Genomic DNA, 57,671 nt, shown 5'->3' with positions numbered 1-57,671 from the left:
TTGACTTTACACCGAGATATGCCCGGAATTATTGGTAAAATAGGTTCACTTTTGGGTAGTTTTAATGTGAATATTGCCAGTATGCAGGTGGGTCGTAAAATTGTTCGGGGTGATGCGGTGATGGTATTAAGTATTGATGACTTATTGCCGGAAGGAATTTTAACTGAAATTCTCAAAGAACCAGGAATTAGGGATGCTTATACAGTTGCTCTTTAATAGACATCTCTAGAAAATAGGGAGTAGGGAGTAGGGAGAAATAATTGATGATTCATGTACGATAATTGATTTTATTTTTGATTATTTGGATATGTCTAATAGGTAATAGGTCATTTCAGTTATCTCTTAGCCTCCTCCAGAGCAACTGCGTTAACAGTTAGCCTCCTCCGGAGGAGCTACGCTAACAGTACCTCTGCAATAAGGAGGCAAGAAAATACGGAATTCTCTTTTTTTTATCCCCTTAAAAGGGGAGGGTTTAGACCACGATTTTTCGGTTATAGGTTATAGGTAAGAGTAATATCTCAAAAAGCTGTTGTAGGTTATATACTCTATTATGAATTATGACAAAATTTACCGAATAATTAAGGTTTAAAGCCTCTCCTTTAAAGGAGAAAAAAAGCGGTCGTTTTGCTGGCGCACAACGCACGTTAACGGCAGTCGCCGACATGTTTGCGCAGCATTCCGAAGGAAAAAGTGCAGCTTACCGTAGGGTGGGATGGATGGGTTCCCTAACCATATCCAATAGACCAAGGGAAGAAAAAATTTTCACGCTCCGCGTCAATCCTCTTCTTTTCAAGGATAGATAATAATTAATAATTAATTATTAATTGTTGAACCTACGACCTACGACCTAACACCTAATCTAGAAAATAACAATGTAGAAAAGCTTAAATTTTTATGGCATATAACTGGTGGGAAATTAGAGTGTTGTGTCACCCAAGTCTCGAGGAAGTCATTGCTTGGCGTCTAGATACTTTTGGTTGCCGAGGTACTGCGAGTCAAGTCCAAGAGAATCATTGCTTGATCTGGGCCTATATACCAGAAGAACAAGCTCAAATGTTGGACTTGTCAGCTTTGGCCGTACACTTACGTCAGGATGCCCTATGTATGAATCTACCAACTCCAGTAGTGAATTGGGATTTAATTGAGGAAGAAGACTGGGCAAGTAGTTGGAAACAATATTGGCAACCTCAAGAAATTGGCGACTACTTTCTAATTCATCCTGCTTGGCTAGATTTACCAGAAAATTTAGATAGAATTATTCTTCGTTTAGACCCAGGAGCGGCTTTTGGTACAGGAACTCATCCTACTACGGAGTTATGTTTGGAGTCATTGGAAATGCGCTTGGGGTTGGAACCTAATCCAGAAGCTATTATTGCTGATATTGGTTGTGGTAGTGGTATTTTGTCCATTGGTGCAGCATTATTAGGGGTACGTCAGATATATGCAGTTGATATTGACCCACTAGCAATTAGATCCACTATTGGTAATCGGAAATTAAATGATATAACGGCTGAAAAATTAATTGTTGAACATGGGGATATTGAGCATTTAATTAAGTTAGCTTCTGGTCCGGTAGATGGTATAGTTTGTAATATTTTAGCTGAAGTAATTATTGATATAATTCCACGTCTGGAAGCGATCGCTAAACCTACAACTTGGGGCGTTCTTAGTGGAATTTTACTAGAACAAGCTAAATCAATTGCTGATACTTTGGAAGAAAATGGTTGGGTTGTGGCCACTCTTTGGAAACGAGGAGAGTGGTGTTGTTTTAATATTCGGCGTTCTTAATTAATTTAAGAAGGTTTTAGGTTTTAGGTGGTAGGTTGTAGGTGAAAATTTGAGAATGATTTAAGAAGGTTTTAGGTTTTATATCAAATCCGTTTAATTAGGTATAAAAATATTGTCCATTTTCACAATTACCAAATCTTTATAACTGTTTTTCCTCCTGACTCCTGTACGGGCGTTTTGCTGTGGCATAACTCCGTTAACGCTCCGCGACATGTAAAGCGGAGAGCTTCTACCTGAGCAAACGGCCGTTAGCTTCGCATAACTATCATTAACGCCCCTACTACCTGACTCCTAACTTCAAAAGATTTTATACCGATACTAATAGATTTAATATTAGGTGGTAGGTGAAAATTTTAAGAACGAAGATATAGCAGTGGAAGGAAAGGGCGCGGACATATCAAAAGTTTAAAACTCAGACAAAGCCAGATTTTTCCTTTTTCACTTCTTCTCTCTTCCTTTTTCCTTCTTCCTTCAGCTATAAAAATAAATATAACTACTACAATAAAAAATATTAACTAGAACTATCAATACTTTTCCGATTGCAGAATTAATGCTAGGAAATATCCACAAAGTTGCTAATAACACCAGTAAAATTTCTATCAAGGCAACAATTGCTCCATAATGTTTCGGGTCCCAATAAGAAATAGGGCTAATAAATCGATAATTACTTAAAGGGAAAAAATGTTTATGAGCATCATTATTATGTACTGGTAAATCAAACAGAGAATGAAGCACCAAACTAATACAAATAACTTGCATAATTTCCCAGCCAAAATAGTAAGAAATTAGTAATAAAATTATCGCTAAAGGAATAGAATGAAAAGTAGCAACAAGATTTTGTATTAATGGTTGATAATAGGCTTCTGACCAAATTTTTGCTTCTGGTAACCGGACAATAAATTTTGCCCAAAAGTAGAAAATAAAGATTGGAATATCTGGTAAAATTCCACCTATTACAATAGCAAAATTAGCTTGTGATAATTGTGGTTTAGCAAGAAGAGCTAGATTAATAATGGCATGACTTGGTGTATTCATTAGAAGTAAGAAACAAGAAGGAAGAAGTAAGAAGGAAGAAGGAAAAGAGATTTGCCCTTGAAGTGAGAAGATAATTTTTTTTCACCACTAATAGACATCTCCAAAAATCAAAAATAAAATCAATTGAAGAAGGAAGAAGGAAAAGAGATTTACCCTTGAAGTGAGAAGATAATTTTTTTCACCACTATATAGACATCTCCAAAAATCAAAAATAAAATTAATTATCGTACAGGAATTATCAGTTATTTCCCCCTCCATACCTATTCCCTATTCCCTATTCCCTCTTTTCTGGAGATGTCTTATTAAACAGAAATGATATAAAACTTGCTTCAACAAAATTCTTGCTACAATAAAAGTTTGAAGAATTTATATAGCAATCAGAAATCAGATGTGAGAATTGAGGTGTTCCTTTAAAGCATAGAACATGGCAGTTATCTTATTAATATATATTCGTTTTTTCCCTGTTGCCAGATGAGCTGTTGCCAGATGAGCTGTTGCCTGTTGCCTATTGCCTAAAAGTCTTCAATATCTCACAACTAAAATCATATTGTTATATTTAGCTAAACTAATTAAAATTAAGTATGTCCTTACCTATAGTAGCTATTATTGGCAGACCAAATGTGGGAAAGTCCACAATAGTAAATCGCTTGGCCGAAAATCAAGATGCAATTGTCCATGACGAACCAGGAATAACTCGCGATCGTACTTACCGTAACGCATATTGGCGAGACCGAGAATTCCAAGTTGTAGATACAGGAGGCTTGATATTTGATGATAATACAGAATTTTTACCGTTAATTCGCGAACAAGCTATGGCCGCTCTTGCGGAAGCAAGTGTTGCTATTCTTGTAGTAGATGGACAAGCAGGCCCAACTGGAGGAGATGAAGAAATAGCTAGATGGCTTCGTCAACAACCTGTCCCTACCCTTCTAGCAGTTAATAAGTGCGAATCTCTGACAGAAGGATTAACCCAAGCTGCGATGTTTTGGGAATTGGGTTTAGGAGAACCTTATCCCATTTCTGGTATTCATGGCAATGGCACTGGAGAATTATTGGATGAGTTAATTACCCATTTACCACCTATTACAGAAATTCCAGAAACAAATGAGATTAGAGTAGCAATTGTTGGTCGTCCTAATGTGGGTAAATCTAGTTTATTAAACGCATTTCTTGGAGAAAATCGTGCAATTGTTAGTCCTATTTCTGGTACGACAAGAGATGCTATTGATACTGTAGTAGAACGTAATGGAAAAACTTATCGTTTGATTGATACTGCTGGTATTAGAAAAAAGAAAAATGTGGAATATGGTGCAGAATTTTTTGGTATTAATAGAGCTTTTAAAGCTATTCGTCGTACTGAAGTTGTTCTGTTTGTAATTGATGCTTTAGATGGGGTAACAGAGCAAGACCAAAAGTTGGCAGATAGAATTATTGAGGAGGGTAGAGCTTGCGTTATTGTGGTGAATAAATGGGATGCTGTGGAAAAGGATGCCTATACTATTTATACTTATGAACAAGAAGTAAGGTCGAGACTATATTTTATGGAATGGGCAGAGATGATTTTTATTAGTGCATCTACAGGAAAACGAGTAGAGAAAATTCTAGATTTAATAGATAATGCCGCTAATGAATATCAACGTAGGGTAACAACTTCAGTGATTAATGAAGTTTTAGAGGAAGCTGTTAGTTGGAATTCTCCTCCAACGACTCGTCAGGGTCGTCAAGGAAAAATTTATTATGGAACTCAAGTGACAAGTAAACCACCAACAATTGCTTTATTTGTGAATGACCCCAAGCGTTTTCCTGATAATTATCGTCGTTATATACAAAGTCAGTTTCGTCAACATTTAGGATTTACAGGAACACCAATAAGATTACTTTGGCGTGGCAAAAAAGCTAGGGAAGTAGAGCATAATACTGTTAATAGAGCAACTCGTGTTTAAGGATAATCAACAGCTATAGCGGAAGAAAGAAAAAAGAAGGAAGAAGGAAGAAGGAAGAAAGAAGAAAGAAAAGCTTGGTTTGTCTGAGTTTTAAGTTTTTGATATGTCCTAACCTTTGTTTAGACTGCTATAATTGTCAATTCAGTTATCATATCAAATCCGTTTAATTGGACATAAAAAAAATCTTCAATCGCCATAACTACGTTTATCTTTGTAATTCTTTCTCCTCCTGAGGAGGTCCGACTGACTCCTGAGGACTCCTAACTTAACCATTCTATGGCTGTTTAACCGGATTTGATATCAGTTAGCATCTTCCGAAGGAACTTTGTTAACAGTACTTCCTGTAATAGGAAAGCGAGAAGATGCATAATTTTTTTGTCAAAGTTAAAGATTAATATATTTGGCAGTTTTTTTATTTGCTAAATAATATTATGCCCGTTGAATACTTAATAAATACAATCAATATTAGAAATAGTTAATGAGAGGATATCAGGGAGGTTCAAAAAAAAGTTTTTCCAAGATAGATAATATTAAATAGGTTAATGTTTGCTACAGATAATTGATTAGGGATATAAGGAGATAGCAGAATAACTTCTATTTAATCTAAATTTGTTATTTTATATCATGTCCGGATAATTAGTGATAAAAAAACTTTTTCCTTCTTCTCCTGTTCTTCCTCTTCCCTCTTCTTTCTTCCCTCCTGACTCCTGACTCCTGACTCCTCCGTCGTTATTTATTTTATAACTGTTCAACCGGAAATCATATTACTATCTCATCTAGGTCAACTTTTTTTTCAGTTTTTGTAAAATAACTGTAGGATAATTTTTCGTATTTTAATTAATTAAAAAGACTTGATATAAAACCTACAACCTAAAACCTATGACCTAAAACCCACGACCTAAAACCTAAAACCTACCACCAAAGTAAAAATGGATTTACTACGATCGCTTCCTCTAGGACTATACTTAGAAAAACCCATAACATGGCTACATAAACTCGACCCTAGAGTTAAATTAATCTGGCTAATGAGCTTTCTAATCAGCCCAGTTTTGAGTAGTTCAATCTGGCGTTTAATATTAGTAGCTATGTTAATTGTATTAACATTTAGTGCCTCAATTCCTTTACGAGTTTGGAAACGACAAATGGGTTGGTTGCTCACATTCTGTTCTTTAGTTTTTTTAATGAGTGCAGCTATTGCCCCTGATGGACTTTCAATGAACTATCAACCCCGTCTACCAAAAGATGAATTAACCTTTGCTGAACAAACCACTAAATTACCACCAGTACCAGAAGCGAAAATTTTTTCAAATTTTTTTGGATTAATAAAAACAGAAACTTCAACTGAATCAAATTCTCAAACACAACAGCAAAAACTAACTGAATTACCTCAACCTACCTCTTATAGGTACGTCCTTTTTCAACAAAGACCACTGACTATAACTCGTCGTTCAGTAGATTTAGGTATTAGGATTGCCACCTTATTATTCACTGTTATTTATAGCACGAACTTATATCTTTTAACCACAGGGTCAGAAGAAATTACAGCAGGAATAGAAGACTTAATGCAACCTTTGAATAAATTAAATTTACCTGTAACAGAAATAAGTTTAACTTTAACGTTATCCTTAAGGTTTATTCCCCTAGTTTTAGAGGAAATACAAAATTTAGTTCGTTCAGTTAGAACTAGAGCAATTAACTGGAAAAAACTAGGACTGCGACAAGCTTCTCAGGTATGGTTAATAGTAGCAGAAAGACTATTAGAAAATTTGCTATTGCGAGCAGATCAAATTGCCAGTGCAATGAAAGTGCGAGGTTTTACAACTCCCGATCAACATAAAGTACAATGGCATGATCTACAGTTAAAGGTATTGGACTGGTTAGTATTGGTTACCTTAGTGTTATTCTGGTGGGTTAGGTTAGTTTGGGGAGGACAAAATTAAAACAAAATTATGTATTCTTATAGACAATTATTTATCTGGTATGGTTAATATGTTCAAAGTAAAAAAATTTCAAAAAGTGCTGTGGGATACCTAGTCACTGATTGATTTTGTTGATAATTTTAAGACAAAAATTATAGATTGATATTTGAGTTGAATATCAAATAATTATCATTGCAGAAAATATATTTTCTGGGTCTATTTACTTCTAAGAGCATTTAATAATTTACAGAAAAAAACAAAAACCTAAATTTATCTGTTAAGCTGTAAAATCTAAAATCTAAAACAATTAGGGGCTTTCAATTGACAAAGGCCACTAAGTTATTTAAAAATCCTGTCATTATCTGCTGATTTTTAAGCCTAAATGACCAACGAAACTTATATGAACCATCCTAACTTTGGCCTCTTATACAGAGTGTGCTTAGTTGAGGATCACCAAGAATTATTTACTACCCTCTATGCTCAACGCTTATTTTTTTTAGTGACAAATGGAATAGGAGGTATTAAATTTGAACCTTTAGGTCGTTCAGACGCACGTTTAATGGTGGAAATTCGCCTCCGCCAACTGCGTCGAAATGGTCAAGCAACTGAGTACCAAAAACTTCAGGCAGTTCACAAAAATACTTTTCAATAATTAAACTGTTCTCTGCTTCTACTCAAGTAAAGTAAAGTTAACTATATTGTCCGGCCTAATCTTGAAGAAGGCAGAAGGGAAAATTGCATGGGTATAGTCAACGACCGCCCACCTGCGTGTCTTATCACCCCAAGCAATTTTAAGCACTCCCGTTGACGGTGGGTTATTAAGCCCGCCACAGACAAAGATAATAAGAAATTCTCAAATCTCAAGATAAAATGGTTGAGTCAATTACTGAACGTATTACTAAAATCCGCTCTAACTTACCTGCATCAATACGCATAATTGCTGTAACTAAACAGGTATCAGTTGATGCTATTCGTACTGCTTATGCAGCAGGAATAAGAGATTTTGGAGAAAATAAAGTTCAAGAAGCAGAAGAAAAGCAAGGCCAACTACGAGATTTACCAAATATTACCTGGCATATGATTGGCCACTTGCAAGGAAATAAAGCAGCAAAAGCCTTACAGCAGTTTCAATGGATTCATTCTGTAGATAATTTAAAACTGGCCAAACGCCTTGACCGTTTAGCAGAAGAGTTATCTTGTAGTCCTAATATTTGCCTGCAAGTCAAAATTTTACCCGACCCTAATAAGTATGGGTGGAGTATACCAGAATTAATTACTGACTTATCACAGTTAAATCAATGTCAAAATCTTAAAATTAAGGGTCTAATGACTATTCCACCCCAAGGATTAGATCATGGGCAAACCTTATCAGTATTTGAGAAAACTCAGGAGTTAGCCCAGGAAATTAGCAAAAAAAATTTGTCTAATCTAAATATCCAGGAACTTTCAATGGGAATGTCAGAAGATTATAATTTAGCCATAACTGCTGGTACAACTATGGTCAGACTAGGTAGAATTCTATTTGGTGAGAGGAGGATTACACACAAGAAGGTTGAAAGCTCCTCGCCTTTAGGCAGGGGATGAAAATGACGGTTCGGGATTTATCCCGCCGAAGTGATAAAATTAAAGTTTGAGTAAGGGTTTCATCTGCACTTGGAACTGTCCTAGTACGGAGAAATCCTGGTAAATTAAGAAACAACGTTTGATACATTCAACGCAAGCAATGGCAGGATAGGGAGTGTACCATTTTGGCATAGTGATAGAACCTCCCGAAAGCTAACAATGTGAATACAAGTGAGTTTCTAGGGGCGCTTTGACTGGTCTGACCAGGATAAGTCTGGGTGACAGCTCAGAACAAGCAAGCAAGCAATATGTATTTGTCCCGTTGCGTAGCATCCGCTTAAAATGCCTGTATCTTTAAATTATCGGGGAGAAGTCATTAAATCTGAGGACTTATGATTGTCTAGAATGTGGCTGATCAATAGACCGCGACTTGAATGCGTCAATTAATTTAAAAAAGCGAGTGCGTAATTCTGAGGAGACCTCAGAATGTAAGACGCACTCAAGAGGTGCGGTAGGTTTGACCGTTAATGCCTGTGGATGAGTAACTGCCGACGGTCTCACAAGAAGCAGGAAGTAAACATCAATTCGTCACTTTTTGTGACGTGTTGTGTCAGTTTTATGAAGCAGAAGTCAAAAGGACTGATATGCTATCACATGCAACTTAAAAAGTAAAAATAGTAGTAAACTACCCACGATTAAGCTACCTTGGGACAATAGTCCGAATTTGACAGTAGCGAAGGAGTAATTTAATGGTGAATGGTCTTTTTTCCAAACTAAAAGATTTTGTAGGACTCAACGAACAAGTTGAGTACGAATATGATTACGATGAAGTGGAAGGAGAACAATATCAAAGTGTTTATCCTCCACAACAGCAACCTCCTGCTGCTATACCAGTAGCAGAAGAGGAAAATCGCAATAGTCGCCGATTAAGAAATAGGGCCACTACTGCGACAACAACGACAAGCAGCACAGGTATTACTGGAGCTGTTAAATCAGAATCTGGAATGGGATCGGTTATGAACAATGTAATTGGAATGCCTGGCGCTTTAAATGGAATGTCAGAAGTTGTGGTTATGGAACCACGAACTTTTGAAGAAATGCCTCAAGCAATTCGTGCTCTACGGGAGCGCAAGTCCGTGGTTTTAAATTTGACTATTATGGACCCAGACCAAGCTCAAAGGGCAGTGGACTTTGTAGCAGGTGGTACTTATGCTCTGGATGGTCATCAGGAACGTATCGGAGAAAGTATTTTTCTGTTTACACCAAGCTGCGTACAAGTCAGAACTCAAGCAGGTGTAATCAACGAGATGCCTCAGACTCAAACACGCCCTCGTGTGGGAACTTCTGGGTCTCAAGTTTGGCAACCAGATCAAATTCAAATGATGCAATAATAGCTGAGGAATTTTGGGTATGGGGTCACAAACAAATATAATTAGCGCTAATTATATATATCTATCTAATACCAATTCACTCTAAGGATGTCACAAATAGTCAGCAACTGAATGATGTGGAATAATAGGCTGAAATTACTGTGTAGTTAATACTTTAAGTCTATCAACTTTTACTTCGCGCCTTCTGTACGGGCGAATGGCCATTCGCCCGTGCTGACTTCTAACTTCCGTGAAACGGTATAGGAACCCATTATCAATTCCCTATTCATACATTTTAGTTGAAAAATAAGGGGTTGGTGATTTGAAGTATGATATCATATCCCTATGGGGGTGCGATAGAACTCCGTTCCGCGCTCCGCGACCAAAAAACTTTCTTCTTCTATTCCTCTTTAATTCCCTCCTGACTCCTAAGTAGTTAAGACTAATATCATGCACGCTATTCAGCAACGTGAAAAATGACAACTGCAAAGTTTGGTTTAATTGGTGGTGGGGTAATGGGTGAAGCTTTATTATCCCGACTGCTGGAACAAAAAATTTATCAACCCTCAGAAATTTTAGTTAGTGACCCGCAGCAACAAAGGCGAGATTTTTTAGCACGGGAATATGGTGTAGAGGTAACTACTGATAATCGTTTGGTGGTGACTACTACAACGGAAGCTTTGTTACTGGCGGTTAAACCTCAAATATTTGATACCATAGCATTGGAATTGGCAGACTGGCAAGTTGGTGGCGAGACTATATTGGTAATTTCAATTATGGCAGGTGTACCTCTACAAAGGTTGGAGGCAGCTTTCCCATCGCGACCTATGGTAAGAGTCATGCCTAATGCTCCAGCGACAGTGGGTGCAGGAATGAGCGCGATCGCTCCTGGTAAGCATGTTCAACCGGAACATCGGGAGTTAGCTACTCGCATTTTACGGTCAGTAGGACAGGTAGTGGAAGTTCCAGAAACTTTAATGGATGCAGTTACGGGTTTATCTGGTTCCGGACCTGGTTATGTGGCAATTTTAATTGAGTCCTTGACAGATGGGGGAGTTTGTGCTGGTTTGCCTAGAGCGATCGCTTATCAGTTAGCATTACAAACAGTTTTAGGTACGGCAGTTATGTTACAGGAGTCGGGAATGCACCCCGCACAGTTGAAAGACCGGGTAACAAGTCCTGGAGGAACAACTATTGCCGGAATTGCGGAATTAGAAAGTTTGGGTTTTCGTTCTGCTTTAATTGAAGCAGTGGTGGCGGCAACAGAAAGGTCTCAAGAATTAGGCAATAGTTAAATAGGGTTTGGGAGTAGGAGAGTAGGGGAGTAGGGGAGTAGGGGAGTAGGGGAGTAGGAGAAATATTTGGTAATGGTTGAAGATGGAACATTTTTTATACCGAATTAAACGGATTTGATATAATCCAGCATTTTAGCTGTGTCACGCCACTACTGGACTCCTGATTCCTGAGTCCTCCCTTATTAAAACACGGCGTTGGTGAAAAGAGGTATGATATTATGTCCGGATAAGAGCGCGATAGAACTCCGTTCCGTCTACGTGGCAAAAAAAACTTTCTCCTTCTACTCGGGGTTTCTTCTTCTTTCTTCCCTCCTGACTCCTGACTCCTGACTCCTGACTCCTAAAGAATCAAGATTAATATCATACACTAATTTACCAATGCCTAAAACACAATTTCCGGATGAACTAACTCAAAACCTTCATCCCTCAATTTTTTATTTGATACTCTAGCATTAAAAGGTCGCATTGATGAGGGAGAACCATCCCAAGAAACTTTTTCTAAACCTTGATATTTATGTAAACTATCAAGTAATTCTTTACCTTTGATTGGTACATCATTAACTAAGTTGTAAATACCCTGCAACTGTCTGTCTATAGCAAATTCTACAGCACCGACGATATCATCTAAATGAATCCAGTTTGTGACATCATCACCAGTACCAGGGCGAGTTTTGCCTCCCCACCTACTAAAAATTTTTATTAGCTCTCTACCAGGACCGTAAATTCCCCCTAAACGGAGAATACAAACTCGTTGCTGGGGAGTGGATGCAGATAATAATACTTGTTCTGTTTCGTGGAGAATTTTTCCGTTGTCAGTGGAGGGGTTAGCGGGGGAATTTTCATCTATCCATTCACCATTTTTGTCACCATAAACTGAGTAACTACCTGTGTAAATTACTTGTTGAATATTGGGAGTTTTTTTCAAGGTGGCAACTAGAGTTTGGGCAGTTTCTAAATAGGTTTGTTTGTACTCCATGCCAATATGAGAGCGAAAACCGACACTCAATAATACCATGTCTTGGTTTTGCAATACATCCTGCATCGCTTGGGGGTCATTGCCTTTCATTACTACTACTTGTGAGGTTATATTTTTTAGTTCTGAAACTTTTTCTGGAGTAGTAGTAGTCACTGTTACTTGATGACCGTTTTGACTCCACAATTTGGCAACTTTAGTGCCTACATAACCACAACCGATAATTGCTATTTTCATTCTGTTATCCAATATATTACTTACAGGACTTACGGATGAACACTAAATCAAGTGAGGGCGTTAGCGGAGCTTTGCGTTAGCAAATGCCATTCGCCTCTACATATGGCGTTTTCAAGGTTAATTTGCGTAAGTCCTGACTTACTTTTATTAAGTAGATGGGCATAAATAAACGCAATATTAGAGGGCGGGTTTTTAGAACTAGATTGCGCTTAAGTCAAGGCTTTCGGTTAAACCCGCCCCTACAATTTTTTAATGTTTAATTAGAGCTACCTACTTACTATTGTTATAATACAATATGATCGCTTTTTTTGATAGTAGTTAAAGTCTTAACTATCATTGTCATTATTTATGTGAGAATTGTATCGGTATTACTAATATTTGAGAAGTGGCATTTGCTGTAAAAAATATTTATCAAGGGGTTGAAAAGCATATAGGAGAGTATGGAGGAAAAAAATGAAGTTATGTCTATCAAAAAGGCTTCTCTTCGTTATCAAGATGAAAAGTCAGATAAGGTTTATGAAGTGGAAATAGTTTACCATGGTTGGAACAAATATCAGGTTAATTTTTCCTATGGTAGAACTGGTCGTAAGCTTAAGAGTGACACCAAGACAAAAACTCCTGTTTCTTTAAATGAGGCGGAAACAATATTTGATGAGTTAGTTAATTATAAACAGAAAAGAGGGTATAATATTTCTGATTTTCAACATATTTACTACGAATATTTATTAGAAATATCGTTGCCTGAAAGACAGAAAATTATCAATTAAATTAAGCAAAAAAAAGTCAGCAATTTTTGAAATGAGCTTAAAAAAGCAGGGTTTAATATTAGAGAATATTTGGCAGAACTTGACTTAAGTCATACTAATTTAAGTAATGCTGACTTAAAGGGTTGTAACCTTTATAAAAAAAATTTAATTGGTGCATATTTAAGGGGTGCAAAACTTCAAGGTGTTATTTTAGAAGAAAGTAAAATTGATGAAACGACACAAATTGATTCTAAATGGCGATTAGTTTGGAAATTAGTTAATTTAGGAGGAGAAAATCGGGATTTAAAGGGAGTCGATCTGAGTGATATTGAGATTAATTTTATCGACTCTGATGATGATGATTCACGGGTCAATTTAACTGGAGCTAATCTTGAATGTGCTAATTTTAGTAATTCTGGTTTATATCAATTTGATTTTACTAATGCTAATCTTAAAAATGCTAATTTAAGTGGTTCTGAACACGCTTTTTTAGCAGGTGCTTGTTTGATAGGTGGAGATTTAAGTGAGACTTGTTTTATTACGGGTTATTTTAATGATGCTGTGTGTATTAATACTAATTTTAGTGGAGCTTCTTTTTGCCATGATGATTCACATTTTAGAAATGCTAATTGTAGAGGGGCAAATTTTCAGGAAGCACATTTTACTTTAGGTGAAATGAATGGGGCAAATTTTAGTTATGCAAATTTTTTAGGTGCAACAGGTTTAGATAATTTTTTTGTTAGTGCTATTATGGAGCTACTTACAGAAGAAGTAAATTTTCAAGGTGCTAATTTTACAAATACGGATTTATCAGGAGTGGATTTTACTCAGATTAAGTTGATTAATTTAACTGGAGTAATATTTGACGGAGCGAATTTAAAAAATGCTAATTTTTCTGGTTTAAATTTAAGTAATACTTCTTTTAAAAAAGCGAATTGACAAGGAGCAAATTTAGAAATTTGTAATTTGGCTAATGCAGATTTAACTGATGCTAATCTTGAGGATGTTAACTTAAAAGGAGTGATTTTTGAATAGATTTGTCATGGGTAAAAATCTCAAAATTAATAGACATCTCCAGAAAAGAGGGAGTAGGGAGTAGGGAGTAGGGAGTAGGGAGTAGGGAGAAATAATTGATATATCTAGTGTGATAATTGATTTTATTTTTGATTTTTACCGAAAATTTTTGGTTTAAAGCCTCCCCTTTTAAGGGGATAATAAATAAAAATTTTCATGATTAGTCAATCCTCTTCTTTTCAAGGAGAGGTAATTATTAATTATTCATTATTAATTATTAATTGTTGAACAGATGTCTAATGGTATGGAAGAAAGGAAGAAGGAAGAGGGAAGAAGGAAGAAGGAAAAATCTGGCGCTGTTTGAGTTTTAAGTTTTTGATATATCCGCGCCTTTTCCTTGCACTGCTATATTTAATACCAAATTGATAAATTTTTGCTACAAATAGCTAGGGTATCTCTTAGAACTCAGAATTTCCTACCGAATGCTCCGCAAACAGAATTCAGGAGTCGTATGGGAATAGATTTAATACCATTTTTGATGTTGTAAGTTATCTTTTTCGTCAAATATACTTTCATATAAAGTATGCGTGATGGAGCTTATTATTCGTAACATTCTTTTTTCAAAATGGTATAATTAGTAGAATCGGTTTGCTGACCAAACGCCTAGAAAAAACTAGCTATAAGATCAGAAAATGTTATTTAGACAACTATTTGATCCAACAACAAGTACCTATACTTATCTGTTTGCTGACCAGGCAACTAAAACTGCTGTTTTGGTCGATCCAGTGCTTGAACAGGTGGAACGAGACTTGAAATTATTAACAGAATTAGAATTGCAACTACGCTATTGTCTGGAAACCCATATTCATGCTGACCATATTACAGGAACTGGTAAACTAAAGACTGTAACAGGATGCTTAGGTGTTGTGCCGAAAAATGCTCAGGTGACTTGTGCCGATCGCTTTCTCGAAGACAAAGAAATATTGGCAGTGGGAGAAATTCAGATTCAGGCGATCGCGACTCCCGGTCATACGGATAGTCATCTTGCTTATTTAGTAAATAAAAAATATTTATTGACCGGAGACTCTCTATTAATTAGAGGGTGTGGTCGTACAGACTTTCAAGGAGGAGATGCAGGGATATTATATGATGTAGTTACTCAAAAGTTATTTACTCTTGCTGATGATACTTTGGTTTATCCTGCTCACGACTACAAAGGTCAGACTGTTTCTAGCATTGGCGAAGAAAAACGGTTTAACCCCCGTTTTGTGGGTCGCGATCGCCTTGATTTTATTCAACTTATGGCCAGTCTAAATTTATCCAACCCGAAAAAAATAGCAGAAGCTGTTCCAGCAAATCAAAATTGTGGACGGCTTAAAAATTAGCTCTTATATCATGTTCGGTTGAATACTTATAAATAACTTAGCGAGGAGTCAGGAGTCAGGAGTCAGGAGTCAGGAGGGAAGAAAGGAGAAAAATCAAGATAATTTCAGTATTTCAAGATAATTTCAGTATTTATTCGGTATTGTCAGTTCTGAAATTTTATTTATAACTGACCCGTCCGAACATGATATTACTGATCTAATCTAAAAGCATTGACATATAAAGACAAGTGCCTTTTTGGGGTCGAAAAAAGTACCTGGTTTTCAGCTCTTCAATTAGTATTTTAGGCGGCTTTGTTGGGCAGAAAAATCCCAAATTGACAATTCTTATATCATGTCCGGATAAGAACGTGATGAAAAAAGTTATAATGAATGCTTCAACAGTAAATCTTTCTGTTTTCCCTACTCCCCCGCTCCCCTACTCCCCTACTCCCCTACTCCCCCGCTCCCCTACTATCTTAATTATAAGTATTCAACCGGACATGATATTAATCCTACCTCCTCGCTCATTCCCATTTCTCCTGACTCCTGACTCCTGACTCCTGACTCCTGATTCTAAGAAGGATGAAAATAATCATAAATTTGCTGCGCCAACTTTGATCCGACTCCTGATACCTCTGCCAACTGCTGCACTGTTGCCATACGAATATAATCAACAGAATGAAAATGTCCCAATAACAATTTTTGCCGATGATGTCCCAAACCAGGAATCTCATCTAGGCGCGATCGCTTCATTCTTTGACTTCTTTTATCTCTATGGAAACTTACGGCAAACCGATGCGCTTCATCTCTCAACCTCCGCAATAACTGTACTCCTGGTTGTTCCGCATTAGTTGTTAATGGTAGCGACTCCCCTGGTAAAAAAATCTCCTCCCGTTGCTTTGCCAAACTCACTACCCGCACTTCCTCTAATAGATCCATTTCTTGCATCACTGTCATTACTGCCGAAAGTTGCCCCTTTCCACCATCTATCATTATTAAGTCTGGTTTCTCTGTAGTTGGTTGTTTTTCATAGTTGCGAAACCGCCTTTGAATTACTTCTGCCATACTAGCAAAATCATCAGAATGACCAGACTGCACTTCTGGGTTTTGAATTTTGTAGTGTCGATAATGTTGTTTTGCTGGCAAACCGTCAATAAAAACGACTCGCGACGCCACTGCATCTGAACCTTGAATGTGAGAAATATCATAACCTTCAATACGGTGGGGTAATTCTGGCATATCTAATATTTCTGCCAAGTCAGTCATTGCTTTAGTGTTGCGATTGCTCATTTTATTCAACCGTGCTAACTCATATTCAGCGTTCTTTTTTACCATTTCTATTAATTCTGCTTTTCCCTGGCGTTGAGGCACAAAAATTTCTACTTTTTTACCTTTTTTTTCTGTTAACCAATTTGTCAAAAATTCACTTTCTAGTAACTCATGTTGCACAATAATTTCTACAGGAATTTCTACAGATTCTACTGTTTGATAATGTGATTCTAAAACCCGTTGTAAAATTGCTCCTAATTCCTTACTTTCTTGAGTTACTAAATTAGGTGTTTCAGCAATAAATCCTAATCTACTGACTAATTTACCTGCTCGAATTTGGAATAATTGAACGCAAGCAAATTTGTCATTACCAGCTAATGCTATTGCATCTCTGGAAACTCGATCGTCTGGCAAAGAAACTTTTTGGTCGGCATTTAGAGAATCTAAACCTCTAATTTGGTCACGAATAGCTGCCGCTTTTTCAAAATTTAAAGCCTCTGCTTCTTTTGCCATTTGAGTATTCAATATATCAATTAATTCTCCTGTTCTGCCTTGAAAAACCATTGCGACTTTTTGCACAATTTTATGATATTCATCTGGTGTTATTAATTCCTGACAAACTCCCGGACAGTGACCAATATCATAATTCAGACAAGGGCGGTCTTTAAATAAAGGTTTTGGTCGTTGACGTAGAGGAAAAATTTGTTTGACTAAATGTAGGGTATTTCTTAAAAGTCTGGTATCTACATAAGGACCGTAATAACGGTCTTGAGCTTTACCTAATCGTCGTTTTCTAGTAATAAAAACTCTGGGGTAATTTTCTGACCAAGTTATACATAAATATGGATATTTTTTATCATCTTTGAGTAAGACATTAAAATATGGTTGATGCTGTTTAACAAGATTAGCTTCTAATGCTAAAGCTTCTGCTTCTGTATCTGTGACAATAAATTCAATTTCCACCACTTGTTGTACCATTAAACTAATACGATGACTGTGGTTTTTGCTTTCTCGAAAATAGGAGCGGACTCGATTTCTCAGCTTTTTTGATTTACCAATATAAAGAAGGCGATCGCTACTATCGTGCATTAAATAAACTCCCGGAGTTTGGGGAATTTCTTTGAGGCGATTTTCTAATTTTTTTGAGTCTTTTACTAGGGGTAAAGTTTTAGTTATCATATTTTTTATTATCCTAACTGGTAAATATTTTACTTAACTATCAATTAAATTCAAAAAGAATAAATGTATAACCAATATTATATTATTTCTCCTCTTTTTTTTGTAACTTATATTATTTTTACTGTTTTACTTAGATAAAATACAGTAATTGAATCCATTCCATAATTGTCAGCATTCAGGTGTTAGCTCTCAGCTCTCAGCTCTCAGCGTTCCTAGTTTATTGCATTTGGAGTAGAGATTAGGATTGAGTTTGAGCAAGAATTAAAAGTCTGGGAAAAAGCAAAGGCATCAGCTAACTTGAGCTATTTAGGTTCATTTTCATTGCTGTTTGCGTAGCATCCCGTAGGGAAGCGCTGACCGCTAATAGCTGTTTGCGCAGCAGTCCGCAGGAAATGCTTACCCATAATTTACATTGTACTCTATCTACTAATCTTGTTTAGCATCAATTATTTAGAACTTCATTAAATACTTAAATAGTTAATTGAAAAATCATGAAATTCTCTCCAATTTGTCAAAATCAAATACTCTTAAAATAAAACTATACTGCTAAAGTCAAATTTATTAAAGATAAAACTATAATTGTACCATTTAATTTTAGATAAATTTATCAATATTTATCATTTTCTTTGTGGGTTTAATACCCCACCGTCTACACGGTGTTCAAAATTACTTGGGGTGAGAATCCCCATGTAATTTTCCTCCTGTCTCCTGTCTCCTGTCTCCTGTCTCCTTCTTCAATGAGAGGATTCCAAAAGTAGAGAAAGTAAGTGAGCCTCGAAGAACTACTCACCAAATATGTCAAAATTTTTATTTTCAGGTAAAGTTATTGCATATATATATCAAGCCCAGAAAAATGAGTAACGACTTGAATCAAATCCCTCCACTGGATACTACCTTAGTCACATCATCTTCCCTATCTACCACCCCTATTCTCAATAACATTGAAGCAGTCAAAGAATGTTTACTATATGGTGAAGTACAATTGAGAATAGCAGCAGTTTCTGAAACTCTCAAATACGGAGATTTAGGACTAGATTTGTTACTCATGGCCTTGCAGGATCGGTCAGCAGAAGTGCAATGGGTCGCATATTCAATACTCCTAGAACAACAACAACCTAAAGCTAAATTGGCATTGTCCCAATATACTTGGGATATATCTAAACTACTAGAGTTATACACTACTGGAAAACGGAATTTTATCCGAGCTAACATGAGGGGAGCAAACCTTAATGGTTTAGACCTACAAGGTATAAATTTCAGTTTTGCCTATTTAAAAGATGCCGATCTAAGTAGTATTAATCTTAGAGATGCTAACCTCAAAGAAGCTAACTTAAGAGGTGCTAACCTGAAGGATGCTAACCTCAAAAACACTAATCTTGAAAATGCTAATCTTAGCCTTGCCAAACTCAGGGGTGTTAACCTAACTAATGCTAATTTCACTAATGTAAACCTTAGTGGTGCAGATATAAGTCTTGCTAACCTAAATAATGCTAACTTAACTAATGCAAATCTTAGTTATGCAGACTTAAGAGGTAGTAAACTTAGAGATACAAATCTCAGAGGTACTAAATTAAATAAAGAAACAAAACTTGATTGTAAATGGTTATTAATCTGGGAAATAGTTAATCAGCAAGCTATTGGTAAAGACTTCAGAAATATTAATCTAATTGGCATCAACCTTGAACGTGTAAATTTGAGTAATTCTAACTTCAGTGGCGCTCAACTTAGAAGAGTGAATTTGAGTAATTCTAACCTCAGTGGAAGTAACTTTAGTGCGGCTAAACTTATAAGTATTAATCTCAAGAATACTGACTGTAGTAATACTAATTTAACTGGTGTAAATTTGAGTGATGCTAACCTCAGTAATGCCAATCTCAGTGGTGCCGACCTAAGTAATGCCAATCTCAGTGGTGCTAATCTTAACTACGTTAACCTCCGAGAAACAAAAATAAATGATTTGACAAAAATAGACTCTAAATGGCATTTGGTCTGGCAAATTGTTAACCAACAACCTACAAATAACCATCTCAAAGGATTCAACCTCAGTCGATCCGATCTTCGAGGTGTTGACCTCAGCAATATTAACCTCCGGAGTGCTAACCTAGAAGGAGCTAATTTTGGGATGTGCGACCGCAATGTTCTCTATTGCCAAATACAAAATATTGATAGCAACTACTACAGTCACTCAAATCTCAGAAAAGTCAATCTTTGTAACGCTAACTTGAAAGGATCTAACCTAGTTGGAGCTTATTTAGAGAAGGCTAACTTGAGTGTAGCTAATCTAATGTCAGCTCAACTCAACTATGCTGAAATGAGCGGTGCCAACCTTACTGCTGCTGACCTCAATGATGCAGACTTGAGAGATGCCAACTTCAGTAGTGCCAACCTCAGTGCTGCTGACCTTAGTAACGCTAACCTTAGTAACGCTGACCTGACAAATGCTCATCTGAGTGCTGCTAAATTCTGCAATGCTCAACTTAATAGCGCTAAAATGAACCAAGTCGATCTGAGTACAGCTAATCTCACCAATGTTAATCTCACTAATGCTAAACTCCGTCATGCCAATCTTCGTAATGCTAATTTAACAGGTGCTATTCTTAAGGGAGTCGATCTTAGCAATGCTGACCTTAGTCATGCTCACCTGAAAAATGTCGAACTTAGTCATGCTCAACTTAAGGGTGTAAAACTCAGTGAAACAACTAGACTTGACCAAAAATGGTATATAGTTTGGGACATTGTTAATCACAAAATAGAAGGAAGAAACTTACAAGGTAATGACCTCAGTAATGCTCAACTAAATCGTGTCGATCTCAATCGTGCCAACCTGAGCAACGCTAATCTCTGTGGTGCTAGTCTACGAGTAGCAGATTTGTGGGATGCCAACCTAGAAAATGCCAATATTAGCAATGCTAACTTGGGTGGTGTGAATCTTAGTGGTGCTAATCTCAAGGGTGCTAACCTCAGTGGCAGTGACCTTAATCGTGCCCACCTTTGGCATACCTATCTAAGTGATGTCAATCTTAGTGGTGCTAACTTGATGGGAGCTGACTTGTGGGGTGTGGACTTGGATGGTATCGATCTTAGTGGCGTTAACCTTAGTTATGCTAACCTCAGCCATGCAAATCTCAAAGATGCTAACCTGATTGGAGCTAATCTCAGTCGCGCAAATCTTAGCTGTGCAAATCTCAATGGTGTTAATTTCAGTGACGCTAATTTAAGTGGTACTAATTTTAGTGATGCTAATATTAATAATTGCATATTACCGAATTGAAAGGAATTAGATAGAATAGAGAACGATAATTACTTTATTGTAGAGTTAAGATCATCATTTATATAAAGCTAGTAATATTATATAAAACCCATTTGATATCTATCAAAGCTACTAGACATCTCCAGAAAATAGAGAGTAGGGAGTAGGGAAAAAGAATTGATCATTTATGTGCGATAATTGAATTTTATCTTTTATTATTGGATATGTCTATTTGGAGCTTGCTGATTAAATCTAAAAGTATTCATATATAAAGGTTTTAGCCTTTTTAAGTATCAAAAAGTACGAGGTTTTAAGTGGTAATGGTTCAAAAATTTATGATTTTGGTCAAGATTTGGGCAGAACAATCTTGGGACAAAACGCCCGCTCCTACCTCCTCGCTCATTCCCCATTCCTCCTGTCTCCTGTCTTCCCCTCCACGGTCGGGGGAGGGGCGAGGGGTGGGTTTTCTCCTGTCTCCTAGACCTACTAAAAGACTTTTTCAGCAAACCCTATTTGCTTGTTATACAGCGCATAGCGCTATACAATACTGACTAACTTCTGAGGAAGAAATCATCTGCTGCCAACGAAGGGGTATTTGTCAAAGTGGCAAACTGACCTCCATCACCGAAACCAGTTCCGCTACCATCAGGATTATAGAATAAATTTCCATTTGAACTATTGTAGACAATGACTGCATCAACTGTTTCTGCAAGTTCGTCACTGGTTACTGTTGTAAACTCATCAGCAATACTGAAACCTGTTCCCGAATCGCTGTTGATAGCAGTGAAAGTTGTACGGTCTAGAAGAATAATATCTCCCTGAGTTTGAGAAAAATCGGTAATACTATCTATACCTAAATCTTCTGACTCAAATTCTTGAGTTGTACTAAAGATAAAGCGGTCAATGCTAGCTCCCCCTGTAAGTTCATCATTTCCAGCCCCACCATTGATGCGATCGCGACCTTGACCACCTCTGAGAGTATCGTCGCCATTACCACCAAATAAGCGATCAAAACCCAAACGACCTTCTAAAACATCGTCGCCGTCTTTACCGTAGAGGGAGTCATTATGCTTTAATAATTGTTGTCAACTTATGTTGTCCTTGATTTGACGCTTTGTCAAACATTTTGTCGTTATAAGTTATTATAAACTGACAGAAAAATCACCTATAAGCTTAGATAATACACTAATTACCAGCAATAGCGACCGCTAGCCATGAATAGTTTGATAACTGTTGTCAACCTATGTTGTCCTTGATTTGACCCTAATAACGGAATATCAATAATCAACCTTCCTCCTTCTTCCTTCATAAAAATAACGGAATGCAAATAATCAATCTTCCTACTTCTTCCTTCTTCCTTCTTCCTTCTTCCTTCTTCCTTCTTACTTCTTACTTCTTACTTCACAAAAATATCTGACATTAACTGTTGCCAAATATCCGAATTTGTTAAATCATAAGCATCAAATTCATAACCATATTGTTGATAAAGACTATTAAAACTATCAATCCAATGATAAACAGTTTCTGTCATAGATAAAGGAGTATATTTTACAGCTTGTCGTAGATATTTACTCATCTCAACTAAATTCTCATTTCTATGCGCCTGCCATGCTAACCAACTCAAAGTATAATAACGAGATTTTCCCTCTAATTTACGAATAGATGTTGATAAATTTTGTCTGTTAAAAAAGTTATCTAAAACAGCCATCATACTAACAGCTTGGTGAGTAGATTTTCTAGTAGCATTCCGATGATGTTGACGATAACAATAAGTAACTTTTGGCAACCAAACTGCCTCACAACCATTTACAGATAAACGCAATACTAAATCTATATCTTCTCCATGATGCCAACGAGTATCAAAACCTCCTGCACTTTTTATCCAACTCCGACGAAACATCATAGAAATAGTTACAGGTTTCCAAACTACCCAAGTTTCTAAATCTAATTCTAGGGAACCATGCCATAATTCTATATCGGAAATTTTCTCCCCTTTTTCATTAATTAAACGCCACCCACTATGCACGATACCAAGAGAAGGACGAGTATCAAAAATAGCTACCTGTTTTGCTAGTTTATCTGGTAGAAAAAAGTCATCAGCATCTAGAAAAGCAATAAATTCTCCCCCTGCCATTTCTAAACCTAAATTTCGGGCGTGGGATACTCCTTTATTCTCTTGATAAACATAACGAATTTTATCTAAATAAGGTTCTAAAACTTCGCGGGTATTATCTGTAGAACCATCATCAATTACGATAATTTCATAAGAGGTATAAGTCTGATTAAAAACGCTGGCGATCGCTTCTAATATATAGTGGGCATTATTGTAAGTGGCAATAATTACACTTACTCTCGGTATTACTGGATTAAAAATATTACTAATTAATTTTTTCCACTCTGGTAATTGACTAAAATTATAGGCATTAAATTGATTTCCTTCTTGGCGAGCAAGTTTGGTAAATAATTCTATCCAAGTCGAAATTGCTTCTGTAGTAGAGGCGGAAGTATAAGTTAAAGATTTTTGCAAATAAGCAGTCATTTCGGAAAAGTTACCCCCCTGATATAAGCGCCAAGAATTCCAAAGTAGGGAGCGATATTTTACTTGATTTTCTATTTGACGTATTGAGGCAGGTAAATTAGGTTTGCTAAAAAAATTATCTAATAATTTTTCCAATTCTTGAGTAATTTTTTGTCGATTTTCCAGTCCAGAAACACTACTATTATGCTGTCGATAACAAACACAAACTCTCTGTAACCAAGTAGCTTTTCCCCCAGTTAAAGCTAATCGTAAAACTATTTCTAAATCCTCTGGAATATATTGTGGATCGAATCCTCCATTCAGCTTTAACCACTCACTTTTAAACATCATTGCACTAGGCAAAGTTGCTTGCCAGATTAACCAATTTTCTAAGTCTAATTCTGCACCATTTTCCCAAGGTTTTACATCTTTAATAGTACTACCTTTTTCATCAACAAATCTCCAACCACTTTGCACCATAGTTAAAGTAGAATCTTCTGCAAAACATCCTACTTGTTCGGCTAATTTTTCGGGTAGAAAAAAGTCATCGGCATCCAGAAAAGCAATATATTTTCCTTGAGCTATTTCTATGCCATGATTCCGCGCTTTTGATTGTCCTTGATTTTCTTGATATACATATTTAATTTGATTTAGGTAGGGTTCCAAAACTTGATAAGTATTATCGGTAGAACCATCATCAATAACAATAATCTCATAAATAGTATAAGTTTGAGTCAGGATACTTTTAATGGCTATAAGAATATAATCAGCATTATTGTAGGTAGGAATTACAACACTAACCAACGGTAAACCATTAGGGATAACTTTAGTGATTAATTTTTGCCATTCTGGTAATTGATGGAAAAATACAGAATTAAAATCATAGTTTTCTAGAGCAGCATAATATTGAAAATAATAGAGCCAATTACAGATAGTTTTAAGAACAGAAAAAGAGGAAAATTTTAAAGATTTATATAAATAATCAGCCATTTCAGCGAAGTAGGCAAATTTATATAAACACCAACAATTCCAAATTAGAGAACCGTAGCGTAACTCCTTTTCTAATTGTTGAATTTTTGGGGGAAGATTGGGGTTAGAAAAAAGTTCATCTAAAATTTTTTCTTCTACTGCTGTTTGAGCAAGTAAATTTCGCGTCATATTACTGCTATGTTGACGATAACATACAGCTACTTTAGGAAACCAAGTAGATTGACAACCTGCTAAAGCTAATCGAATTACAATATCAAAATCTTCTAATCTGCGTAATTTTTCATTAAACCCACCCACTCTTTCTAACCATTCTTTGCGAAACATCATCCCACTCGGATTAGTAGTTTTCCATTTTAACCAACTTACTAAATCTAATTCTGGAGATTTATGCCAAGGTTCAATATCTTGAATTTTTTCTCCTTTTTCATCCACAACTCGCCACCCACTTTGTACTAAACCAATATTTGGTTGAGCATCAAAAATAGCAACTTGTTCTTTAAGTTTATAAGAGAGAAATAAATCGTCAGCATCTAGGAGGGCAATTAATTCTCCTTTTGCCAATTTAATGCCACGGTTACGAGTTGCAGATAATCCTTGATTCTCTTGATAAAAATAGCGAATTTTTGTCATGTATGGTTGTAATACTTGACGGGTATTATCTGTGGAACCGTCGTCTATTACAATAATTTCATAGTTAGTATAGGTTTGTTTAAATACACTTTCAATTGCTTGGGCGATGTAAAGTTCGCAGTTATATACTGGGATAATTACACTTACTTTTGGAGCTATAAAAGTTTGGGACATTATAGTTATTGATTTTGAAGTTTGTGGAATAATTTTAACCAAGTCAGAAGTCAGAAGTTAGAAGTCAGAGGTTATTTTTGTAACGGGGATTTGAGCAACTCTTTAAAATCATGTTTGGAAACAATGAAAATTAATTTGGAAATAGCCGATGTTATTAGACATCTCCGATAATATAATGTTTCTCAACCTAATGAGGTAGACCTATACTTATTTATCTTCTATTCCCTATTCCCTCTAATAATAGTTATGGACACCAGATATAATTGTCAATTTAAAACAGCTATTAGAAATCATGGAATTAGCAAAAGTAATCTAAGCAAACAGCACTCAGCAGTCAGCTATTAGCTAGTCTAATAAGGTCGGAACTGGGGACTTCAGCTTAATTACCTTTAAAGGAGAAAAAAGCAATTTTATTAAAGCTTCAGAGTACGAATCTCTCGTTGGGAATGTAGTATAAGTTAAACGAATGCTTGCTTCATTTTAAAAAGCTGAATGCTAGCGTATTCCGCAGGAATAACTGACCGCTAATAGTTGAATACTTACAAAGTAATTTAGTATGACTAAGCTCAAAATGAACAAAAAAATAAATCTAATAAATTTATCTCAAAAAGCAGAATTATATTTAACTCAAGGAAAATTAGAAGAGGCAATATTAGCTTGTAATCAAGTATTAGAAATAGTGCCAGATTTTCTAGGCATCTATAAAACATTGGGAAATATTTTTCACAAAATTGGTGAAATAGACAAAGCAAAAGAATGGTATCTCAAAGCAATAAGTCAACAGCCAGAATGGGCAGAAGTTCATGCAAATTTGGGCAGCTTATATGCCCAAGAAAAACAATGGCAATTAGCAATAAAATCTTACCAAGAAGCCATCAGCATCAAACCAAATTTACCAGGTTTTTATCGGAACTTAGGAAAAATCTGGCAACAAATAGGAAAAATAGAATTAGCCAGAGATTGTCAGGAACAAGCATTAAGTTTAGAAGCTCAATATCCTCAAGCCTCAGAATATTTAAAACAGGGAAAAAGTTGGCTAGAAAATGAGGAAATAGAATCAGCGATCGCTAATTTCCAAAAAGCCATAAAATTAAATCCATCTTTGGCAAATGCCTATCAAAATTTAGGCGACGCTGTTGCTAAACAAGGAGAGTTAACTGAAGCAATAAATTATTATCAAAGATCAATTCAAATTCAACCTAATTTGTGGGTAGCTCACCATAAACTAGGAAAAATATTTCAAGAAATAGGAGAGTTAGATGCAGCTATTAGTAGTTTCCACCTCTCTATAGAAATTAATCAAAATTTTCCTTGGTCTTACAAAAAATTGGCAGATATTCTCCAAGAAAAAGGAGAATTAGAATCAGCAGAAAAATATTATCAGAAAGTAATAGACATCAAATTTGATGTTTGGGAAGTTCACCGTAAATTAGTAGAAATTCAGCAACAAAAAGGAAACTTAGACAGAGCTATTTCTAGTTGTAAACGAGTCATAGAAATTAATCCCGCCTTAACTTGGTTTTATCAGAGATTAGGAGATAATTTATCAAAATTGGAACCACACGATCTAGCTATAGATTATTACCGAAGCTTACTAGAAACTGAACCAAATAATATAAAATGGCTCCACGATATAGGACAAAGGCTAGTAAAACTTCAAGAATGGGATGAAGCAATTATTATTTATCGTCGTGCGATAGAATTAGAAGCAAATAACCATTTATTTCACAGAAGATTAGCAGACGCTTTACAAGAAAAAGGATTATTATATGAAGCAATTTCTAGTTATAAAACAGCCATAAACATTAATCCCAATTTATCTTGGTCATATTACAACTTAGGAGAAACACTAAGGAAATTAACCAAGTGGGATGAAGCAATAATTGCTTACCGTCATGCTATAGAGTTAGAAGCAAATAATCATTTATTCCACAGAAGATTAGCAGACGCTTTACAAGAAAAAGGATTATTAGATGAAGCAATTTATAATTATCAAAAAGCCATAGAAATTAATCCAAAATCTTGTTGGCACTATGCAGCATTAGGAAATGTTTATCTTCAACTAGAGAATTTATCAGAAGCTATACCATGTTTAATTCAAGCTCTAAAAATTAGACCAGACTATTACGATGTTCATAAAAAAATAGAATTTATTCTCAAAAAACAAGAACGCCACAAAGAAGCTCACCTCTGGAAAACTAACCAAAAATTACCGCATAATTGGCTAAGAAAGTTTTTAAACTTAACAGAAGATTGGGAAATTACTTCTGAGTCTGCACAAAAAAATATTACTCGGATAAACATCTATTCAAGTACTCAATTTAATCTGTTATCATCTCAAACAATAGAGCAAAAAAAACATCATTATTTCCTAGATAAAAAATCCTACTCAGCGGAAGCTTTTGTAGTAGTAATTCCCGAAGGTAGAGGTAGTATTGATTTAGCAACAAGTGCAGTTATTACTTCAGACAATAAGTTGGTAAGAGATGTTTCTACAGGTTGTTCTGAAGTGATTATATCTTCTGAGGAATTACCTCCGATTAATTATATAGATGGTACAGTGGCATTTTTATCAGCAAAGTGGGGAGGATTCATGTATTTCCACTGGATGTTTGATGTAGTTACACGGATAGATTTGCTGCGTCGAACTAACCTAATAATAGATAAATTTGTCTTTACCAGATGTGATAAAAAGTTTCAAATAGAAACCATTGCTGCTCTGGGAATTAAACAATCTCAAATCATAGAAAGCCGATTTTTTCCTCATATAAAAGCTCAGAAATTAGTTGTACCTTCTTCCTATAAATCTCAGAAAGGAAATCTGAGAGTCAGCAAATGGGGTTGTGAGTTTTTGCGAAGTTTATTTATCAAATCACAAACTATCATAAAATCATCTAGTAAGCCAGAACGAATATATATAAGTCGAAAGTTTGCATCATGGCGACGAGTTCTTAATGAAGAAGAAGTAGTTAATTTGTTAGAAAAATTTGGTTTTATTAGTCTTTCCCTAGAATCAATGTCTATTGCAGAACAAGCATTATATATGGTAGCTGCAAAAGTGATAGTAGCACCTCATGGAGGTGGACTGACAAACCTCGTATTTTGTAGTCCAGGAACAAAAGTGATTGAGATTTTTTCTCCAAAGTATATTACTAATTTTTACTGGGAAATTAGCAATTTATGTAGGTTGTCACACTATTACTTAATAGGTGAAAATTTTGAAGATGATAATTCAGGTAAAATTCCTTGGAAACCAGATATTATTGTAAATTTGACAAGGTTAAAAAAAATGATGAAGTTTGCAGAAGTTGAATTAATTTAGGCAATATTGGCAATTTCAAAGGTAAGCATTTCCTACGGAATACTTCGCAAACAGTTTACACTACCACTTATAAAACTCAGTGGAGACCAGATATTATTGTTAATATTAAACGGGTATTAAAAATTCTAGAGTTAGCATAAATTTAGAAAGTATCTATAAATAAAATGAATACAAAAAAAATTGCACTGGGTTTATATCAACAGGCAGAATTATATCTAGAACGAGGAGAATTAGAAACATCACACCATTTATGTAACCAAGTAATAGAGATACAATCAAATTTTTCTCCTGTCTATAATACTCTGGGAAAAGTTTTACAAGCAATGGAAAAATTAGACCTAGCAAAACAAAATTATCAACAAGCAATCACCATAAATTCTAACTTAGTAGAAGCTCATATTAATTTAGGTAATTTATTTACCCAACAACAACAATGGCAAGCTGCAATTGAGAGTTACGAGCGAGCAATTCAGTTAAACCCAAACCAAGCAGAAATTCATCATAAATTAGGAGAAGCATTCCTAGAATTAGAAAAATGGGATGAAGCTGTCATTGCATATCAAAAAGCTACAGAATTAAATCCAAAATTTCCCTGGTCTTTCCATAAATTAGGGGAAGCATTCCTAGAATTAGAAAAATGGGATAAAGCTGTCATTGCCTACAACAGATTTATTGAACTAAATCCAGATTTTCCTTGGTCTTATAAAAAATTAGGCACAGCTTTTATGCAGCTAGAAAAATGGGAAGAAGCTGTCAAAGTTTATCGTCGTGCTACTGAATTAAAGCCAGATTTATATTTGCCCCACAAAAATTTAGGGGATGCTTTAATGCAATTATCAAAATGCTCCGAAGCAGTAACAACTTATCGCCGAGCAATAGAAATAGAACCTAATATAGATGTGGCTTACTATAATTTAGGTGAAGCTTTAGTCAAACTTGAAAGATGGTCAGAAGCAGTAGCAGTCTACCGTCAAATTATTAAAATCAACCCTAACTCTTATTTGGCTTATAGTAAATTAGCAGCAACATTAGTTAAACTAACTGAAGTCGAAAAAAACAGGAAATTTGATATTTATTCAGAAGCGATCGCTTGTTATGAAACCTTAATCCAACTTCAACCAAATCAAAGAGAAAATTATCATAAATTAGCGGATATTCTACAAAAACAAGGAAAATTAGAGGCAGCAGTTGATAGTTATATAGAAGCTATAAAATTAAAACCAGATGTACCTTGGTCTTATAACAATATCGGGGAAATTTTAATGAAATTAAAAAGGTGGAATCAAGCAATATTCACCTTTTTGACTGCCTTAAATATGGAAAAAAATATGCCTTGGATATATCAGACACTAGGAGAAGCATTAGCACAAATATCTCAAAGTAGTTTAGAAGATCAAATTAACTATTATTGTTCTGCGCTTCAAAACCATCGGTCAGAGATAATTAATTCTAAATTAGTGCTTCATTTGCCGCAAAATTCAGAATTATATCTATATTTAGGAAATTCCCTCAGCAAAAAAGAGCAATATAAAGGGGCAGTCATTATTTATAATATGGCTCTGCAACTGGAAGTAAATGACCAAGAAATTACAAATCAACTTCAGAAAGCTTTAGAGAAAAAATTAGAGTTAAAACTAGAAGTAGAAAGATATCGTAGAGCTATCGAACAAAACCCAAAATCTTCTAAATATTACTATGATTTAGCCATAACTCTGACTCGACAAGAAGAATTGGAACAAGCAAGTCTAGCTTTCCTCAAAGCCATCAAGTTAAACCCAGAAATTAACTGGTCTTATAATCGTTTCTGGAATTACTTAAAACAGTCCGATAAGCTTGATGAAGTAGTCAGTTTTTACCATCAAATTATTCACAATAAACCACACTCCGTTTTATCTCACTTAAACCTAGGAGAAGTTCTCAGCGAGCGAGGTAAAATTGATGCAGCGGTAACCTCTTATCGTACTGCTTGTTACGAGCAAACTTTAAAATCTCATCCCAATTTCGTGAAAAAATATTGGCATCAAGAACAAGTAACAAATCCTAACTTTATAATTATTGGCACTGGCAAAAGTGGCACTACTTCTCTATATAACTATCTCACTCAACATCCTCAAGTTTTACCTGCCATTAAAAAAGAAATATATTTTTGGTCGAGACATTTTGACAAAGGAATAAATTGGTACTTAGCTCATTTTCCTCCCATTCCAAAAGCAACAAAATTTTTAACAGGAGAAGCAACTCCTACCTATATTAATAGTTGGCAGACCCCGACACGACTATTTAGTATTTTCCCCAAAATAAAGTTGATTATAATTTTGCGAAACCCAGTAGATAGAGCAATTTCTCACTATTATCACGAAGTCAGATCGAAGATGGAAAATAAATCTTTATCAGAAGCAATATATTCCCAGTTAGAGAGACTTCATCAAATGTCTGAATCTACTCTTGAGCAAGCTTACTGGAATCATATCTCTTACTATATAAGTTATGGAGTTTATGTAGAATTTATCAAAAAATGGATGGCTATTTTTCCCAGAAAACAATTCCTGATTTTAAGAAGCGAAGACTTTTATCAAAACCCAGCAAGTATCATGGAAAAAGTTTTTAACTTTCTAGATTTACCCAAACATCAACTCAAAAATTATCAGAAATTAAATTCTGGTTCTTATCCTACTCTTCCTCAATCAATTCACCAGAGTCTAAGTAGTTATTTTCAACCCTATAATCAAAAACTTGAAGCATATTTAGGTATGAAGTTTAACTGGGAATAGGGAGTATTCAACAATTAATAATTAATAATTAATAATTAACAATTACCTCTCCTTGAAAAGAAGAGGATTTACTAATCATGAAAATTTTTCTTTATTATCCCCTTAAAAGGGGAGGCTTTATAAACATCTTTCTTAACATAAAAATTGACAGAATAGACAAGTTATGTACGAGTCTTTAAAAGGTTTTTGTCAGAGAAAAAGTGTATTCAAAAGTACATTATTTTGATAACTTAAGTAATTTTTCCTATCTACTATGATTCTTTCTCCTTTCTCCCCTGCTCCCTGCTCCCCTACTCCCCTGCTTCCCACAAGGTTTTCAGGAGTTCCTTATAAGGGATAGCTTAAAAGGGGAGGCTTTAAACCACAATTTTTCGGTAAAGAGGAGATAGAGATTAATATTGAACTGTACCTTACCATCTTAAAAAGTGCTGTAAGTATTGGTTAATATCTATATTTTATTCAAAAGTAAATCAAGATTTTTCCCAGAGAACAATTTTTAATCTCGAAAAGTGAATATATGAAAACCCCGCAGTAATACCCAAACAAATTTTGGATTTTTTAGGTCTAACAAATCATCGACTCTAAGAAGACAAAAACTATTATCCTGCTTCTTATCCTTTAATTAATTCTAGTCTCCTTATACCAAGGGTGAAAAAAGAATGTTTAGAATAATTGGGATAACTAAAAGATTTTACCGAATAATTAAGGTGAAATTCCTCTCATTTAAAAGAGAAACAAGAAAAAATTTTCCTTTTATTCAATCCTCTTCCTTTAAGGGAGAAGTAATGATCAATTATCCATTATCAATTATCAATTATTCAAAGGAGATATCCCTTTAACTAAAAAGATAATTTTCAATCTAAAAAATAGTATAAAAGCCATTCATTATGACTCCAGACTCCAGAGGACTGACTACTCTAGAATATTTTTATTCAAAAGTAAATCAAGATTTTTCCCAGAGAACAATTTTTAATCTCGAAAAGTGAATATATGAAAACCCCGCAGCAATACCCAAACAAATTTTGGATTTTTTAGGTCTAACAAATCATCGACTCTGAGAAGACAAAAACTATTATCCTGGTTCTTATCCTTCAATTAATTCTAGTCTCCTTATACCAAGGATGAAAAAAGAATGTTATCAATAACTGGGATAACTAAAAGATTTCACCGAATAATTAAGGTGAAATTCCTCTCATTTAAAAGAGAAACAAGAAAAAATTTTCCTTTTATTCAATCCTCTTCCTTTAAGGGAGAAGTAATTATCAATTATCAATTATCCATTATCCATTATCCATTATTGAATTCTTCCTTCTGACTACTATAGAATTATGTTCTCAAATACAGACTTAGAAACAATAGTATTACAAAACAAAAAACAGGCAGAAACTTATATATCCCAAGGTCAAATAGAACAAGCGATCGCTTGTTACGAAAAAATCATAGAACTTCAACCTGAACATTGGGGAATTTACCAAAATTTGGGAGATATTTACCTGCAACAAGGAAATTTTTCACAAGCTATTACTATTTACCAAAATGCCATTCAACTTAATCCTAATTTCCCCTGGTTTTATCACAAATTAGGAGAAGCATTAATGGAACTTCAACAGTGGGATGAAGCTGTCACAGCATATCAACGTGCTATAGAACTTAACCCTGATTTTTCTTGGTCATATCAGAAATTGGGAGAGAGCTTTATTCAACTATCAAAATGGGATTTAGCTGCCACAGCATTTAGACAAGCAATTAAATTGAATCCTGATTTTTATTTGTCTTACGAAAAATTAGGAGAAGCACTGACTCAACAAGATAATTTACATGAAGCGGTAACTGCCTACCAAAAAGCTATAAAAATTAATCCTAATTCCTATTGGTCTCACAATAAATTAGGAGAAACTTTAATTAAATTAGGTATATTAGACCAAGCTGAGACAACTCTGCAAAAAGCTATAGAAATCAATCCCAAGATTTACTTTGCTCACCATAATTTAGGAGAAGTTTTATTCAAACAACAAAGAGAAACAGAAGCCATTGTCAAATATCATCAAGCCATCAAAATTAATCCTAATTCTTATTGGTCTCATAACTCATTAGGAGATACTTTAGTAAAATTAGAAAACTGGGAAGAAGCCATAACAACATACCGTCGTGCCATAGAAATTAATCCTAACTATTATTGGTCTTATAATTCATTAGGAGATGTTCTAGAAATTACAGGAAAATCAGACCAAGCAATTACCAGTTACTTAAAAGCAATTGAACTTAATCCAGAAATAGATAGACCTCATTTATGTTTATGGAATTTGTTTCTCAAACAAGATAAATGGGAAAAAGCAGAAAATATCTACCGCCAAGAAATTGAAAAAAATCCTCATAACTATTGGCTATGGAATTATCTAGGAAATACCCTAGTAAAACAACAAAGATTAGATGAAGCCATCGCCTCTTATCAAAAAGCTATTTCTATTCAACCTAATATTTCGGAAATTTATCAATTTTTAGGAGATGCTTTTATTCAACAACAAAAGTGGGATGAAGCTGCTATTGTTTATCTGCGCGCTGTAGAACTTAACCCTGAATTATCCTGGTCAAATTATAATTTATGGAACACTTTAGAACGCTGCGGAAAATTAGATAAAGTAGTCAATTTATATCGGCAGTTTATTCAACAAAATCCAGATTCATATTTGTCCTATATAAATCTCGGAGAAATTCTGACAAAACAGAATCAAATAGATGAAGCAATTATTTATTACCAAACTGCTTGTTACCAACAAACTTTAAAATCTTACCCCTCCCTTTGCCAAAAACAGTGGCATTTGACATACATTCAAAATCCTAACTTTCTAATTATTGGAGTAGGAAAAGGAGGAACTACCTCCTTATTTAGTTATCTCATCCAACATCCTCAAATTTTATCCCCTGTTGTAAAAGAAATAAATTTTTGGTCGATGAACTTTGACAAAGGAATAAATTGGTATATCTCTCATTTTCCTGCCATTCCAAACCATGAAAATTTAATAACTGGAGAAGCAAGTCCTAGTTATTTAGGAAATTGGGAAGCACCAGACAGAATATTTAATTACTTTCCCAAAATCAAATTAATAATTATGTTGAGAAACCCTGTAGATAGAGCTATTTCTCACTACTATCATTGGCGAAGGATAAATAGAGAAAATCGCCCTTTAGAAACAGCATTAAATCAAGAATTAGAAAATTGGCAAATGATTTATAAAAATTCCCCCTTAGACACCAATTATTGGCATCATGGATTATATTATTTAGGCACTGGAATATATATAGATTTTATCCACAATTGGATGAGAATATTTCCTCAAGAACAAATTCTAATTTTGCCCACAGAAGAATTTTATCGAACTCCAACAACCATGATGAAACGAGTATTTGATTTTCTCGGTCTGCCAAATTATAAAGTTCCTGACTACAAGAAATTAAATTTAGGTTCCTATCCCCCTATCAGTAAATCACTGCATCAAAAATTGACCAACTTCTTTCGACCTCATAATAAAAAATTAGAGGAGTATTTAGAGGTGACATTTAACTGGGAAAGTTGAGATGGATGACCAAAAGTTAGGAGAAAAATTTCGATAAAAACAGTGGGGTAAAATTCTTAATTTCTCCCACAACTATGATCGAACGAGTATTTGATTTTCTCAATTTGCCAAACTATCAAATTCCCGACTACCAAAAATTAAACTTAGACTCTTATCCGCCGATCAAAAAATTACTTCACCAAAAATTGACCAATTTATTCTCACCTCATAATCAAAAATTAGAATCAAACTTAGAGATGAAATTTAATTGGGAAACTAGAGATGGTTGACTAAGAATTTGGAGAAAAACAGTAGGGAGAAGCTCTTAATTTCTCTCACAACCATAGTGAGACGAGTATTTGATTTTCTCAATTTGCCAAACTATTAAATTCCCGACCACCAGAAATTTAAATGAGGGTCTTAATTTCTCTCACAACCATGGTGAGACGAGTATTTGATTTTCTCAATTTGCCAAACTATCAAATTTCCAACTACCAGAAATTTAACTGGGAAACTAGAGATAGATGACTCAGAGTTAGGAGAAAAATTTCGAGAAAAGCACTGCCATAAAGCTCTTAATTTCTCCCACAAAACCTGATGAAACGAGTATTTGATTTTCTCAATTTGCCAAACTATTAAATTCCCGACTACCAGAAATTAAACTTAGGTTCCTATCCATCTATCAAGAAATTACTGCCTCAAAAATTGAGAGATTTCTCTCAAGCTGAAATTCCTCAATTAGAATCAGACTTAATATATGAAATTTAACTGGGAAACTAGAGATAGATGACTCAGAGTTAGGAGAAAAATTTCCAGAAAAACAGTAGGATGAAGCTCTTAATTTCTCCCACAACGCTTGATGAAAGGAGTCTTTGATTTTCTCAATTTGCCCAACTATCAAATTCCCGACTACCAGAAATTAAACTTAGGTTCCTATCCACCTATCAATAAATTACTTCAGCAAAAATTGAGCAATTTCTTTCCACCTCATAATCAAACATTAGAATCAGACTTAATATATGAAATTTAACTGGGAAACTAGAGATAGATGACTCAGAGTTAGGAGAAAAATTTCGAGAAAAGCACTGCCATAAAGCTCTTAATTTCTCCCGCAACTATAATGAAAGGAGTCTTTGATTTTCTCAATTTACCCAACCATCAAATTCCCGACCACCAGAAATTTAACTTAGACTCTTATCCACCTATCAAAAAATTACTGCCTCCAAAATTGAGAGATTTCTTTCGAGCTGAAATTCCTCAACTAGAATTAGACTTAGAGGTAGAATTTAACTGGGAAACTGAAAGATGAAACGAGTCTTTGATTTACGGAGGATATTATCCATTTATCAAGAAATTACTGCCTCAAAAATTGACTAATTTCTTTCGAGCTAAAATTCTTCAATTAGAATCAGACTTAATATATGAAGTTTAACTAGGAAACTAGGGATAGATGACTAATAGCTAGGAGAAAAATTTCCAGAAAAACAGTAGGATGAAGCTCTTAATTTCTCCCACAACCATGATGAAACGAGTCCTTGATTTTCTCAATTTGCCAAACCATCAAATTCCGGACTGCCAGAAATTTAACTTAGACTCTTATCCACCTATCAGGAATTACTACCTCCAAAATTGAGAGATTTCTTTCAAGCTGAAATTCCTCAACTAGAATCAGACTTAATATATGAAATTTAGCTGGGAAAATGGAAGATGAAACGAGTCTTTGATTTTCTGAATTTGCCCAACCATCAAATTCCGGACTACCAGAAATTCAATGGAGGGTTTTATCCACCTATCAGGAAATTACTACCTCCAAAATTGAGAGATTTCTTTCGAGCTGAAATTCACAAACTAGAATCAGACTTAGAGATGATATTTAATTGGAAAATTTGAAATGGATGACTACGAATTAGGAGAAAAATTCCTAGAACAACAACAGTGGGATAAAGCCGTTAATGCCTACCATCAAGCAATAAAGCTCAACCCAAATTTTTCTTGGTCTTACTATAAATTAGGACAAGCTTTGACTAAATTACAAAAGTGGGATGAAGCTATTACAGCTTACCGTCAAGCCATCAAATTAAATCCTGATTTTCCCTGGTCTTACCATAACTTAGGAAATGCCCTAATTAAACTAGAAAAATACTCAGAAGCTGTCGTTGCTTACCGTCAAATTATTAAAATTAATCCTGATAGTTATTGGGATTATAATAAATTAGGAGAAGCACTGGTTAATGTTGGAGAATTTGAGCAAGCCATTGTTTCTTATCAAACAGCAATTCAACTCAAACCAGAACTTAAAGGTACTCATCAAAAATTAGCAGATATTCTCTTTCAAATTGGCAAACTAGAAGCAGCAGAAATAGCATATCGTCAAGCAATAAAACTAAATCCAGAAGTAGTTTGGTATCGTCAATGTCTGGGAGATGTTTTACTTAAACAAAAAAAATTAGATGAAGCGATCGCTACTTATTTAGAGGTTGCTCAAGTTAGACCAGATTTACCTTGGATGCACCTACAGTTAGGAGATGCTTTTGCCCAACTTTCTCAATCAAATTTAGATGAAATTATCAATTATTATTGTCAAGCTATTAAAAATCCAGACCAATATCCTATTTATCAAAAAGCACTGTATCTTATCAGAGAAAATCCAGAACTATACTTAAAATTAGGAACAGCTTTAGCACAAGCAAATCAGATTTCGGGAGCCATCATTATCTATTATATGTTGCGAGAAATATTCCCTAGTAAACATCAAATAGATATCTTTCAGGAATTAGAGAAAATATTACGGCAAAAAATTCAACTAGAACAAGATTTAAACTCATATTATGCTGCTGTAGAAACTAATCGAGATAGTCAATCTTACTATTATCTAGGATTAGTTTTAACCCAACAACAAAAATGGTTAGAAGCTTCCATTGCCTACCATCGTGCCATAGAAATTAATCCTGATTTTGCTTGGTGGTCTGATACTCGTCTCTGGGAAACTTTTGAAAAATTAGGCAAACTTGAGGAGGCAGTAAATTTATTTCAGAAACTTATTGAAAATCAAAATAATTCAGTTTCCACTTACCTAAACTTAGCAGAAGCTTTAACTCAAGTAGGCAGAATTAATGAAGCGATAAAATATTATCAAATAGCCTCTAAAAATTATATTTATAAAACCCATCCCACCTTTGTTAAACAACACTGGAACTCAGAAAAATTATCAGAAGCCAACTTTCTAATTATTGGAGTAGGCAAAGGAGGAACCACCTCTCTTTATAGCTATATAACTAAACATCCCCAAATTTTACCTGCCATCAAAAAAGAAATACATTTTTGGTCTTTCAATTTCCATAGAGGTATAGATTGGTATCGGGCACATTTCCCTCCCATTTCAAACTCAAAAAAATTTCTAACTGGAGAAGCAAGCACTACCTATTTTGATGCTCAATATGCCGCCTGTAGAATCTCTCATTTTTTTCCCAAAACCAAACTAATTATCATTATGAGAAATCCTGTCGATCGAGCAATTTCTCATTACTATCATCAAGTACGTTTAAATAAAGAATTTCGTTCTTGTGAAGTAGCAATTAATTCTCAACTTGAAAAAATAAGCAAAATTTCTCATCCTAATTATTGGAATTTTGCAGGAGATTATATAGCTTCTGGGGTATATGTAGAATTCCTCAAGAAATGGTTAGCTATTTTTCCTAGAGAACAATTACTAATTTTGAAAAGTGAAGACTTTTATCGTGACTCGGCAAGTACGATGAAGCAAGTTTTCGATTTTCTAGGTTTGCCAGATTATCAAATACCAGATTATCCAAAATTAAATGCTGGTTCTTATTCTTCTATTAGTGAGTCACTTCGACAAAAATTAAGTGATTATTTTCAACCTCATAATCAGCGTTTAGAAGAATATTTGGGAATGAAATTTAATTGGTAGAAAGTAAGCATTCAGCTGTCAGCTATCAGCTATTAATTCATTGCCTTGAGAGGTAGAAGAAGGTTTGAGGTTTTAGGCAGAGCAGTTTTATTCTAAACTTTGCCATTTTATGTATTGAGGAAACCCCCTTATTTCAAGCTTGAGGCAATTTATCTTTCGCTGTCTGAAAATCAATAAATTTATTACCAAAATCTAGAATGAAATGAACCGGGGTTTTAGGTGTTGGTTCAACAATTAACAATTGTCTATCTTTAGAAGAGATAGGATTGACTAATAAGGATTTATTTCTTTTTTATGCTTCATGTCCGGATAAGAGTGTGACAAAAAAACTTTCTTCTCCTTATATCTTAATAAACTCCCTCTTCTTACCGAAAAATTCTGGTCTAAAGCCTCCCTTTTTAAGGGGATAAAAAAAAAGAGAATGTTCCATATTTCAAGCCTCCTTATTGCAGAGGTACTGATAACTGATAACTGAAATGACTTCAATCTTTTCTCTTTACTATTTGTCAATGGCTAGTGCAAGATGGCGGAAATAACTGACCAGTTACAAAACCCTAAAACAATTACAAATCAATACTTTTGAAAGACGTGGCGTGTGGTTAACTGATTATGCGTGGCAAGGAATACAAGAAAAAGCAGCTAGGAGTAAGACGAGTGCTTCGGAATATTTAGAACAATTAATCAGAAATTCTCTGCATGGTTAGTACCTGCGATAAGCTTTCATCCCCGGCTTAAAAGCACGGGGTTTTCAGCATTTTTTTATACAAATAAAACTAAAATTCGACGACCGCCACTCATCCAGATTGTCATTTCCATACTCCCAACTTTGAACCAACAACCATTGTCATTGCACTCAGCACCAAAAATATAGGATTTCTGATTGCACATCGGAAAAAACGGTGATAGTATAAATATATTGGCGGTCTCTCGCCCCCAACAATGACTTTTTATTCAACAAAAAAAAAGCAGCTCATAATCAACACAGTAAAATGGAAAAGCGATCGCTAATATAGATGAGTAAAATTCGACCCTCGCTACTCATTTCGTTATTCCTAGACACCCAAGTTTGAACCCACAACTGTCATTGCACTAAGCACCAAAAATATAGGATTTCTGATTGCACCTCGGAAAAAACGGTGATAGTATAAATATATTGGCGGTCTCTGGCCCCCAATAATGACTTTTTATTCAACAAAAAAAAGCAGCTCATAATCAACACAGTAAAATGGAGAAGCGATCGCTAATATAGATGAGTAAAATTCGACGACCGCCACTCATCAAAATCGTCATTGCCAAGCTCCCAAATTTAAACCCACAACTGTCATTACACGTAGCACCAAAAATGTAGGATTTCTCATTGCACATAAGAAAAAATGGTGATAGTCTAAGTATAGTTGTTGGTTGTTCGCCCCTACGCATGACTTTTTATTCAACACAAGAAAAAGTAGTTCATAATTAGCAAGCTAATATGGAGAAGCGATCGCTAAATTCTTAATTAAGATCAAGCCATGTAGTTAATTATCCCTCAATATAACTATGAATAACTTTCACAATATTAACCCCCATTAATTTCACATAATCATCCATATATTTAGCACCAGGAGTAAGCACAGGTAAATTTTTTCTGTAAGTAGGCAGCCAAAATTCACTATTAATACTCCAATTTTTAACAGTACTTTGATAATTTTCCAGATAATTTTGAATTAAATACTCATAGACAAACTGTTTTCTAACACTTCGACTTTTAACTTCTTCTCGATTTCCTGGATTCAGATAATAATCAAAATTGGCATATTTAATATCAATCACCTGAATAGAGATTTTATTCATAATTTTATTCAGGAAATTACTAAAGCTTTGATTGATTTCTTTGAGAGAGCGGAGTCTATCCTTATCCCGAAAGAGAGACAGATAGAATATGTTGTCTTTAAGGAGATATTCAGACCCCAAAACATAATCAATAAACCGTTGAAAAAATCTATCGGGAGATAATATGCCAAATTTAAGAGCTAGATAAAATATGTGATTTAAATTTTCCATCATTTGTAGTTGTTCGAGACTAAAGTCATCCAAAATTTCCCAATAAGAATAAAACTGATTTGGCAAGGAGTTAACTATCAGTGTATCTCCCTCAAGTTTGCAGAATTTAGCCAACTCGTTAAAAGTATGGTTTTCTAGTTCTGGGTTTTGATTAAGAACGGCAATTTTTAATTGATATTTATTGCATTTGAAGGTGGTGTAGTAGTGTAAGTCATTCCAATTTTTGACTTTTTCAATTTTATATGAAGTTGTAGGTGGGATTAAATTTGAAAGTGTGAAGTTTGAGCGATTATTTTTAGTATTAAACGAAATAATTACAGCATCGGGAAAAATATCCTTGCCGTTGACGTGAAAAATCTTACTCAAATCAATAATTCTATTTTTGTAATTCAAATGAGCAATTATTTCAGAAGCAATATATCGGCTATTCAGATAACAGACAAAACATGGATTTGTGTATCTGAGCAGATAAGTTAAACACATTCCCTCCCAAACACTATGAAAATTATTAAATCCCCATATTTTGCCATCTTCTACATCATCCAATTCCCCAAATAAAAATTTCTCAACTGCATCATAAAAATCCCAATAATCTATATCTTTTAACGCTGTATAGTTATCAATTGTTTCTAAAGCATCTCTCAAAGTATTGATGATTAAGGAATAATAGTTTTCGCTAAACAGACTATATTCATACCCAATATACTTTTGCCGAAACCTAGCAGATAGAGCAGCAATTTCAGGATTAACATTTTCCCCTAATTTTTGTTTAATCTCAGTAAATATATAACAATACATTGCCACAATATCAGCAGCTTCATAAGATATTTGTTGGCGAGGTATATCAATAGAGTCAATAAAAATAGCACCATTATTCAGGAAAGTAGATTTGTGAAGATAACGATGAATTTTACTATAGTCTATAGTTTCAGATTTACTAAGACGAGAGACAAGTGCTAATATTTTCAATTCATCGTAGACATCTAAAATATTATCTAAGGCATCAAGTTTGCTATAAAAAATGCTTTCTTGATTATCGTTTATAATAACTTCTTTTCCTGCTTCCTGTTTTAATACACCGTCACGGTCATTTATTTTGATATTTTTCTGCAAATATCCTTTTTCTTGATAAATATTTTGCACAATTTTCAGAACTTTATAGAGCTTGAAAAACAATTCACATTTAAAGTCAAAATTATTAATATTCGGGTCATCCTGAGTGAATCCTTTAGGTAAATGAAAAATCAACTTACTTCCCTTTTTCTCAATGCCGACAAAAGAATATTTAGTATTAACTCTAGGTTTTAATTCGGCAAAATTTATCATTTTTATGAGGAAAGAAGAATTAATTAATTGATAATTGATAATGGATAATTGATAATTACCCCAGGTTTTAACAGCTACGGAATTGAATATAAGGAAGTATTATTTCTTCTCTTAGTCCATTGGATATGGCTTTGAGACATCGCCATCCCTCGACCGCTTTTTTTCCCTTAAAAGGGGAGGCTTCAAGGCGTAAATTATTTAATTATTAATTATTAATTATTCGGTAAACTAGGGCAATAAATTTAGGGACTAATATTAAACTCAGATAATTAGGGTTTGCTGAAAAAGTCTTATGGGTGAGGGTAGGAGTCAACCCACCCCTAACCCCTCCCAGGAGGGGAAGTCAGGAGTCAGGATAAATGGGAATTACAGAGGATGTAGTAGAAAGAATTGTCCCTTAATTTTTCTGCCCAACTCTTGCCCAAAATGCTAGTTTTTTTGAGCTTTCTTGAGCGAAAAGCTGGCACTTTTTTTAAACCTAATAAGGCTGAAACCTTGAGATGTCAATACTTTTAGGATTAATCAGCAAGCCCTAATTAGTGATTATAAAACCAAAACATTAATTTCTTCTTCGCTTCTTATCCGCAACAACTCTATTGACCGAAAAAATGGGTCTCAAGCCTCGCCCTTCTAGGGCGACTTTTTATTGCTTGCGGGTTGATTTTTTTTCAATAAATATGTTATTACTTTGTTAGTTTAAAAGCCAAGTTATGAAAGCTAGATTTAAGTACCGTATATATCCAACGCCGGGACAAAAATACCGATTAGCCAAGCTATTTGGCTGTGTCCGTGTGGTTTGGAATGATAGTCTAGCTTACTGCCAACAGAGGTATAAATCAGGAGAAAAGAAATCTACTAATTCAGAACTACAAAAGCTTTTTATTACTCAAGCTAAAAAGACTGAAGAAAGAGAGTGGTTGTCAGAGGTTTCTAACATACCATTGCAGCAATCATTGAATTATTTAAACCAGGCTTATCAAAACTTTTTTAAATCAACTCAAGGCAAGAGAAAAGGTAGACCTGTTAAACCTCCTAAATTCAAAAGCAGAAAATCAAAACAGACTGCTAGGTTTACAAAAGGTGGGTTTAAAGTTGGTCAGAATAAAGTCTATTTAGCGAAAATTGGAAAGCTGAAAATTATATGGTCAAGAGAATTACCTACTGCTGCATCATCAGTAACAGTAATCAAAGATTCAGCTCATAAATATTTCTTGAGTTTTGTAGTAGAAATACAACCAGAAATCTTACCTCAAACTGATAATTCAGTAGGTATAGATTTAGGTATTAAAACCTTTGCTACATTTAGTGACGGTACAAAGGTTGATGCTCCTAAGCCACTGAAGAAACGAATTAAGAAATTAAGAAAGGTAAAGTTTGTCATTATCTCATAAAACTAAAGGCTCTAAAAGGTATGAAAAAGCACGGGCTAGAATGGCTAAGTTTCATGCCAAATTAAAAGATACAAGGATAGATTTTCTGCATAAATTATCTACTAAAATAATTCGTGAAAACCAAACAGTTGTTTTAGAAGATTTAAACGTTTCTGGAATGATTAAGAACCGTAACCCACCCCCTCCCCTCCCGGGAGGGGAGCAAGAGGGGTGGGTATCAGATGCACGGTTGGAGAACATTCAGGACTTTTGTAGAAGGAAAAGCAGAAAAATATGGTCGCGATTTCAGAGTAATTAGTCGCCCTTGAGCCAACATCCCAAGTTTGCTCAAATTGTGGCTTTAAAGGTGGGAAGCTAGACCTTCAGGTGCGAGAATGGGAGTGCCTCAACTGCGGTGCAAAACATGATCGAGACGAGAATGCAGCAATAAATATATTAGTCGCGGGCGGGCAGTCCGAGACACTAAACGGACGTGGAGGCAAGCATAAGACTAACTTCAAGCTAGCAGCAGCCAAAGAAACGTCAACCCACCGAGGAGCTTAGGCTCGGTAGGAATCCCCGTGCCTTCAGGCCGGGGAGGATGTCAATGTCACAAAAATATCAAACTAAGCAAAAATTCCTATTGCGACATACCCAACAAAACCACCGACTACCAAAAAAATATCAGACTAAGCAAAAATTCCTATTGCGACATACCCAACAAAACCACCGACTACCAAAAAAATATCAGACTAAGCAAAAATTCCTATTGCGACATACCCAACAAAACCACTAGATGTCTCCTAAAAATAAATCCCGATCTAACAATCAAAAATCTTATTTTGGTCTAGAAATTATCAGCAGTATATTAGAACATATCCACAGTCATCCTCAATTCGATCGCAACGTTTACTGAGAATTAAGTATGAATAAAGAGAAAAATCATTAGATACAAGCAATAAAATTACACAAACAACGGCAAGAGTTAGTATCAACAAAAAATACAATAATTATTGCACCTGTTAGTAGTATATCGCCATGATTATCCCCATCATAGCAAATCATTTTTACTTTAATTTATTGAATAAATTTGACAACATTTCAACTACCTTTAAATTCAATTCAGAGGAGTTTCAACAATTAATAATTAATAATTAATTATTGCCTCTCCTTGAAAAGAAGAGGATTGACTCAAAGGATTTTTTTTTTCTTTTTCCCCTTAAAAGTGGAGGCTTTAAACCACAATTTATCGGTAAAACTACTGCCAACGATATCTTTAATTACTGGTTTCTAATGATTGGGTAATTGTTACCACCAAATCTGCTAAAACAGGTCATTTCAGTTATCAGTTATCAGTTGTAAAAAAAACTCAAGCGATCGAGAAATTGTTAAAGAAATTACGAGCAAATTAAGTAAAAATTTTTATAATACTAAATCTGGTTGAAAATCTTACCGAAAAATTAAGGTATAAAGCCTCTCCATTCATGGAGAAAAAAGCGGTCGTTAGCGCAGCTTCCCGAAGGGTGGGATGGCGAGGTCTCCTCGCCATATCCAATCGACCAAGAGAAGAAAAAAATTCCTTTTAACCCAATCCTCTTCTTTTCAAGGAGAGGTAATTATAAATTATAAATTCTTAATTCTAAATTCTTGAACTCTTTCCTTTTCTCCTCTGGCTTTTCCTGTATTAAATATCATCTAGAAACAGCAAAAAATAAAATTAGTTAAAAAGTCAACCATTCACAAGAAATAATCGCATCAATAAAATCGTCAGATAAAGCAATAAAATCAGAATATGTAATTAATTTAATACTTTGTTTATCCACTTTTGATAATAAATCTTCCAAAGGTCTTCTATCTCTAGGAAATACACTATCCCACAGATAAAACATTAACTTATTTTCTATAGATTCTTTCGTAACTTGATTATCTTCAGACTTCAAAAACCAAACCCCAATTTGTTTATCTTCAATGCGGCGAATTAGATGATGATTGACCTTAATAAAATCATTCAACTTATTCACAAAAGAAACCCATTTCTCATCCCTACCTTCGATCGCTATATCTTTAATTTTTTCTATCCCATAACCAGGCACATCCACATATTCCCAATCCCATCTCCGTTTGAAAGCACTATCTAAATAATAAATCGACTCATCCGAAGTATTAATCGTCGCAATAATCGATAAATTTCTAGGAATAGAAATTCTCTGACTTGTCAAATTTTCTAAGACCCTTAAACCATCCTGATTATTACTCATTTCTAAATTCATCTTTGTCATCTTACAAAAAACATCAAAATTACTTCCATCCACTTGTATATTTTTATCAGTTGTTTGAGCATCATACCCCATAGAACCTAACAAAGCCACTATTTCTAACTCTGATAAATTGACATCATAAGTTGACCAATTATCTGTTTCTCTATCTAATAATTGAAAAATCGGACCGAATATAGCAGCAGCATTACCTCGGTTTAATTCGTCAATTACTAACAGCACATTCTCATTACTATTATTAACTAAATGTTTGTAAGCTAATCCTAATGCTCGTAAAAAATGACCTTGATAAAATTTATATATAACCGAACTGCCGATAGTCTGTGGCAATAATTTTCCTACAAAATCAGCATAAGTATATTCAGGATGAAAGACTGTTTTAATTGTGTTTTCTAATGATTTTGTTTGTTCATGCCATTTAATTCCCAACGAATTAGTTGCTATCTCTCGCACTTTATAACTTTTGCCTGTACCTGGGCTACCAAATAGAATTTTCTGAATAGGTCTAGCAGTTATATTTTCGTTGTGCATAAAATATCTTGGAATATATTGAAATTAGGCAAAATGGGTCATTTCAGTTATCAGTTATCAGTAACAATTTCATACTTTTTATCTATATGCTTGAATTTTTGACAAATTATTTAACACTGCTATTTTTTTGAGTATTTATTATTTAGAATAAGCTTTGAATAATTATATAGTAAGTATCATCGCGATATAGAGACCAGAAATAAATTTTGAATAAACGTTAGTCTGAGAAAGTACATCCAAAACTTAGTTATTTCAACTTTTCTTTATATATTTTTACTAAGTAGTTAAGCAAAATTAATTGTATATTTGATAGTCAGCTTAAATAAGTAGGAAAAATTATTTTTAGATTGACTACTCAAATACAAAAGTATATTTTATTCCCTATTCCCTGTTCCCTGTTGTATAGAAAATATTAAGGCAACAGACAATAGGAGTAATAGTTTCAAATTTTTAACAAAATTATTTCTAACTAAAAATTTACAAAAAATAATAACGGTGCGTCACTGCGCACCGCCAGCTATAATTTATATAGCGCCTCACCAGTATGAAAATTGCTATATATATAATTTAACCAAGAAAATAATCAGGCTAAAGATTGACGCATCGGAGTACGACCATAAGGATGTCCCTTGTAACTAATTACGATTTGATGAGCTAACCATAAATCTAAACACCGACGCATTAATAGGTAGCGATCGCGCCAAAGTTGATGGCACTTTTCCGTAGATGGGCAGTCAATCACCATTACTACCCTAGACCCAACTAACTCGCGGTTTAACTGACAACTGTCTAAATCTATAGGACTACGAGTCTGAAACCGTTCAATTGCGACAGATTCTATATTATTCATCTAAAAATATTTCGGTAATTTGGAAACCCTTAGCTTTCGCTAGGGGATCAATAAAGATCGGCCATAGCCGAAACGAGAATGTTATAGGTCGGTATCATGTCAAAGGTACTGGCTTAACCCACTATGCCTGTTTAACCATTGAGTTCTAGAGGATAGGACTGGCAGAGAGAGCATCTCAAGATAGGAACTTTAACACTAACCTGTAACTTAGACTGCAAATATCTAAGGATAGTCAGGTGTTGGCTGGCAAAGACTTCAAGCAGTCTATCCAAGCCCTTGAACTTTAGTCCTGGGATTCCTGACTACATATCTTTATTGATTATAAAATAAATATAAAGAACTTTGGGAATAATGTAAAGCGGAAATTTTTCTAATTTATGGTTTTCTTGCTGTCAAAACAGATACTTTTTCTTAAAACAAAAGTCAAAAATAAAAAGTCAAAAGTTTTAATTTGATTGAAAATTGATATAGCAGGCAACAGGCAACAGTGGGAAAAGTATTTCTCTGTCTTACGGTTCATCATTAACATCAGTCAAACACCAACTCGTTCCTTGCTATACATTTTATTTCGGATAAAATTCTTAAAAGTCAGTATAGATAAAGAAAAAAAGTCTATGGCTGAGATGAAAGTTACTCAAAATGCGCCAGCTTTCGATCAACGCTATCCTAAATATTGAGATATATCAGATTTTCCCTATCGGTAAAGCAGTCGAAAGAAAGGTGAGGACAGATCAAAAGCAGAACACTCAGACAACGCCAGATTTTTCCTTCTGCCTCTCTTGGTGCGCATTCCCTCTCTTGGTCAGCATTCCGCAAGCGAGCTGGCGTCGTCGCGGGGTCTGACCGCTTGCGTCTGTCGCCGACGCGGGGTCGCACCGCTTCTGCCTTCTGCCTTCTGCTATAAAACAAACATCAATCCAATCATTGGGAGGCCCCGTGTTATCTAGCCTGACAGCAACTAATTCTCGCCGAGCTGAAATAGTCGAAATTGTGTTCCGCAATGGTTGGGACTATATGAAAACCCTCCTCACAGGGGGCAAAACTGGCGAACCAGATATACCAACACCAGAAGTTCTACGCAATATTCTTGTAGATTTAGGCCCAGTATATGTAAAACTTGGCCAGTTACTCAGTACCCGTCCAGACCTATTACCAGCAGACTATATTGACACCTTGTCAAGTTTGCAGGCCAATGTACCAGCAGTACCTTGGTCAGAAGTGGAAATCTTAATTCGTCAACAATTATCCCAACCTCTAGAAGAAATATTTAGTGATATTAATACTGAGTGTGTAGCAGCGGGTTCCATCGCTCAAACTTACAAAGCGACTCTAAAAGACGGTACAGAAGTAGCTCTAAAAGTTCAACGTCCAGGTATTGACAGAATAATTGACAAAGATACATCCCTGCTAAAAAGTTTAGCTGAATTAGTTTCATTCACAGATTTTGGCAATGACTACGATATAGTTTCTCTTGCGGAAGAGTTTAGTGTTGCTCTGAAAGCTGAACTTGATTTTACTAAGGAAGCTGCTTATACCGATGAACTACGTCGAGACTTATCTACCAGTAAGTGGTTTGATCCCAAGCAAATAATGCTTCCGGAAGTATATTGGGAACTAACAACTCCGAAAATATTAGTTCTCGAATGGTTGGATGGTAAACCTATCTTATCAGTGAAGGTTAAAGGCATTAACAATAATGGGGATGTAGATGCAGAAAAGCAGGCACTCTCTACATTATTATGTCGTGCTTTCTTTCAACAGTTTTATATCACCGGTTTCTTTCATGCCGATCCTCATCCTGGCAACATATTTTATCTGGAAGATGGACGTATTGCTCTACTAGATTGTGGAATGGTAGGTCGTCTCGATCCTCGCAGTCAGCAGAATTTAACGGAATTATTATTAGCGATCGTCGATCTAGATGCTAAAAGATGTACTCAGTTAACTTTAGAAATGGCAGAAGTTGCTCAACGGTCAAATTTAGCTAAGTTGGAAAATGATTACAGCAAAATGCTGCGAAAATATTACAATCTCAGCTTATCTGAAATCAACTTTTCTGAAGTATTTTATGACATCTTACAACTGTGTCGTAACAACAAAATTAAATTACCAAGTAATTTAGGTTTATATTCTAAAACTTTAGCAAATTTAGAAGGAGTCGCTCGTAGTTTTTATCCCCAAATTAATCTTTTGGATGAGATTAAACCATTAATGACTGATTTATTTCGGCGACAGTTATTAGGTGACGATCCGGTGCAAACTTTATTAAGAACAGCTATTGATGTGAAGAATTTATCTTTAGAGTCGCCTCGTCAACTAGACTTATTTTTAGATAGACTTACTTCTGAAACATTGAAGTGGAATTTGACTTTAAAAGATCTTGAACCTTTGACTCGTAGTGTAAATAAGTCGGCTAATAGACTATCTTTTAGTGTAGTTGTAGGTTCGTTAATTATTGGTGCTGCTATTGTAACTGCAGGTTCTCAAAGTAGTCAGTTATCTGTATTAAGTGAAGCTTTATTTGCAGTAGCTAGTTTTCTTGGGTTGTGGTTAATTATTAGTATTCTTCGTTCTGGTCGTTGGCGAGAGTAAATACAGTTAGAAGAAGGAAGAAGGAAGAAGAAAGAAGGAAGAAGGAAGGGTGCATCTCAATTTTGAATAAAGCCAAAAATTTATCGCTTTTAGGCAACAGGCAACAGGCAACAGGCAACAGGGAATATACAGGAAAATAGTATTTTTGCAAATATGAGATGTATCCAGAAGGAAAGTACATTAGTCTATAGATCAATACCTTATGAGTTTTGGTTTTATATGAACCGTATTGAATTATATTTCATAATCTGAACATAATATTAGGGAGTATTTGTAGATGAATCTAAATATTCTTGATTAGTTAAATATGTTTCAATATTTTCTAGGATTTGTCTCAAATACTTCACTACATTATTTTTGATTTTTATTAGTTCATCAGCACTTTTCTCTTTGCCTACTTCGGCAAAAGATTTAATGCCATGCGCTAAATCATTTCTATTAGTCTTTACTGTCAATAAATCGCTACTATCAGTTTTTGTGTCTGCAGAAAATCCATATTTATCTGCTGTTTTTTTAATCTGTTTAGCATCAATATTTCCTGAGAATAGTTTTTTTCTATCAAATCCAACTTTAATAATATCAAGAGAGATATCTACAATTATATGATAAACTTCACTAGAGCTTTTATTCTTGAGGTTTTCCAGAACAATTTTCTTTAGTTCCGGTCTAATTTTGTTGAATGAAATACCTTGACTTTGCAATTCATCAAATATTGCTTCAATAGCGTCTCTCATTGTGGATTCTATTAAATTGTCAAGCAGTAAAAAAGCACTTGCTTTCAAAGTTTTTATTAACTCAGAATCAATTTCCTTAATTTTTGCTTTTCCTTTACCTTCCATTGCCAATTGAATAGTTCCTTGTTCTAAATTCTTGAGAAAAATAAAATACTTACTTACTTCTTTAGAACGTTCCTTAAAGTCTTGAAATAATATACTTGTCATTATTTATCTAACAATTGGTCTCGTACATATTCAATCCGACGAATAACTTTTTTCCTTGAACTACTTGCATCGCCTTTTGTGTAATTTTGAAAATTACTCTTGCTAGGATTAAGCAAATCATCTCCTCGATACTGAAGATTACTTTTTTCTCTCAAAGCAAGAGCAACACCCACAGAAAGAGATTCAAATTTAATCCTAGTAGTTGTTTGATTTGATTTTTTACCCGACCGAAAACCATTCGGAAAATGTTTTTCCACAAAATCTATCATTGTTTCAAATTCATCCCGCATTTTCTTTAAGTCTGTATTTTTATCTTTGTTAGTTTTTTCCAAAAATTTATCCAGAAATTTACTTACCCCCACTTTACTCTCAAAATTTTGATAATTATTTAAAAAGGCAAAAAAACGTAAGACAAATTCTTGAGGATCTCGTCGGGCAATAGCTGCATCAGAAAACAAACAAAGCTCTCGAAACTTGGGTAATTTTGATAATTCTTCAACTATATCGGTAAATTTTCCAGGTAATATACCTCTACGTTTTTCCATTTCATTTAACTCAACACTACCTGTATTAATCCGTTCAAACAAATCTCTTCGTGTTTCCTCATCCGCATCTTCAGTAAGTTGAATCATCCGAATAGTAGCTCTATTGAAACGTCTCTGACAAGAAAGAGGTAAATCCTCAAATCTAAAGTCATTTAATTTACCTAATTTAGATAAATTAGTCAGTTTTAACTCATTATTGATAAATTTAGCCAAAGTACGGATACGTTGCGTACCATCTATTATTTCTAAACGAGCTTCATTTTCTTCATTTTCTTCATCATTAATATCAGCAACAAATATATAAGGTATTGGTAATCCTAAAAGTACAGATTCAATAAATTTTGACTGCCGGGATTCATCCCAAGCCATTTCCCTTTGATAATCAGGAATAAATAACTCATTAGTATCGTTTTCTATTCCTTTCATATATTTCTGAGTAAGAACTTCTACTGGATATTCTTTTGTGTCATAGTTAACACGCTTTTGTTTTACCCTAATTTCAGCTTCAGCAGCTTCTTTTTGTGCGTTAGTTATTTTTGTTTTACTGTTAGTAACTTTCGACTTTGATGGCATATTTTTGTTTTAAGTAGTTTGTTTAAACCTGAAAGTATATTATAACAGTCGAAAGAAAGGTGAAGACCTATCAAAAGCTTAAAACTCAGACAAAATCTGATTTTTCCTTCTCTCCTAAATAACTAAAACTTTCTTCCTTCTGCTATATAACTTCAGAGACTATTCATCAAGTAAATATTTAAGATAATCACAAACAAAAAATACATCTATTCTGTAAAAAATATTTTCTCTTTTGATATAACTGTCATTTTTTGAGGTGCATCTCAATTAAGGGATAAATAATTATATTCAACAAGAGGGAATACTCAAACCACTTGGTGAATTTACAGGTAAACTCAGACTATAGAGCATCCTGATTTTTGGGGTGCATCTCATATTTACAAAAATACTTTTTTTCCTATTCCCTATTCCCAGATCAGGTGTTCCCTAAAAGCGATAAATTTTTGGCTTTCTTCAAAACTGAGATGCACCCATTTTTTCTAGTGCTAATGACCAATAATATCCAGTAGAAATTTCACCTATTGACAGGACAGGAATCTACTATTGTTATTCTTTGATATCTATAGCAAGCTAGAATATATGATAGAAATAATTCTAAAATTTAAACAATAAAGTTATGACAAACCAACAAAACCAAATTACCCAAACTTATGCTCAAGACGATGCCCAACAAATTCTACAAATTGCCCTAGCACGTCGCTCTGAAGGAGGCGAACTAACAAGAGCACAAGTATTAGAAATTGCTCATGAAATGGGTATTTCTCCAGAAGACTTAGCAGCAGCAGAACAGGAATGGCTTTCCCACCGGAGTGAATTTCAGGAAAAACAACTTTTTAATCAAGTTCGTCGAGACAAATTAAAGCAAAGTTTGATTAAATATGGCATTGTAAATTCATTTTTATTGTTGCTGAATTTAGTAACTGCTCATACTCTTTCCTGGTCTTTACCAATTTTATTATTGTGGGGATTATGGTTAGCTTTAGATGCCTGGAAAACTTTTCAAATTGAAGGAGAAGAATATGAACAAGCTTTTCAAAGATGGCGTTTGAAAAAACAATTAGGTCAATCTTTTGGCTCTTTAGCAAATAAAATTTTAAAAAATTTATAGTCTTGAAAATAAATTGAGATACTTCCTAAATAGACATCTTCAGAAAATAGGGAATAGGGAATAGGGAATAGGGATAAATAATTGATAATTTCTGTACGATAATTGATTTTATTTTTTATTATTGGAGATGTCTAATTATATATAGGAAAGAGAAGGTTTGTTTGATTAATTAAAACCATGGAAAATTACCCCTAATTCCTTACCTAACAAATAAGCGATCGCTCACTTAAATTATTTAAAAAATCAATGCCTATTCAGAAAAGAGGGAATAGGGAATAGGGAATAGGGAATAGGGAATAGGGAGAAATAACTGATAATTTATGTACGATAATTGATTTGATTTTTGATGATTGGAGATGTCTAATTATACATAGGAAAGAGAAGGTTTGTTTGATTAATTAAAACCATGGAAAATTACCCCTAATTCCTTACCTAACAAATAAGCGATCGCTCACTTAAATTATTTAAAAAATCAACGCCTATTATTAGTGTTCAAACGTTTTATTGAAATCAATAAAACACACTATGAAATTTATTAACCCCAAAATTGATTACGCCTTTAAAATAATCTTCGGATCTGACCAAATTAATGAACAAGAACACTTAAGCGTTAGCATAAAAGTCAAACAACGCAAGATTTTTTCTTCTTCCTTCTTCCTTCAAAATAAACAGAAACGATCGCCCACCTCAGTAATTAAGAGAGCGATCGCGTCAAATTTATTACTAATTTTTTGACAAAAAACCCAATATCAAACTGATGATTTACGCATCCAAAATAGAAACAGTAACTTCACCAGAATTATCATCTTCATAAACATCAAGAAATAAAGCACTAACTGTAATTGTTTCTTTTACTTCCAATGTAATCGTATCATCATATCCATTTAAAGAAGACCATGTAGCTGAAGTTTCAACATTTGTCTTCAAGTTAACAAATTTGCCACCATATATCCAGAGTAACACAAATGGTTCATCACCCATGCCACTACCATAGCTAAATGATCCACTCTTAATCCGCAAAACATACATACCAGGATCTAAACTTGCAGATGCAGCCTCTTTCTGCAGGTTTTCCATCCATGTTTTGTCTACTAATAAACAGTTCTTCTTACTATCAACAGTCAAGTTTTTCATGTTACTATCTCCTCTTTGATTAGATTATGTATCAGTTTTTGGCCTGTTTTAAACAGATTCAATTGAGCTTACCTGCCACTATTATTACTGGAGTAAGCGTCAATCATATTATCACAATACAGCCCATAGGAAAATAACAAATTTAATTAGTTAGACATTTATCAACTAAACTATTTTAAACATCTATTTTTGCCCAAAATTTCATCCTTCATCTTTGAAATCTGACTCCCAATTAGCTAGATAAGCAATTATAATAACTTCTATAAAAATTAATAATTAAAGCACCCTGAGTAATGAAATTCCATATAAAAAAATTAGACTAAAATCCTAAGCATTCAGCTATCAGTAAAAAGATTCTCTCCTTAAGGAGAGTGTTTAAATTAAAATAGACTTTAAGGGCAAAGGAAGCAACTCTTGTAGTAAGACAATTAATAAAGCTTTTATCCTAAACTAAAAGTAATAGCTGATAGCTGATGGCTGACTGCTGTTTGCGCAGCATTCCGGAGGAAATGCTTACCTAAAATCTTTCAATTTGTCGTGCTTCATCTGACAGCTTTGCTTCTTTTTGACCGATAATTCTTGCCCTACCATTTAACAAACCAATAGGAGTATCAAATAACTCTACCAATTCTGCTTTACCTGATATTATTTTCATCGTTGTTAGAGGCAACTCTTTTAATAACCACCTACTCAAACGATACACATACTCTTTAGTTTTAAACTCTCGCATTAAATCGATACCGTGCAGTTCATGCAAATATTTATTTGACTTTCCATACCTGCGCCATTGACTTTGTAAATCTTTCCAAGTTGAACGATGACGATGTTTAACTACGGCATTTTCTACAAACTTAAACTGATAAGAAGTTTCCCGTAAAATACGCCAACAAATATCAGCATCTCCACCCGTCGTTAAGTAAGGACGAAATAATCCTACCTCTACAAAAGCTTGCTTTCTAATAGCTAAATTAGCAGTTTGACCATAAGGACAAAATGAATTAGCTAAAGTATGTTTTTGAGAAAGAGTCTCTTGTTTATCTGCATATTTTTCTAATAAACTGTCCCCAGGTAAAGCAAGTATTTCTCCTACGACAATGCCAATATTAGAGTCAGAAAATGGCTGAATTAAATTTTCTAACCATTGAGGTTGAGGACGACAGTCGCCATCAGTGAAAGCAAATATCTCGCTACTCGCAGCACGAATACCAGCATTGCGAGCAGCATAGGAACTTTGAATTTGATTTTCAGTGACTAGACAAATTGTAATTTGATTTGACTGTGCTGCTGCTTCAATTAGTGATTTACTCTGATCGCCACTATTATTATCTACGAGTAAATATTCTACTTGGTCAGCGGGATAGGTTTGCGACCGCAGACATTCTATCAAGTCTGGCAAATCTTTCTCACCATTATAAATTGGTACAATTACCGAAACTTTTGTCATGATCGGTTTTTCAATTAATAATTTATATCATGTCCGGATAATTAGACATCTTCAGAAAAGAGGGAAAAGGTAACAGGGATAAATAATTGATAATTTATGGATAAGAATTGATTTTATTTTGGATTTTTACCAGATGTCTATTAGTGATAAAAAAACTTTCTCCTTTTCCCGATCTTCTTTCTTCCCTCCTGACTCCTGACTCCTGACTCCTGACTCCTTTTTTTTAAAATAAGCACAAGCTAGCCAAAATGGCACTAACTGAGTAAAAACATCCCACCACTTGAGTTTCCGACCAACCAGATAATTCTAAATGATGATGAAAAGGAGCCATTTTAAATAAGCGTTTGCCTACACCATCAGGTCCTTTTGTTGCCTTGTAATAACTCACTTGAGCAATAACCGAAAGAGTTTCTATTAAAAAAACCACACTAAGAATTAACAATATCCATAGAGTATTAGTTAGTAGAGCAACTGCAGCTAAACCTCCACCCAAAGCTAACGACCCCGTATCACCCATAAACACCTTAGCAGGATTGCGGTTATGAACAACAAAACCGAGACAACTACCACTCATGCAAGCACAAAAAATCATTAACTCCGGAGCAGTAGGAGCTAAATAAGCAGCTAACCCTAAAAATGCAACTGCTCCCAAACCTCCCATCAAACCATCAACACCATCAGTAAGATTGGTAGCATTACTTTCTGCAACTAAAACAAAACCTGCCAGAGGCCAAAATAGTAATCCTAAAGATAATTGTAAACCAAATGGTAAAGCAATATTAGTAACTGTACTAGGTTGACTCCATGCTAGCCATCCACAAAATAGCATTGCAAAACCCACCTGCAAAGCCAATTTCATTTTCGGAGATATTCCCTTATTAGACTTACGTTGCAAAATTCTCCAATCATCCAACCAACCAATAAAACCATAAGCTAGAGTCATTGCCGATACTGCCATGACATCTTGATGAAATTTCGATAATAACAGAGCGATCGCTACTCCCACCGGAACAAAAAATATACCTCCCATAGTTGGAGTACCTGCTTTTTGTAAATGCGCTTGGGGGCCATCCTCCCGGATTATTTGTCCAGCTTTAAGTCTTCTAAGTATGGGTATAACCCAATACCCCAAACTTGCAGTTACTAGACCACATAGAATTAGGGGTAAGCTCAGAGATTCTATACCGATAATTCGATTAGCCATGCTATCTAAAATTAGGGCAAAAGAGCTTAACCCTAAACCCAGACCCAAAAATAAATTTTCTCCCGATAAAGCAATAGATTTGCTAAAAATGAGCTTATTTTGCATAAAAAATCTCCTCCACACACACTTTTTAATACTTTAGGTTTGATTAAATAATTATCAAATTCAGCTTTTAACTGAATAGCTTTTTAGTAATTACCGAATAATTAAGGTTTAAAGCCTCTCCTTTACAAGGAGAAAAAAGAAAAAATTTTCCCACTCCGCGTCAATCCTATCCGTTTTCAAGGAGAGGTAATAATTAATAATTAATTATTAATTATTAATTGTTGAAAAATATCTATTCACCAGAGTCATCGGCATTTCCTTCTAAAACATCATCATCACTAAAATTGTCATCTACAGCTATCAATTCTGAGATTTCCTCTTCCTCTTCTAGATAATTGTCTGATTCTGAAGGATCTCTAGGTAACATTCTGCCTGATGTTTCTAACCAGTCCACTATAGATGAGTCTCGTTGGGTAGGGATTACATCTGCCGGTTCATGGCGAGGTATTAGAAGCAGGGAGGGGTTGTAAACAAGAACTGGTTGTGACTGAGATTGGTTATTTCTACGACTAATAACTCCTACTGGTTTTCCTACTGGTTGTTCTACCTTTGCCTCCACCATACTTGGTGACACAACTACTGGTTGTGGATTTACTGTTTCCTGTACCGTAGTTGGTTGTGGAACTACTGGTTGTGGATTTACGGTCTCCTGTACCGTAGTTGGTTGTGGAACTACTGGTTGTGGATTTACTGTTTCCTGTACCGTAGTTGGTTGTGGAACTACTGGTTGTGGATTTACGGTCTCCTGTACCGTAGTTGGTTGTGGAACTACTGGTTGTGGATTTACTGTTTCCTGT

49 protein-coding genes and 2 pseudogenes (1 of these 51 running past the window's edge) are annotated in these 57,671 nt (G+C 34.7%); 31 read left to right on the top strand and 20 right to left on the bottom strand.

Annotation, left to right across the window (positions count from 1 at the left end):
- Positions 1–216, top strand: partial view of a phosphoglycerate dehydrogenase gene (gene serA / locus F6K06_RS17115; RefSeq protein WP_124143123.1) — the final stretch only. Its footprint begins 1,368 nt before the window's first position; the window shows 216 of its 1,584 coding nt (coding positions 1,369–1,584); its start codon lies beyond the left edge, outside the window; the stop codon is at positions 214–216.
- A gap of 678 nt (positions 217–894) precedes the next feature.
- On the top strand, positions 895–1,788 hold the full coding sequence (gene prmA / locus F6K06_RS17110; protein WP_124143124.1) for a 50S ribosomal protein L11 methyltransferase: 894 nt from the start codon (positions 895–897) through the stop codon (positions 1,786–1,788).
- Positions 1,789–2,259: 471 nt separating this feature from the next.
- Here the strand turns inward: prmA and F6K06_RS17105 are convergent, their stop codons facing one another.
- Positions 2,260–2,823: a hypothetical protein gene (locus F6K06_RS17105; protein WP_124143125.1), complete on the bottom strand. Its 564-nt coding sequence runs from the start codon at positions 2,821–2,823 to the stop codon at positions 2,260–2,262.
- Positions 2,824–3,404: 581 nt separating this feature from the next.
- Here F6K06_RS17105 and der point away from each other — a divergent pair.
- The gene (gene der / locus F6K06_RS17100) at positions 3,405–4,766 is read left to right on the top strand and encodes a ribosome biogenesis GTPase Der (protein WP_124143126.1); all 1,362 of its coding nucleotides are present in this window, start codon (positions 3,405–3,407) and stop codon (positions 4,764–4,766) included.
- A 617-nt stretch (positions 4,767–5,383) separates the two neighbouring features.
- On the opposite strand, the gene F6K06_RS17095 is transcribed toward der, so the two are convergent.
- Complete coding sequence (locus tag F6K06_RS17095; protein ID WP_275670269.1) at positions 5,384–5,518, bottom strand: hypothetical protein; 135 nt, start codon at positions 5,516–5,518, stop codon at positions 5,384–5,386.
- 177 nt (positions 5,519–5,695) lie between these two features.
- Here F6K06_RS17095 and F6K06_RS17090 point away from each other — a divergent pair, with 177 nt between their 5' ends.
- From F6K06_RS17090 to proC, 5 genes are all read left to right on the top strand, one after another.
- Positions 5,696–6,706 (top strand): energy-coupling factor transporter transmembrane protein EcfT, encoded by a 1,011-nt coding sequence (locus F6K06_RS17090; RefSeq protein WP_287240437.1) that lies wholly within the window; start codon positions 5,696–5,698, stop codon positions 6,704–6,706.
- A 361-nt stretch (positions 6,707–7,067) separates the two neighbouring features.
- On the top strand, positions 7,068–7,337 hold the full coding sequence (gene pipX / locus F6K06_RS17085; RefSeq protein ID WP_124155376.1) for a transcriptional coactivator PipX: 270 nt from the start codon (positions 7,068–7,070) through the stop codon (positions 7,335–7,337).
- A gap of 218 nt (positions 7,338–7,555) precedes the next feature.
- Complete coding sequence (locus tag F6K06_RS17080; RefSeq protein ID WP_124155375.1) at positions 7,556–8,269, top strand: YggS family pyridoxal phosphate-dependent enzyme; 714 nt, start codon at positions 7,556–7,558, stop codon at positions 8,267–8,269.
- Between the two features lie 731 nt (positions 8,270–9,000).
- Positions 9,001–9,639, top strand: coding sequence for a cell division protein SepF (locus F6K06_RS17075; protein WP_192901305.1), 639 nt, complete (start codon positions 9,001–9,003; stop codon positions 9,637–9,639).
- Positions 9,640–10,094: 455 nt separating this feature from the next.
- The gene (gene proC / locus F6K06_RS17070) at positions 10,095–10,913 is read left to right on the top strand and encodes a pyrroline-5-carboxylate reductase (protein ID WP_124155373.1); all 819 of its coding nucleotides are present in this window, start codon (positions 10,095–10,097) and stop codon (positions 10,911–10,913) included.
- Between the two features lie 382 nt (positions 10,914–11,295).
- Here the strand turns inward: proC and F6K06_RS17065 are convergent, their stop codons facing one another.
- Positions 11,296–12,123 (bottom strand): SDR family oxidoreductase, encoded by an 828-nt coding sequence (locus tag F6K06_RS17065; protein WP_124155372.1) that lies wholly within the window; start codon positions 12,121–12,123, stop codon positions 11,296–11,298.
- 461 nt (positions 12,124–12,584) lie between these two features.
- Here F6K06_RS17065 and F6K06_RS17060 point away from each other — a divergent pair, with 461 nt between their 5' ends.
- The 4 genes and pseudogenes from F6K06_RS17060 to F6K06_RS17050 all read left to right on the top strand — a co-directional run bounded on the left by F6K06_RS17060 (position 12,585) and on the right by F6K06_RS17050 (position 15,268).
- Positions 12,585–12,890, top strand: coding sequence for a WGR domain-containing protein (locus F6K06_RS17060; protein WP_161565063.1), 306 nt, complete (start codon positions 12,585–12,587; stop codon positions 12,888–12,890).
- Between the two features lie 69 nt (positions 12,891–12,959).
- Positions 12,960–13,808 carry a pentapeptide repeat-containing protein gene (locus F6K06_RS17055; protein ID WP_124155370.1) on the top strand — a complete coding sequence of 283 codons (849 nt, stop codon included), beginning with the start codon at positions 12,960–12,962 and terminating at the stop codon, positions 13,806–13,808.
- Positions 13,809–13,820: 12 nt separating this feature from the next.
- Positions 13,821–13,904, top strand: a pseudogene (locus F6K06_RS34030) (pentapeptide repeat-containing protein); the annotation flags it as partial.
- A 671-nt stretch (positions 13,905–14,575) separates the two neighbouring features.
- Positions 14,576–15,268 (top strand): MBL fold metallo-hydrolase, encoded by a 693-nt coding sequence (locus F6K06_RS17050; protein ID WP_287240444.1) that lies wholly within the window; start codon positions 14,576–14,578, stop codon positions 15,266–15,268.
- 552 nt (positions 15,269–15,820) lie between these two features.
- On the opposite strand, the gene uvrC is transcribed toward F6K06_RS17050, so the two are convergent.
- Together uvrC and F6K06_RS17040 are read right to left on the bottom strand one after the other, a co-directional pair.
- Entirely contained in the window at positions 15,821–17,695 is a 1,875-nt protein-coding gene (gene uvrC, locus F6K06_RS17045) for an excinuclease ABC subunit UvrC (protein ID WP_287240447.1), read from the bottom strand.
- Between the two features lie 649 nt (positions 17,696–18,344).
- Positions 18,345–18,485 carry a hypothetical protein gene (locus F6K06_RS17040; protein ID WP_287323275.1) on the bottom strand — a complete coding sequence of 47 codons (141 nt, stop codon included), beginning with the start codon at positions 18,483–18,485 and terminating at the stop codon, positions 18,345–18,347.
- Between the two features lie 63 nt (positions 18,486–18,548).
- On the opposite strand from F6K06_RS17040, the gene F6K06_RS17035 reads away from it, so the two are divergent.
- Positions 18,549–20,966, top strand: a complete 2,418-nt coding sequence (locus F6K06_RS17035; protein ID WP_287240453.1) for a pentapeptide repeat-containing protein — start codon at positions 18,549–18,551, stop codon at positions 20,964–20,966.
- Positions 20,967–21,238: 272 nt separating this feature from the next.
- Here the strand turns inward: F6K06_RS17035 and F6K06_RS17030 are convergent, their stop codons facing one another.
- The 4 genes and pseudogenes from F6K06_RS17030 to F6K06_RS17015 all read right to left on the bottom strand — a co-directional run bounded on the left by F6K06_RS17030 (position 21,239) and on the right by F6K06_RS17015 (position 25,257).
- Positions 21,239–21,451, bottom strand: coding sequence for a hypothetical protein (locus tag F6K06_RS17030; RefSeq protein WP_287240456.1), 213 nt, complete (start codon positions 21,449–21,451; stop codon positions 21,239–21,241).
- 45 nt (positions 21,452–21,496) lie between these two features.
- Positions 21,497–21,964 carry a hypothetical protein gene (locus tag F6K06_RS17025; protein ID WP_287240458.1) on the bottom strand — a complete coding sequence of 156 codons (468 nt, stop codon included), beginning with the start codon at positions 21,962–21,964 and terminating at the stop codon, positions 21,497–21,499.
- A pseudogene (locus F6K06_RS17020) lies at positions 21,953–22,006 on the bottom strand (hypothetical protein); the annotation flags it as partial. The pseudogene F6K06_RS17020 and the gene F6K06_RS17025, both read right to left, overlap by 12 nt.
- Before the next feature lie 335 nt (positions 22,007–22,341).
- A complete protein-coding gene (locus F6K06_RS17015) occupies positions 22,342–25,257 on the bottom strand; it encodes a glycosyltransferase family 2 protein (RefSeq protein WP_287240459.1) in 2,916 nt (971 codons plus the stop codon).
- A gap of 571 nt (positions 25,258–25,828) precedes the next feature.
- Here F6K06_RS17015 and F6K06_RS17010 point away from each other — a divergent pair.
- The 8 genes from F6K06_RS17010 to F6K06_RS16975 all read left to right on the top strand — a co-directional run bounded on the left by F6K06_RS17010 (position 25,829) and on the right by F6K06_RS16975 (position 38,835).
- On the top strand, positions 25,829–28,579 hold the full coding sequence (locus tag F6K06_RS17010) for a tetratricopeptide repeat protein (protein ID WP_161564453.1): 2,751 nt from the start codon (positions 25,829–25,831) through the stop codon (positions 28,577–28,579).
- 164 nt (positions 28,580–28,743) lie between these two features.
- Complete coding sequence (locus tag F6K06_RS17005; protein ID WP_287240461.1) at positions 28,744–31,350, top strand: tetratricopeptide repeat protein; 2,607 nt, start codon at positions 28,744–28,746, stop codon at positions 31,348–31,350.
- A 1,328-nt stretch (positions 31,351–32,678) separates the two neighbouring features.
- Positions 32,679–34,925, top strand: coding sequence for a tetratricopeptide repeat-containing sulfotransferase family protein (locus F6K06_RS17000; RefSeq protein WP_287240463.1), 2,247 nt, complete (start codon positions 32,679–32,681; stop codon positions 34,923–34,925).
- A 74-nt stretch (positions 34,926–34,999) separates the two neighbouring features.
- On the top strand, positions 35,000–35,194 hold the full coding sequence (locus F6K06_RS16995) for a hypothetical protein (RefSeq protein ID WP_124144400.1): 195 nt from the start codon (positions 35,000–35,002) through the stop codon (positions 35,192–35,194).
- A gap of 569 nt (positions 35,195–35,763) precedes the next feature.
- The gene (locus tag F6K06_RS16990; protein WP_161564454.1) at positions 35,764–35,934 is read left to right on the top strand and encodes a hypothetical protein; all 171 of its coding nucleotides are present in this window, start codon (positions 35,764–35,766) and stop codon (positions 35,932–35,934) included.
- A 90-nt stretch (positions 35,935–36,024) separates the two neighbouring features.
- The gene (locus F6K06_RS16985) at positions 36,025–36,213 is read left to right on the top strand and encodes a hypothetical protein (RefSeq protein ID WP_124144401.1); all 189 of its coding nucleotides are present in this window, start codon (positions 36,025–36,027) and stop codon (positions 36,211–36,213) included.
- Positions 36,214–36,611: 398 nt separating this feature from the next.
- Positions 36,612–36,794, top strand: coding sequence for a hypothetical protein (locus tag F6K06_RS16980; RefSeq protein WP_124144402.1), 183 nt, complete (start codon positions 36,612–36,614; stop codon positions 36,792–36,794).
- A 1-nt stretch (position 36,795) separates the two neighbouring features.
- The gene (locus F6K06_RS16975) at positions 36,796–38,835 is read left to right on the top strand and encodes a tetratricopeptide repeat protein (RefSeq protein ID WP_287240467.1); all 2,040 of its coding nucleotides are present in this window, start codon (positions 36,796–36,798) and stop codon (positions 38,833–38,835) included.
- Positions 38,836–39,594: 759 nt separating this feature from the next.
- On the opposite strand, the gene F6K06_RS16970 is transcribed toward F6K06_RS16975, so the two are convergent.
- The 3 genes from F6K06_RS16970 to F6K06_RS16960 all read right to left on the bottom strand — a co-directional run bounded on the left by F6K06_RS16970 (position 39,595) and on the right by F6K06_RS16960 (position 42,201).
- On the bottom strand, positions 39,595–39,723 hold the full coding sequence (locus F6K06_RS16970; protein ID WP_282433636.1) for a hypothetical protein: 129 nt from the start codon (positions 39,721–39,723) through the stop codon (positions 39,595–39,597).
- Between the two features lie 324 nt (positions 39,724–40,047).
- Entirely contained in the window at positions 40,048–40,254 is a 207-nt protein-coding gene (locus F6K06_RS16965) for a hypothetical protein (protein WP_124144404.1), read from the bottom strand.
- 99 nt (positions 40,255–40,353) lie between these two features.
- Positions 40,354–42,201, bottom strand: coding sequence for a hypothetical protein (locus F6K06_RS16960; protein WP_124144405.1), 1,848 nt, complete (start codon positions 42,199–42,201; stop codon positions 40,354–40,356).
- Between the two features lie 292 nt (positions 42,202–42,493).
- Here F6K06_RS16960 and F6K06_RS16955 point away from each other — a divergent pair, with 292 nt between their 5' ends.
- From F6K06_RS16955 to F6K06_RS16935, 5 genes are all read left to right on the top strand, one after another.
- Positions 42,494–42,634, top strand: a complete 141-nt coding sequence (locus tag F6K06_RS16955; protein WP_287308835.1) for a hypothetical protein — start codon at positions 42,494–42,496, stop codon at positions 42,632–42,634.
- 277 nt (positions 42,635–42,911) lie between these two features.
- Positions 42,912–43,592, top strand: coding sequence for an RNA-guided endonuclease TnpB family protein (locus tag F6K06_RS16950; protein ID WP_287240471.1), 681 nt, complete (start codon positions 42,912–42,914; stop codon positions 43,590–43,592).
- Positions 43,576–43,890, top strand: a complete 315-nt coding sequence (locus F6K06_RS16945; protein ID WP_287240474.1) for a transposase — start codon at positions 43,576–43,578, stop codon at positions 43,888–43,890. Before F6K06_RS16950 ends, F6K06_RS16945 begins: the two co-directional genes overlap by 17 nt.
- A gap of 68 nt (positions 43,891–43,958) precedes the next feature.
- Positions 43,959–44,135 carry a zinc ribbon domain-containing protein gene (locus F6K06_RS16940; protein WP_287240477.1) on the top strand — a complete coding sequence of 59 codons (177 nt, stop codon included), beginning with the start codon at positions 43,959–43,961 and terminating at the stop codon, positions 44,133–44,135.
- A gap of 43 nt (positions 44,136–44,178) precedes the next feature.
- Positions 44,179–44,367: a hypothetical protein gene (locus F6K06_RS16935; RefSeq protein WP_124143493.1), complete on the top strand. Its 189-nt coding sequence runs from the start codon at positions 44,179–44,181 to the stop codon at positions 44,365–44,367.
- A gap of 925 nt (positions 44,368–45,292) precedes the next feature.
- Here F6K06_RS16935 and F6K06_RS16930 read toward each other — a convergent pair.
- Positions 45,293–46,378, bottom strand: a complete 1,086-nt coding sequence (locus F6K06_RS16930) for a restriction endonuclease (RefSeq protein ID WP_124143339.1) — start codon at positions 46,376–46,378, stop codon at positions 45,293–45,295.
- Between the two features lie 583 nt (positions 46,379–46,961).
- Complete coding sequence (locus F6K06_RS16925) at positions 46,962–47,228, bottom strand: hypothetical protein (protein WP_124143340.1); 267 nt, start codon at positions 47,226–47,228, stop codon at positions 46,962–46,964.
- Between the two features lie 455 nt (positions 47,229–47,683).
- Here F6K06_RS16925 and F6K06_RS16920 point away from each other — a divergent pair, with 455 nt between their 5' ends.
- The 3 genes from F6K06_RS16920 to F6K06_RS16910 all read left to right on the top strand — a co-directional run bounded on the left by F6K06_RS16920 (position 47,684) and on the right by F6K06_RS16910 (position 49,960).
- Positions 47,684–47,905 carry a hypothetical protein gene (locus tag F6K06_RS16920; RefSeq protein ID WP_124143341.1) on the top strand — a complete coding sequence of 74 codons (222 nt, stop codon included), beginning with the start codon at positions 47,684–47,686 and terminating at the stop codon, positions 47,903–47,905.
- 259 nt (positions 47,906–48,164) lie between these two features.
- Positions 48,165–49,820 (top strand): AarF/ABC1/UbiB kinase family protein, encoded by a 1,656-nt coding sequence (locus F6K06_RS16915; RefSeq protein WP_124143342.1) that lies wholly within the window; start codon positions 48,165–48,167, stop codon positions 49,818–49,820.
- Positions 49,808–49,960, top strand: coding sequence for a hypothetical protein (locus tag F6K06_RS16910; protein ID WP_161564337.1), 153 nt, complete (start codon positions 49,808–49,810; stop codon positions 49,958–49,960). The genes F6K06_RS16915 and F6K06_RS16910 overlap by 13 nt, the downstream gene beginning before the upstream one ends.
- 120 nt (positions 49,961–50,080) lie before the next feature.
- Here the strand turns inward: F6K06_RS16910 and F6K06_RS16905 are convergent, their stop codons facing one another.
- Positions 50,081–50,761 (bottom strand): MAE_28990/MAE_18760 family HEPN-like nuclease, encoded by a 681-nt coding sequence (locus F6K06_RS16905; protein ID WP_124143343.1) that lies wholly within the window; start codon positions 50,759–50,761, stop codon positions 50,081–50,083.
- Positions 50,761–51,879: a DUF262 domain-containing protein gene (locus F6K06_RS16900; protein ID WP_287240481.1), complete on the bottom strand. Its 1,119-nt coding sequence runs from the start codon at positions 51,877–51,879 to the stop codon at positions 50,761–50,763. Before F6K06_RS16900 ends, F6K06_RS16905 begins: the two co-directional genes overlap by 1 nt.
- 616 nt (positions 51,880–52,495) lie before the next feature.
- Between F6K06_RS16900 and F6K06_RS16895 the strand changes: the two genes are divergently transcribed.
- Both F6K06_RS16895 and F6K06_RS16890 read left to right on the top strand, forming a co-directional pair.
- Entirely contained in the window at positions 52,496–52,987 is a 492-nt protein-coding gene (locus F6K06_RS16895; protein ID WP_124155027.1) for a 2TM domain-containing protein, read from the top strand.
- Between the two features lie 525 nt (positions 52,988–53,512).
- Complete coding sequence (locus F6K06_RS16890) at positions 53,513–53,722, top strand: hypothetical protein (protein WP_287308834.1); 210 nt, start codon at positions 53,513–53,515, stop codon at positions 53,720–53,722.
- A 27-nt stretch (positions 53,723–53,749) separates the two neighbouring features.
- On the opposite strand, the gene F6K06_RS16885 is transcribed toward F6K06_RS16890, so the two are convergent.
- From F6K06_RS16885 to F6K06_RS16870, 4 genes are all read right to left on the bottom strand, one after another.
- Entirely contained in the window at positions 53,750–54,064 is a 315-nt protein-coding gene (locus tag F6K06_RS16885; RefSeq protein WP_287240483.1) for a hypothetical protein, read from the bottom strand.
- A 574-nt stretch (positions 54,065–54,638) separates the two neighbouring features.
- A complete protein-coding gene (locus F6K06_RS16880; protein WP_124155025.1) occupies positions 54,639–55,565 on the bottom strand; it encodes a glycosyltransferase family 2 protein in 927 nt (308 codons plus the stop codon).
- 223 nt (positions 55,566–55,788) lie between these two features.
- Entirely contained in the window at positions 55,789–56,874 is a 1,086-nt protein-coding gene (mraY, locus tag F6K06_RS16875; RefSeq protein ID WP_287240486.1) for a phospho-N-acetylmuramoyl-pentapeptide-transferase, read from the bottom strand.
- A gap of 232 nt (positions 56,875–57,106) precedes the next feature.
- Positions 57,107–57,671: DUF3134 domain-containing protein (locus F6K06_RS16870; RefSeq protein ID WP_287323274.1), on the bottom strand; the 565-nt coding region annotated here is incomplete at its 5' end.

The organism is Okeania sp. SIO1H4 (genome assembly GCF_010672695.1).
GTDB lineage: Bacteria > Cyanobacteriota > Cyanobacteriia > Cyanobacteriales > Microcoleaceae > Okeania > Okeania hirsuta.
This window is presented reverse-complemented; position numbering and strand designations above follow the sequence as displayed.

Bases quoted from the DNA above. Each gene is read 5' to 3' on its own strand.
- F6K06_RS16955 (WP_287308835.1), top strand. From the start codon at position 42,494: ATGGGTGAGGGTAGGAGTCAACCCACCCCTAACCCCTCCCAGGAGGGG.
- mraY (WP_287240486.1), bottom strand. From the start codon at position 56,874: ATGCAAAATAAGCTCATTTTTAGCAAATCTATTGCTTTATCGGGAGAA.
- F6K06_RS16950 (WP_287240471.1), top strand. From the start codon at position 42,912: ATGAAAGCTAGATTTAAGTACCGTATATATCCAACGCCGGGACAAAAA.
- pipX (WP_124155376.1), top strand. From the start codon at position 7,068: ATGACCAACGAAACTTATATGAACCATCCTAACTTTGGCCTCTTATAC.
- F6K06_RS16960 (WP_124144405.1), bottom strand. From the start codon at position 42,201: ATGATAAATTTTGCCGAATTAAAACCTAGAGTTAATACTAAATATTCT.
- F6K06_RS17090 (WP_287240437.1), top strand. From the start codon at position 5,696: ATGGATTTACTACGATCGCTTCCTCTAGGACTATACTTAGAAAAACCC.
- F6K06_RS17005 (WP_287240461.1), top strand. From the start codon at position 28,744: ATGAATACAAAAAAAATTGCACTGGGTTTATATCAACAGGCAGAATTA.
- F6K06_RS16930 (WP_124143339.1), bottom strand. From the start codon at position 46,378: ATGCACAACGAAAATATAACTGCTAGACCTATTCAGAAAATTCTATTT.
- F6K06_RS17080 (WP_124155375.1), top strand. From the start codon at position 7,556: ATGGTTGAGTCAATTACTGAACGTATTACTAAAATCCGCTCTAACTTA.
- F6K06_RS16925 (WP_124143340.1), bottom strand. From the start codon at position 47,228: ATGAATAATATAGAATCTGTCGCAATTGAACGGTTTCAGACTCGTAGT.
- F6K06_RS16995 (WP_124144400.1), top strand. From the start codon at position 35,000: ATGATCGAACGAGTATTTGATTTTCTCAATTTGCCAAACTATCAAATT.
- F6K06_RS16990 (WP_161564454.1), top strand. From the start codon at position 35,764: ATGAAAGGAGTCTTTGATTTTCTCAATTTGCCCAACTATCAAATTCCC.
- F6K06_RS16885 (WP_287240483.1), bottom strand. From the start codon at position 54,064: ATGGAAAACCTGCAGAAAGAGGCTGCATCTGCAAGTTTAGATCCTGGT.
- F6K06_RS17000 (WP_287240463.1), top strand. From the start codon at position 32,679: ATGTTCTCAAATACAGACTTAGAAACAATAGTATTACAAAACAAAAAA.
- F6K06_RS16980 (WP_124144402.1), top strand. From the start codon at position 36,612: ATGAAACGAGTCTTTGATTTTCTGAATTTGCCCAACCATCAAATTCCG.
- der (WP_124143126.1), top strand. From the start codon at position 3,405: ATGTCCTTACCTATAGTAGCTATTATTGGCAGACCAAATGTGGGAAAG.
- F6K06_RS16900 (WP_287240481.1), bottom strand. From the start codon at position 51,879: ATGCCATCAAAGTCGAAAGTTACTAACAGTAAAACAAAAATAACTAAC.
- F6K06_RS17015 (WP_287240459.1), bottom strand. From the start codon at position 25,257: ATGTCCCAAACTTTTATAGCTCCAAAAGTAAGTGTAATTATCCCAGTA.
- F6K06_RS17105 (WP_124143125.1), bottom strand. From the start codon at position 2,823: ATGAATACACCAAGTCATGCCATTATTAATCTAGCTCTTCTTGCTAAA.
- F6K06_RS16975 (WP_287240467.1), top strand. From the start codon at position 36,796: ATGGATGACTACGAATTAGGAGAAAAATTCCTAGAACAACAACAGTGG.
- proC (WP_124155373.1), top strand. From the start codon at position 10,095: ATGACAACTGCAAAGTTTGGTTTAATTGGTGGTGGGGTAATGGGTGAA.
- F6K06_RS16970 (WP_282433636.1), bottom strand. From the start codon at position 39,723: ATGTGCAATCAGAAATCCTATATTTTTGGTGCTGAGTGCAATGACAAT.
- uvrC (WP_287240447.1), bottom strand. From the start codon at position 17,695: ATGATAACTAAAACTTTACCCCTAGTAAAAGACTCAAAAAAATTAGAA.
- F6K06_RS17035 (WP_287240453.1), top strand. From the start codon at position 18,549: ATGAGTAACGACTTGAATCAAATCCCTCCACTGGATACTACCTTAGTC.
- F6K06_RS17010 (WP_161564453.1), top strand. From the start codon at position 25,829: ATGAACAAAAAAATAAATCTAATAAATTTATCTCAAAAAGCAGAATTA.
- F6K06_RS16895 (WP_124155027.1), top strand. From the start codon at position 52,496: ATGACAAACCAACAAAACCAAATTACCCAAACTTATGCTCAAGACGAT.
- F6K06_RS16935 (WP_124143493.1), top strand. From the start codon at position 44,179: ATGTCACAAAAATATCAAACTAAGCAAAAATTCCTATTGCGACATACC.
- F6K06_RS16905 (WP_124143343.1), bottom strand. From the start codon at position 50,761: ATGACAAGTATATTATTTCAAGACTTTAAGGAACGTTCTAAAGAAGTA.
- F6K06_RS16880 (WP_124155025.1), bottom strand. From the start codon at position 55,565: ATGACAAAAGTTTCGGTAATTGTACCAATTTATAATGGTGAGAAAGAT.
- prmA (WP_124143124.1), top strand. From the start codon at position 895: ATGGCATATAACTGGTGGGAAATTAGAGTGTTGTGTCACCCAAGTCTC.
- F6K06_RS17050 (WP_287240444.1), top strand. From the start codon at position 14,576: ATGTTATTTAGACAACTATTTGATCCAACAACAAGTACCTATACTTAT.
- F6K06_RS17060 (WP_161565063.1), top strand. From the start codon at position 12,585: ATGTCTATCAAAAAGGCTTCTCTTCGTTATCAAGATGAAAAGTCAGAT.
- F6K06_RS16890 (WP_287308834.1), top strand. From the start codon at position 53,513: ATGAAATTTATTAACCCCAAAATTGATTACGCCTTTAAAATAATCTTC.
- F6K06_RS16985 (WP_124144401.1), top strand. From the start codon at position 36,025: ATGAAAGGAGTCTTTGATTTTCTCAATTTACCCAACCATCAAATTCCC.
- F6K06_RS17065 (WP_124155372.1), bottom strand. From the start codon at position 12,123: ATGAAAATAGCAATTATCGGTTGTGGTTATGTAGGCACTAAAGTTGCC.
- F6K06_RS16965 (WP_124144404.1), bottom strand. From the start codon at position 40,254: ATGCGTAGGGGCGAACAACCAACAACTATACTTAGACTATCACCATTT.